Annotated in this window: 55 protein-coding genes, 1 pseudogene and 1 riboswitch (2 of these 57 running past the window's edge); of the genes and pseudogenes, 27 read left to right on the forward strand and 29 right to left on the reverse strand. The window is 75.4% G+C overall.

Annotation, left to right across the window (positions count from 1 at the left end):
- From BLP29_RS14680 to BLP29_RS14700, 5 genes are all read right to left on the reverse strand, one after another.
- Window positions 1–651, reverse strand: partial view of an ANTAR domain-containing protein gene (locus BLP29_RS14680; RefSeq protein WP_092805795.1) — the 5' portion only. The gene continues 405 nt to the left of window position 1, outside the view; 651 of the gene's 1,056 nt are visible here — the first part of the coding sequence; it begins with the start codon at window positions 649–651; the stop codon falls past the left edge of the window.
- A 191-nt stretch (window positions 652–842) separates the two neighbouring features.
- Window positions 843–2,702 (reverse strand): SpoIIE family protein phosphatase, encoded by a 1,860-nt coding sequence (locus BLP29_RS14685; RefSeq protein ID WP_092805797.1) that lies wholly within the window; start codon window positions 2,700–2,702, stop codon window positions 843–845.
- 188 nt (window positions 2,703–2,890) lie between these two features.
- A complete protein-coding gene (locus tag BLP29_RS14690; protein WP_092806412.1) occupies window positions 2,891–5,572 on the reverse strand; it encodes an ATP-binding protein in 2,682 nt (893 codons plus the stop codon).
- 241 nt (window positions 5,573–5,813) lie between these two features.
- Window positions 5,814–6,563, reverse strand: coding sequence for an IclR family transcriptional regulator (locus tag BLP29_RS14695; protein ID WP_092805799.1), 750 nt, complete (start codon window positions 6,561–6,563; stop codon window positions 5,814–5,816).
- The gene (locus BLP29_RS14700) at window positions 6,560–8,005 is read right to left on the reverse strand and encodes an APC family permease (protein ID WP_092805801.1); all 1,446 of its coding nucleotides are present in this window, start codon (window positions 8,003–8,005) and stop codon (window positions 6,560–6,562) included. The genes BLP29_RS14695 and BLP29_RS14700 overlap by 4 nt, the downstream gene beginning before the upstream one ends.
- Before the next feature lie 219 nt (window positions 8,006–8,224).
- Here BLP29_RS14700 and BLP29_RS14705 point away from each other — a divergent pair, with 219 nt between their 5' ends.
- From BLP29_RS14705 to BLP29_RS14725, 5 genes are all read left to right on the forward strand, one after another.
- Entirely contained in the window at window positions 8,225–9,685 is a 1,461-nt protein-coding gene (locus BLP29_RS14705; RefSeq protein ID WP_243469987.1) for an APC family permease, read from the forward strand.
- 11 nt (window positions 9,686–9,696) lie between these two features.
- Entirely contained in the window at window positions 9,697–11,601 is a 1,905-nt protein-coding gene (locus BLP29_RS14710; protein ID WP_092805803.1) for a primary-amine oxidase, read from the forward strand.
- An 8-nt stretch (window positions 11,602–11,609) separates the two neighbouring features.
- The gene (locus BLP29_RS14715) at window positions 11,610–11,984 is read left to right on the forward strand and encodes a hypothetical protein (RefSeq protein ID WP_133379180.1); all 375 of its coding nucleotides are present in this window, start codon (window positions 11,610–11,612) and stop codon (window positions 11,982–11,984) included.
- A gap of 382 nt (window positions 11,985–12,366) precedes the next feature.
- Window positions 12,367–12,735, forward strand: coding sequence for a YidH family protein (locus BLP29_RS21300; RefSeq protein WP_279385454.1), 369 nt, complete (start codon window positions 12,367–12,369; stop codon window positions 12,733–12,735).
- On the forward strand, window positions 12,732–13,088 hold the full coding sequence (locus BLP29_RS14725) for a DUF202 domain-containing protein (protein ID WP_092805807.1): 357 nt from the start codon (window positions 12,732–12,734) through the stop codon (window positions 13,086–13,088). Before BLP29_RS21300 ends, BLP29_RS14725 begins: the two co-directional genes overlap by 4 nt.
- Window positions 13,089–13,157: 69 nt before the next feature.
- Here BLP29_RS14725 and BLP29_RS14730 read toward each other — a convergent pair whose 3' ends face one another.
- Window positions 13,158–13,676: a MarR family winged helix-turn-helix transcriptional regulator gene (locus BLP29_RS14730; RefSeq protein ID WP_243469988.1), complete on the reverse strand. Its 519-nt coding sequence runs from the start codon at window positions 13,674–13,676 to the stop codon at window positions 13,158–13,160.
- A gap of 94 nt (window positions 13,677–13,770) precedes the next feature.
- Between BLP29_RS14730 and BLP29_RS14735 the strand changes: the two genes are divergently transcribed.
- The 6 genes from BLP29_RS14735 (at window position 13,771) to BLP29_RS14760 (ending at window position 20,434) form a co-directional block, all read left to right on the forward strand.
- Window positions 13,771–14,232 carry a DUF5313 family protein gene (locus BLP29_RS14735; protein WP_092805811.1) on the forward strand — a complete coding sequence of 154 codons (462 nt, stop codon included), beginning with the start codon at window positions 13,771–13,773 and terminating at the stop codon, window positions 14,230–14,232.
- Between the two features lie 7 nt (window positions 14,233–14,239).
- A complete protein-coding gene (locus tag BLP29_RS14740; protein ID WP_243469989.1) occupies window positions 14,240–15,397 on the forward strand; it encodes an MBL fold metallo-hydrolase in 1,158 nt (385 codons plus the stop codon).
- Window positions 15,398–15,425: 28 nt separating this feature from the next.
- A riboswitch (cobalamin riboswitch) is annotated at window positions 15,426–15,611 on the forward strand.
- Window positions 15,612–15,736: 125 nt separating this feature from the next.
- On the forward strand, window positions 15,737–17,212 hold the full coding sequence (locus tag BLP29_RS14745; RefSeq protein WP_092805814.1) for an ABC transporter substrate-binding protein: 1,476 nt from the start codon (window positions 15,737–15,739) through the stop codon (window positions 17,210–17,212).
- Window positions 17,213–17,217: 5 nt separating this feature from the next.
- Window positions 17,218–17,988 (forward strand): ATP-binding cassette domain-containing protein, encoded by a 771-nt coding sequence (locus tag BLP29_RS14750; protein ID WP_207798512.1) that lies wholly within the window; start codon window positions 17,218–17,220, stop codon window positions 17,986–17,988.
- Window positions 17,985–18,728 carry an ABC transporter ATP-binding protein gene (locus tag BLP29_RS14755; protein ID WP_207798513.1) on the forward strand — a complete coding sequence of 248 codons (744 nt, stop codon included), beginning with the start codon at window positions 17,985–17,987 and terminating at the stop codon, window positions 18,726–18,728. The genes BLP29_RS14750 and BLP29_RS14755 overlap by 4 nt, the downstream gene beginning before the upstream one ends.
- Window positions 18,725–20,434, forward strand: coding sequence for an ABC transporter permease subunit (locus BLP29_RS14760; protein WP_092805816.1), 1,710 nt, complete (start codon window positions 18,725–18,727; stop codon window positions 20,432–20,434). The genes BLP29_RS14755 and BLP29_RS14760 overlap by 4 nt, the downstream gene beginning before the upstream one ends.
- A 3-nt stretch (window positions 20,435–20,437) precedes the next feature.
- On the opposite strand, the gene BLP29_RS14765 is transcribed toward BLP29_RS14760, so the two are convergent.
- The 5 genes from BLP29_RS14765 to BLP29_RS14785 form a co-directional block, all read right to left on the reverse strand.
- On the reverse strand, window positions 20,438–21,184 hold the full coding sequence (locus BLP29_RS14765) for an alpha/beta hydrolase (protein ID WP_092805818.1): 747 nt from the start codon (window positions 21,182–21,184) through the stop codon (window positions 20,438–20,440).
- Between the two features lie 76 nt (window positions 21,185–21,260).
- The gene (locus BLP29_RS14770; protein WP_133379182.1) at window positions 21,261–22,931 is read right to left on the reverse strand and encodes a helix-turn-helix domain-containing protein; all 1,671 of its coding nucleotides are present in this window, start codon (window positions 22,929–22,931) and stop codon (window positions 21,261–21,263) included.
- A gap of 48 nt (window positions 22,932–22,979) precedes the next feature.
- Window positions 22,980–24,260, reverse strand: a complete 1,281-nt coding sequence (locus BLP29_RS14775) for an MFS transporter (RefSeq protein WP_092805822.1) — start codon at window positions 24,258–24,260, stop codon at window positions 22,980–22,982.
- 117 nt (window positions 24,261–24,377) lie between these two features.
- Window positions 24,378–25,259, reverse strand: coding sequence for an alpha/beta fold hydrolase (locus BLP29_RS14780; RefSeq protein ID WP_092805824.1), 882 nt, complete (start codon window positions 25,257–25,259; stop codon window positions 24,378–24,380).
- Complete coding sequence (locus BLP29_RS14785) at window positions 25,256–26,767, reverse strand: FAD-binding oxidoreductase (protein ID WP_243469990.1); 1,512 nt, start codon at window positions 26,765–26,767, stop codon at window positions 25,256–25,258. Before BLP29_RS14785 ends, BLP29_RS14780 begins: the two co-directional genes overlap by 4 nt.
- 130 nt (window positions 26,768–26,897) lie before the next feature.
- Here BLP29_RS14785 and BLP29_RS21915 point away from each other — a divergent pair, with 130 nt between their 5' ends.
- The 5 genes from BLP29_RS21915 (at window position 26,898) to BLP29_RS14810 (ending at window position 29,760) form a co-directional block, all read left to right on the forward strand.
- A complete protein-coding gene (locus BLP29_RS21915; RefSeq protein ID WP_092805826.1) occupies window positions 26,898–27,179 on the forward strand; it encodes an SH3-like domain-containing protein in 282 nt (93 codons plus the stop codon).
- Window positions 27,176–27,451 (forward strand): SH3-like domain-containing protein, encoded by a 276-nt coding sequence (locus tag BLP29_RS21920; RefSeq protein WP_207798514.1) that lies wholly within the window; start codon window positions 27,176–27,178, stop codon window positions 27,449–27,451. Before BLP29_RS21915 ends, BLP29_RS21920 begins: the two co-directional genes overlap by 4 nt.
- Window positions 27,448–28,038: a nitrile hydratase subunit alpha gene (locus BLP29_RS14800; RefSeq protein WP_092805830.1), complete on the forward strand. Its 591-nt coding sequence runs from the start codon at window positions 27,448–27,450 to the stop codon at window positions 28,036–28,038. Before BLP29_RS21920 ends, BLP29_RS14800 begins: the two co-directional genes overlap by 4 nt.
- Before the next feature lie 29 nt (window positions 28,039–28,067).
- On the forward strand, window positions 28,068–29,084 hold the full coding sequence (locus BLP29_RS14805) for an isopenicillin N synthase family dioxygenase (protein WP_092805832.1): 1,017 nt from the start codon (window positions 28,068–28,070) through the stop codon (window positions 29,082–29,084).
- Between the two features lie 211 nt (window positions 29,085–29,295).
- Entirely contained in the window at window positions 29,296–29,760 is a 465-nt protein-coding gene (locus BLP29_RS14810) for a cupin domain-containing protein (protein WP_165839395.1), read from the forward strand.
- Between the two features lie 75 nt (window positions 29,761–29,835).
- Here BLP29_RS14810 and BLP29_RS14815 read toward each other — a convergent pair whose 3' ends face one another.
- Window positions 29,836–30,198 carry a nuclear transport factor 2 family protein gene (locus BLP29_RS14815; RefSeq protein WP_092805836.1) on the reverse strand — a complete coding sequence of 121 codons (363 nt, stop codon included), beginning with the start codon at window positions 30,196–30,198 and terminating at the stop codon, window positions 29,836–29,838.
- Between the two features lie 78 nt (window positions 30,199–30,276).
- On the opposite strand from BLP29_RS14815, the gene BLP29_RS14820 reads away from it, so the two are divergent.
- A complete protein-coding gene (locus BLP29_RS14820) occupies window positions 30,277–31,071 on the forward strand; it encodes a MerR family transcriptional regulator (RefSeq protein WP_092805838.1) in 795 nt (264 codons plus the stop codon).
- Window positions 31,072–31,093: 22 nt separating this feature from the next.
- On the opposite strand, the gene BLP29_RS14825 is transcribed toward BLP29_RS14820, so the two are convergent.
- On the reverse strand, window positions 31,094–32,419 hold the full coding sequence (locus BLP29_RS14825; RefSeq protein ID WP_092805840.1) for an ArgE/DapE family deacylase: 1,326 nt from the start codon (window positions 32,417–32,419) through the stop codon (window positions 31,094–31,096).
- A 122-nt stretch (window positions 32,420–32,541) separates the two neighbouring features.
- On the opposite strand from BLP29_RS14825, the gene BLP29_RS14830 reads away from it, so the two are divergent.
- Window positions 32,542–33,438: a LysR family transcriptional regulator gene (locus BLP29_RS14830; RefSeq protein WP_092805842.1), complete on the forward strand. Its 897-nt coding sequence runs from the start codon at window positions 32,542–32,544 to the stop codon at window positions 33,436–33,438.
- Between the two features lie 15 nt (window positions 33,439–33,453).
- Here the strand turns inward: BLP29_RS14830 and BLP29_RS21925 are convergent.
- The 11 genes and pseudogenes from BLP29_RS21925 to BLP29_RS14890 all read right to left on the reverse strand — a co-directional run bounded on the left by BLP29_RS21925 (window position 33,454) and on the right by BLP29_RS14890 (window position 43,623).
- Window positions 33,454–33,954 (reverse strand): annotated as a pseudogene (locus tag BLP29_RS21925) (GNAT family N-acetyltransferase).
- Between the two features lie 47 nt (window positions 33,955–34,001).
- Window positions 34,002–35,105: a mandelate racemase/muconate lactonizing enzyme family protein gene (locus tag BLP29_RS14845; protein ID WP_092805848.1), complete on the reverse strand. Its 1,104-nt coding sequence runs from the start codon at window positions 35,103–35,105 to the stop codon at window positions 34,002–34,004.
- Window positions 35,102–35,389, reverse strand: a complete 288-nt coding sequence (catC, locus tag BLP29_RS14850; protein ID WP_092805850.1) for a muconolactone Delta-isomerase — start codon at window positions 35,387–35,389, stop codon at window positions 35,102–35,104. The genes BLP29_RS14845 and catC overlap by 4 nt, the downstream gene beginning before the upstream one ends.
- A 2-nt stretch (window positions 35,390–35,391) precedes the next feature.
- A complete protein-coding gene (locus tag BLP29_RS14855; protein ID WP_092805852.1) occupies window positions 35,392–36,306 on the reverse strand; it encodes a dioxygenase family protein in 915 nt (304 codons plus the stop codon).
- A 52-nt stretch (window positions 36,307–36,358) separates the two neighbouring features.
- On the reverse strand, window positions 36,359–37,483 hold the full coding sequence (locus BLP29_RS14860) for a class II histone deacetylase (RefSeq protein ID WP_092805854.1): 1,125 nt from the start codon (window positions 37,481–37,483) through the stop codon (window positions 36,359–36,361).
- Window positions 37,480–38,835, reverse strand: coding sequence for an MFS transporter (locus BLP29_RS14865; RefSeq protein WP_243469991.1), 1,356 nt, complete (start codon window positions 38,833–38,835; stop codon window positions 37,480–37,482). Before BLP29_RS14865 ends, BLP29_RS14860 begins: the two co-directional genes overlap by 4 nt.
- On the reverse strand, window positions 38,832–39,410 hold the full coding sequence (locus BLP29_RS14870; RefSeq protein WP_207798515.1) for a nuclear transport factor 2 family protein: 579 nt from the start codon (window positions 39,408–39,410) through the stop codon (window positions 38,832–38,834). Before BLP29_RS14870 ends, BLP29_RS14865 begins: the two co-directional genes overlap by 4 nt.
- Window positions 39,407–40,567 (reverse strand): acyl-CoA dehydrogenase family protein, encoded by a 1,161-nt coding sequence (locus tag BLP29_RS14875; RefSeq protein ID WP_092805856.1) that lies wholly within the window; start codon window positions 40,565–40,567, stop codon window positions 39,407–39,409. The genes BLP29_RS14870 and BLP29_RS14875 overlap by 4 nt, the downstream gene beginning before the upstream one ends.
- A gap of 29 nt (window positions 40,568–40,596) precedes the next feature.
- On the reverse strand, window positions 40,597–41,118 hold the full coding sequence (locus BLP29_RS14880) for a flavin reductase (RefSeq protein ID WP_092805858.1): 522 nt from the start codon (window positions 41,116–41,118) through the stop codon (window positions 40,597–40,599).
- Entirely contained in the window at window positions 41,115–42,569 is a 1,455-nt protein-coding gene (locus tag BLP29_RS14885) for an APC family permease (RefSeq protein ID WP_092805860.1), read from the reverse strand. Before BLP29_RS14885 ends, BLP29_RS14880 begins: the two co-directional genes overlap by 4 nt.
- A 127-nt stretch (window positions 42,570–42,696) precedes the next feature.
- Window positions 42,697–43,623 carry a LysR family transcriptional regulator gene (locus BLP29_RS14890; RefSeq protein WP_133379186.1) on the reverse strand — a complete coding sequence of 309 codons (927 nt, stop codon included), beginning with the start codon at window positions 43,621–43,623 and terminating at the stop codon, window positions 42,697–42,699.
- Window positions 43,624–43,751: 128 nt separating this feature from the next.
- Here BLP29_RS14890 and BLP29_RS14895 point away from each other — a divergent pair, with 128 nt between their 5' ends.
- The 9 genes from BLP29_RS14895 to BLP29_RS14935 are packed head-to-tail and all read left to right on the forward strand — an operon-like array spanning window position 43,752 to window position 51,682.
- Entirely contained in the window at window positions 43,752–44,123 is a 372-nt protein-coding gene (locus BLP29_RS14895; protein ID WP_092805865.1) for a hypothetical protein, read from the forward strand.
- Window positions 44,116–44,856 (forward strand): SDR family NAD(P)-dependent oxidoreductase, encoded by a 741-nt coding sequence (locus BLP29_RS14900; RefSeq protein WP_092805867.1) that lies wholly within the window; start codon window positions 44,116–44,118, stop codon window positions 44,854–44,856. The genes BLP29_RS14895 and BLP29_RS14900 overlap by 8 nt, the downstream gene beginning before the upstream one ends.
- A gap of 40 nt (window positions 44,857–44,896) precedes the next feature.
- Window positions 44,897–46,201 carry an aromatic ring-hydroxylating oxygenase subunit alpha gene (locus BLP29_RS14905; protein WP_092805869.1) on the forward strand — a complete coding sequence of 435 codons (1,305 nt, stop codon included), beginning with the start codon at window positions 44,897–44,899 and terminating at the stop codon, window positions 46,199–46,201.
- The gene (locus BLP29_RS14910) at window positions 46,194–46,715 is read left to right on the forward strand and encodes an aromatic-ring-hydroxylating dioxygenase subunit beta (RefSeq protein WP_092805871.1); all 522 of its coding nucleotides are present in this window, start codon (window positions 46,194–46,196) and stop codon (window positions 46,713–46,715) included. Before BLP29_RS14905 ends, BLP29_RS14910 begins: the two co-directional genes overlap by 8 nt.
- A complete protein-coding gene (locus BLP29_RS14915) occupies window positions 46,712–47,686 on the forward strand; it encodes a PDR/VanB family oxidoreductase (RefSeq protein WP_243469992.1) in 975 nt (324 codons plus the stop codon). Before BLP29_RS14910 ends, BLP29_RS14915 begins: the two co-directional genes overlap by 4 nt.
- A 40-nt stretch (window positions 47,687–47,726) precedes the next feature.
- Window positions 47,727–49,646, forward strand: a complete 1,920-nt coding sequence (locus tag BLP29_RS14920; RefSeq protein WP_092805873.1) for a primary-amine oxidase — start codon at window positions 47,727–47,729, stop codon at window positions 49,644–49,646.
- 1 nt (window position 49,647) lies between these two features.
- Window positions 49,648–50,163 carry a hypothetical protein gene (locus BLP29_RS14925; protein WP_133379188.1) on the forward strand — a complete coding sequence of 172 codons (516 nt, stop codon included), beginning with the start codon at window positions 49,648–49,650 and terminating at the stop codon, window positions 50,161–50,163.
- Window positions 50,160–50,447 carry a hypothetical protein gene (locus BLP29_RS14930; protein WP_207798516.1) on the forward strand — a complete coding sequence of 96 codons (288 nt, stop codon included), beginning with the start codon at window positions 50,160–50,162 and terminating at the stop codon, window positions 50,445–50,447. The genes BLP29_RS14925 and BLP29_RS14930 overlap by 4 nt, the downstream gene beginning before the upstream one ends.
- Complete coding sequence (locus BLP29_RS14935) at window positions 50,444–51,682, forward strand: amidase family protein (protein ID WP_207798517.1); 1,239 nt, start codon at window positions 50,444–50,446, stop codon at window positions 51,680–51,682. Before BLP29_RS14930 ends, BLP29_RS14935 begins: the two co-directional genes overlap by 4 nt.
- Window positions 51,683–51,739: 57 nt before the next feature.
- Here the strand turns inward: BLP29_RS14935 and BLP29_RS14940 are convergent, their stop codons facing one another.
- The 5 genes from BLP29_RS14940 to BLP29_RS14960 form a co-directional block, all read right to left on the reverse strand.
- Entirely contained in the window at window positions 51,740–53,173 is a 1,434-nt protein-coding gene (locus BLP29_RS14940) for an aldehyde dehydrogenase family protein (RefSeq protein ID WP_243469993.1), read from the reverse strand.
- A 176-nt stretch (window positions 53,174–53,349) separates the two neighbouring features.
- Complete coding sequence (locus tag BLP29_RS14945) at window positions 53,350–54,414, reverse strand: maleylacetate reductase (protein WP_243469994.1); 1,065 nt, start codon at window positions 54,412–54,414, stop codon at window positions 53,350–53,352.
- The gene (locus BLP29_RS14950) at window positions 54,411–55,313 is read right to left on the reverse strand and encodes an intradiol ring-cleavage dioxygenase (RefSeq protein ID WP_207798518.1); all 903 of its coding nucleotides are present in this window, start codon (window positions 55,311–55,313) and stop codon (window positions 54,411–54,413) included. The genes BLP29_RS14945 and BLP29_RS14950 overlap by 4 nt, the downstream gene beginning before the upstream one ends.
- 123 nt (window positions 55,314–55,436) lie before the next feature.
- The gene (locus BLP29_RS14955; RefSeq protein WP_092805881.1) at window positions 55,437–56,264 is read right to left on the reverse strand and encodes an IclR family transcriptional regulator domain-containing protein; all 828 of its coding nucleotides are present in this window, start codon (window positions 56,262–56,264) and stop codon (window positions 55,437–55,439) included.
- Between the two features lie 41 nt (window positions 56,265–56,305).
- Window positions 56,306–56,958, reverse strand: the 3' portion of a protein-coding gene (locus BLP29_RS14960; RefSeq protein WP_133379190.1) for an FRG domain-containing protein. It continues 313 nt past the right edge of the window; the window shows 653 of its 966 coding nt (coding positions 314–966); its start codon lies off the right edge, out of view; its stop codon occupies window positions 56,306–56,308.

Genomic DNA, 56,958 nt, shown 5'->3' on the forward strand with positions numbered 1-56,958 from the left:
GGCGAATGCCCGGGCGCGCAGCTGGGCCAGGGCGTCGCTGCTGGTGAGACCGTCCCGCATGCGCAGGCACCCGACGGCCTGCCACACGGTCAGGCGGTCCTGGACGGCCGGGGTGTCCAACCACGTCGCCAGGCCCGCATCCCGGTCCTCCGGCCCGGTGCTGTCGCCGAGGTCGGCGGCGGTGACCGTCTCCAGGGCTGCGGCCCACTCGGCCAGCGCTCCCGGCGACACCGACCGGGCCCCGTCCCCATCGCGCCAGTACAGGTCGACGGCGAGCGCCGCGGTGGTCGCACCGCGCAGGGGCACGGCCACGACCGACCGGAACGGGGTGTGCGCGGCGAGCTCCACCCAGTAGACCGGCCACCGCCGGGCCAGGTCGGCGGCGGTGGCGACGACCAGCGACCGGGACCGGTGGGCCTGCAGGCACGGTCCGTCGCCGAGGGTGAACTGCAGGAGCTCGGCGGCCTGGCTGTCGGCGTCGCTGCACCCGACCGGCATCCGCTGGTCGGTCCCGAACGAGACGGTCACGCCGGCCCCGTCCACGGGCAGCACGTCCAGGCAGGCGGCCGCGAGCAGGTCGGGGACGTGGTCGTCGTCCGAACGGCCTGCGAGCGCGGTGGCCAGGCGGTCGGCGAGGCTCGGGGAGGACATCTGCGGAGGACACCACCGGGTGGGTCGTGGCGGCGTGCGCGGGGACGTCCTCGGTGGGTACGCGCCCGGCCGGCGCCGGTTCGTGGGCCCGGGGTCGGACCCGTACGTGCTCCTGTTGCCGCGTCGCGCGCGGATCATGCATGCAGGATCGTGCGGCCGGGCCCGGCGGGACCGCGCGGGCACGGGCGAGGTCAGGCGCGGGGGTCCGGGGCCGGGGGCAGGCCGTCGGGGACGCGATTGGGCCCGGCCTCCGGTGGGCGGGGTCGGTCCTGGGGGTGCAGCCGGACGGCGACCAGGGCGATGTCGTCGTCGGGGTGGCCGTCGACCATGCGGCCCAGGACCGAGTCGACCAGGTCGGCGAGGTCCTCCCGGGCGTGGTCGGCGAGGACCTGGAGCAGCCGGTCGGTCCCGGCGTCGAGGTCCTGGTCGCGCCGCTCGACGAGGCCGTCGGTGTGGAGCAGCACCGTCGCGTCGCGGGCCAGCAGGGTGACGTGCTCGTGCCGGACGCTGACGGCGTCGACACCCAGCAGCAGGTCGGCGCGCGCGGCGGTCAGGGTGCGCACGGTGCCGTCGGGGTCCACGACGACGGGCGGCGGGTGCCCGGCGTTGGCCCACACCATCCGGGTCACACCGCGCTCGACCTCGTCGGCGTCCTGCTCGAACCGGGCGACCGCGGCGGTGACCAGACTGGTGATCCCCAGCAGCTGCATGGAGCTGTCCAGCCCCCGGAGCACCTCGGCCGGCCCGGCGTCGGAGTAGGTGGCGATGCCGCGCAGCAGACCCCGCAGCTGACCCATCGTGGCGGCCGCGTCGGTGTCGTGGCCGGCGACGTCGCCGATCACCAGCATCGTCGTCCCGCCGGGCTGGAAGAACGCGTCGTACCAGTCGCCACCGACCTGGGCGGCGTGCGAGGACGGCAGGTAGCGGACGACGACCTCGGCGTGGTCGGGCTCGGGCGGCTCGGTGAGCAGGCTGCGCTGCAGGATCTCGGCCACGGCCCGGCTGCTGGCCGCGCGTCGCCGCTCGGCCTGCAGGTCGTGCACCCGGGTCAAGGCCTGGGCGCACTGGGTGGCGAAGGCCTGGGCGGTCTCCACCTCGTCCGGGGTGAGCTGCCGTTCGCGGCGCCAGCTGGCCACCAGGGCGCCCAGCACCCGACCGCCGCTGCGCAGGGGGACGGCGAGCCAGGCCAGCTGACCGGTCAGGTCGTAGGTGGTGGCCATCCCCGGCGACCAGGCCAACCCGTCGGCCCGGGTGCCCAGGGCGAGCGGCTGGTCGTGCTCGACGACCCAGGCAGCCGGCGCCGTGCTGGACAGCGGGACCTGGCGGAACTCGCGCTGCGCCGGCTCGCCCAGCGACGGGCTCAGGGACAGCCGGAGCACGCCTGCGTCGTCGTCGCGCATGGCCAGGGCCCCGCCGTCGGCGCCCAGCGCGGTCAGGCCGGTACCGGTGACGATGTGGGCGACGTCGTCGACGGTGGTGGCGGCGCTGAGCTGCAGGGTGACCTCGGCCAGCGCCGCCAGCCGCGTGGTGGCCGCCTCCCGCGCTGCCAGTGCCGACCGGAGCTCGTGGGTGCGGCCGAAGAGGTCGGCCTCGAGCTGGTCGATGCGCTGCCAGGTGGTCCGCCCCCCGGTGATCGCCTGCTCGCGTTCGGCGACGAACCGGGTGACGTCCTCGACCCGTTGCAGGACCCACGCCGACCCGCCGGCCACGTCGGGCACCGGCGCACTGATCAGCGACCAGACCCGTTGGGCGTCCGTACCGGTCACCGGGTCGTACACGTCGTACCGGAAGAGCGGCAGCTGGTGGGGCAGGCCGGTGTCGCGGGCCTGCTCGAAGGACTGCTGCAGCGGATTGCTGCCGGCCTCGTCCAGCGCCGAGGACGCCGGCGGGAAGGCGTCGAAGACGTACCGGCCGACGAGGTCGTCGCGTTCGCGGCCGAGCAGGTGCAGGTAGGCGGCGTTGGCCTCCCGGATCACCAGGTCGGGCGACATCAGCAGGTAGGCGGTGGGCAGGGACTCGAAGACGGCTGCGAAGTCCAGCTCGACGGACATCGGGATCTCCTCGTCGTCGGCGACTCGTACGGCTGCCCGGGGGGCTCGGCGGCCCGGCGCGGGCGCCGGGTCCGGGCAGCGGCACCGGACAGGAGGTGGCGCCGATCTCGTCTGCACCGCTCACGACCTCAGCACATGGTGCAGGTAGGTCGCGCACGATCCGAGGCGGCGCCCTCCAGGGCCGGTCCCTACCGCTCTCGCTCGGCGCGGATGGTCACCGTCGTCCCCTCGGCGCCGGGCAGCACGCTCACCTCGCCCACGGCGGCCATGAGGGTCGAGCCCCGGCCCCGGTCCATGCTCGACACCCGTTCTCGCCACTGACCCGTGTCGGTGACCGTGGCGACGACGACGTCCTCGTCGACGACGATGCGCAGGTCGACCACCGGCTCGGTGGGGCGCTGGGCGTGCTCGACGGCGTTGGTTACCGCCTCGCCGACGGCGACCAGCAGGTCGTAGGCCTGGTCCTCGTGGATCCGAGCCGCCTCCAGGACCGGACGCAGGGCGGCGCGTGCCCGGGCGGGCGCGCGGTCGGTCGCGGCCAGCCGCCAGTGCCCGCTGTGCCCGGTACCCGTCGTCCCGGTGCCTGACGTCCCGGTGCCCGTCGTTCCCATCCCCGTCGTCCCGGTGCCCGTCGGGGGGCCGTCCGTCGTCCCGGTGCCCGTCGGGGGACCGTCCGACGTCCCGGCGGCCGGGCCGCCGAGGTCACCGGCCGCTGCCGGCGTCGCGGCCCGCGCCGGCGCCGGGGGAGGGGCAGGGGCGGTCTGGACCCCGCGGCCGAGGGCCCGCCGATGCGGCCGGGACGCGAGCGCGGTCACGCGGGCGACCAGCTCCGCGGACCGGAACGGCTTGGCCAGGTGGTCGTCGGCGCCGGCGTCCAGGGTCTCGACGGCGGCCTCCTGGCCGGCGCGGGCGGTGAGGACCAGCACCGGGACGTCGGCGGTGGCGGGGTCGGCACGCAGCCGGCGCAGCAGGTCGAAGCCGTCCACCCGCGGCATCATCACGTCGGTCACGAGGACGTCGGGGGCGGCGCCGGCGGCCAGGGCCAGCGCCTGCTCGCCGTCGGCGGCGGCCAGCACCCGGAACCGCGGGGACAGCAGCCGCGCGAGGTAGTCGCGCATGTCGGCGTTGTCGTCGACCACGAGCACCGACCCGCGGTCGTCCCCGGCGGGCGCCGGGCCGACCGGGGCGGTCAGGTCGCGTTCCCAGGCCGCGGCGGTGCCGCGGGCCGCCGCCGACGGCGCCCGGCCCTCGGCCGCGAACCCCGCGGCGGGGAGGTCGACCCGCGCGGTGAAGGTGCTGCCTCGGCCCGGGGCGCTGTCCACGGTGACCTCGCCGCCCAGCAGCTGCACCAGGTCGCGGACCAGGCTCAGCCCGATGCCGGTGCCCTCCCGCGTGCGCGCGCGGGCGTCGAGGACGCGGTGGAACCGGTCGAAGACGCGGGCCTGCTCGGCGGCGGGGATGCCGATGCCGGTGTCGCGGACGGTCAGCTCGAGGGGCAGGGGGCCGGTGCCGGGGACCTCGCCGACGGTCCGCAGGACCACGTCGATGTGCCCGACGAAGGTGTACTTGACCGCGTTGGCCACGAGGTTCAGCACGACCTTCTCCCAGATCCGGGGGTCGACGAGCACCGGTGCCGGCAGCGGTGGGCAGTCGACGTGCAGGGACAGCCCGGCGCGCTCGGCGGCGGCCCGCAGCACGCCGGCCAGCTCGGCGGTGAACGCGGCGAGGTCCACCGGCTGCGGGGCCTGCACGACGGCACCGGCCTCGAGCCGGACGACGTCCATCACGTCGTCGACGAGCCGCTCGAGCCGCTGCCCGTTGCGCAGCGCGAGGGCCAGGCCGTCGCGGGTGGTGCCGGTCAACCCGGCCCCGGGGTCGGCCAGGACGTCCTCCAGCGGACCCAGCAGCAGGGTGAGGGGGGTGCGCAGCTCGTGGCTGATGTCGGAGAAGAACGCGGTCTTGGCGCGGTCGAGCTCGGCGAGGGCCTCGGCCCGGTGCCGCTCGGCGGCGAGGGCCTCGCTGACCGCGAGGGCCGCGGCGAACTGGCTGGCCACCAGGGACAGGTGGTCCCGCAGGTCCTCGTCGAGCCGGCGGGCCGGGGTCACGGCCAGCAGCAGGGCGCCGGTCGGTCCGTCGCCGCCGGGGGTGTGCAGGGGGAGGACGACGGCGTCGCGGACCGGGTCGCCCCACAGTCCACCCGTGAGGCCCAGCGCGGACACGTCGGTGGGCAGGTCGGCCCACGCGGCCTCCTCGGGCAGCGCCCCGGCGGGGCAGCCGACCGTGGCGATCCGGCGCAGCCGCCCCCCGCGGGTCAGCCAGACACCGGCGAACGGGACGTCGAGGGCGTCGACGGCCAGGGCGGCGCACAACCGGGCCGCGGTGACCTCGTCGTCGGCCAGCTCGTGGCCGGCCTCGGTGAGCGCGCGCAGCACCGCCTGCCGGCGCTCGGCGACGACCTCGGCGGTGACCTCGGTGCACACCGCGTGCATGCCGGCGACCGCGCCGTCGTCGCCGAAGGCGGGCGCGTGGGAGACGGTGAAGTAGGTCTCCTCGCGGTACCCGTCGCGCTCCAGCAGCAGCGGGAGCCGCGGCAGCCAGGAGGCCTCCCGGGTGGTCATCGCCTGCTCCACGGGGCCCGACAGCGCGTCCCACCCCTCGGCCAGCGTGTCGCGGATGTCGTGCCCGATGGCCGGGTGCTTCGCGCCGATGAGGGGTGCGTACGCGTCGTTGTAGAACTGCAGGAACCCCGGCCCCCAGGTCAGCACCATGGGGAACCGGGAGGCCAGCACCGTGCGGACGGCGAACCGCAGGCTGGCCGGCCAGGTCTCGACGGCGCCGACCCCGGTCGCCGCCCAGTCCAGTCCGGCCATCAGCCGACCTGCCTCACCGCCACCGTCGAACAGCGGGTGGGCCGGGGCCGCAGCACCGCTCACCGGGCGGCGGGGACGGGTGGGCGCCGCGGGGCGGCGCAGCTCTCACCCCGACGGGCAGTGCGGTACCCGGGCATGCGCGTGCGGAGCTCCTCCAGCCGACCCGACGACTGGTTGCATCGGGCGTTCAGCTTGTCATGATCACCCCGTGCAGCGCCCTCCGCACGGGGGAGGTGCGCAGTCAGTCCAGCAGGGGGCCGAGCTGCTCGGCGGTGCTGCGGGCGAGGTCGAGGTGCTCCACCGGGGCGGCCCCCCGGGCCGAGCTGACGGCCAGCGCGGCGACCAGCTGACCGGCGGTGCCGCGCACCGGGACGGCGAGGCAGCCGACGCCCTCGTGCAGCTGGCCGCTCTGCCCCGCCCACCCCTGCGCCCGCACCCGGGCCAGGCAGGCGTCCACCTGCTCGCCCCGCGACGGGGTCTCCCGGGTGAGCGCCAGGAGCCGGTCGGGGTGGTGGACGACGGCCCGCCAGTCGTCGGCCTCGGCGAGCACCAGGTGGCCCACGGCCGAGGCGTGCAGGTGGGTCTCCACGAGCGAGGGGTCGGCCAGGGGCAGGTCGGGGTCGACGTCCACCACCCGCGCCACCGGGCCGGCGACCAGCGCCAGGTGCACCCCGGCCCGCATCCGGCCGCGCAGGTCGGCGAGCACGCGCCGCGCCGCGGTCGGCACGCGGGCGGGGGCGATGACCCCCGCGAGGCCGGCGACCTTCGCGCCCAGCGCGAACCCGTGCAGGTCGGGCAACCGCACCAGGTACTCCTCGCCGACGAGGAGGTTCAGCAGGCGGTAGGTGGTGGCCGGCGGCAGGCCGAGGGCGTCGGCGACCTCCTTGGCGGTGACCCCGGCGCCGGCGCGGGCGACCTCCTGGAGCACCGCCAGGGCGGAGCGCACCGCCTGCGGCTGCCGGCCGGTGACCCCCCGGTCGACCCCGGTCACCGGCGCACGCCCTGCCCGGGCAGCAGCGAGCCCGCCGTCGCCTGGTCGTAGACGCCCACCCGGGCGAGGGTCTCCGGGGAGCGCCTGCGGAGGACCAGCCACAGCACCGGGCCGGGCAGCCAGGCGACGACGAAGACGACGACCATCGCCCCGCTGCCCGACCAGGACGCCCCGGCGACGGCGACCACCAGCACGACCGCCGACAGGGCGGCGGCCAGCGTGCCGGCGACCAGGGTGGGCCGGGTGAGCTCGCCGATGCGGTGCAGGAAGACCGGCATGGCCGCGGCGGCGAGGACGTAGGCGAGCACGTACCCGAGCGCGGACACGGTCAGCGACCCGGCGAGCACGTCGCGGGCGCGGACGCCGCTGGCCAGGGCGACGGCGGGGACGACGACCAGCAGGGGCGATGCCCAGGCCAGTGCCACGGCAGGGGTGGCGAACCGGGGGTGGGTGCGGCCCAGCGGCGCGGGCAGCACGCCCTCGCGGGACATCGAGAACAGCACCCGGGCCAGGGCGTTGATCGACCCCGTGACGCAGGCGAAGAAGGACAGCGCGATCCCGGCGTCCAGCAACCGGGGGAGCACCCCGAGTCCGTCTGCGTCGGCGAGCTGGGCGATCGGCACGTCCCCCGTGAGCACCTCCACCGGCGCGGCGCGCAGCAGCACCACCTGGGCGACCCCGGCGGCGACGAACAGCAACCCGGTCACCACCGGCGTCCAGAACACCGCCCGCGGCACCGCGACCAGGGGCCGCCGGGCCTCCACGCCGAGCGTGGCCGCGCTCTCGAAGCCCATGAAGGCGGCGACGGCGAGCACCAGCCCGGTGGCCACGCCGCCGGCCGAGACCGGTCCGTCGACGACGGCGGCGCCGGTGCCCGACCCGCCGTCGTGCGCGGCGAGCAGCACCAGGAGGACGGCGACCACCACGCCGACGGAGACGACCTCGAGCGCCAGCGCCACCCGGGCCGAGAGCCGGATGCCGCGCACCGTGGTCAGCGTCGCGAGCAGGCCCACGGAGACGGCCACCAGAGCGACCGCGGGCCCCGGCGGGTCCAGGCCGGTGAACGAGACGAGGTAGGCGACCGACCCGACCAGCGCCGAGACCGCGATCCCGGCGTAGCCGACCACCAGCGCCCACCCCGCCAGCAGGGCGGCGCCGGGTCCCAGGCCCTTGGCCGTGTAGCTGTAGACCCCGCCGACGGCGGCCATGCGGCGGGCGAAGGCCGTGAGGCACCAGCCGACGAGCACCACGAGGGCGGTGCCCCCGACCAGGACCGGCAGCGTGGCGGCCCCGGCCTGCGCCATGACGAACGGCGGGACGGCGACCACCGCGGCCGACGGCGCGAGCGCGCTCACCGACTGGGCGAGCACCTCGACCATGCTCAGCCCGCGCCGGCGCAGCCCGGCCACCGGGGAGCGCAAGGGCAGCTGGTCGATGCGCACGGTCCTCCTCGACGGCACGGGTGGGTGGTCGGGCACTGTAGCCAGCGGGCCGGGTGGGCAGGTGTCCGGCAGCGTGTCCACGAATGAGAATCGCGGCCCCCGCCGTCCCGTTCGGTGTCACGGGGATGTTGCGCGAACATGACGGTTGTGTAACCGGCGTCACTCCGGGAGGGTCCACAGTCGGCGACCACCACCCGCCGCCGACCTCCAGGAGCCCCCGTGGCCACCGTCTCGGAACCCGCAGCACCCGCACCCGAGGGGCACCGGCTCTCCGGCCGCCTCGGCGTCGGCGCCATCGTCTTCATGGTGGTCGCCGCCGCGGCCCCGCTCACCGTCGTCGCCGGCACCGTGCCCATCGGCATCGCGGCCGGCAACGGCCCGGGCTACCCGGCCACCTACCTGGTGTCGGCCGTGGTGCTGGCGTTCTTCGCCGTCGGCTTCACCGCGATGACCCGGCACGTGCCGAACGCCGGTGCCTTCTACTCCTACGTCGGCGTGGGCCTGGGCCGCGGCTGGGGTCTGGGCAGCGCGCTGGTCGCCCTGGTCAGCTACGTGACCGTGCAGGGTGCCGTGCTCGGGTACATCGGCTTCGCGCTCGGCGGGCTGGTCGAGGGCTACGGCGGGCCGGCGCTGCCCTGGTGGCTGTGGACCTTCGTCGTCCTGGCGATCACCGCCGTCCTCGGGTTCCGGCACATCGAGCTGTCCAGCAAGGTGCTCGGCGTCCTGCTCGTCGCCGAGGTCGGCATCGTGCTGGTCCTCGACGCCGTCGTGATCGGCAAGGGCGGCTCGGACGAGGGCCTGTCGACGGCGTTCCTCACCCCCTCCGAGGTGCTGTCGGGCGCCCCCGGCCTCGGGTTGATGTTCGCCGTCGCCGGGTTCATCGGCTTCGAGGCCACCGCGATCTTCCGTGACGAGGCCCGCGACCCCGACCGCACCATCCCGCGCGCCACCTACGCCGCGCTGGCCATCATCGGCGTCTTCTACACGTTGTCGGCCTGGGCGGTCGTCAGCGCGTGGGGCGACAGCTCGGTCGTGGCCGAGGCCGCGGCCGACCCCGGGAACATGGTGGCCACCACCGCGCAGCGCTACCTCGGGACGGCGGCCGCCGACGTCATCCAGGTGCTGCTGGTGACCAGCCTGTTCGCCGCGGTGCTGAGCTTCCACAACGTGCTGAGCCGCTACTTCTTCTCCCTCGGCAACACCGGTGTCGTCCCGGCCGCGTGCGGCCGCAGCCACGCCCGGCACGCCTCGCCGCACGTCGCCTCCCTGGTCACCAGCGGCATCGGCGTGCTCCTCATGGCGGTCAGCGCCGTCGCCGGCCTGGACCCGGTGCTGGAGGTGTTCACCTGGCTGGCCGGCATCGCCAGCGTCGGCATCGTCGGGTTGATGCTGCTGGCCTGCATCGCCGTCCTGGTGTTCTTCCGGCGCACCGGGGTCGACCGCCGGCCCTGGCAGACCCTCGTCGCCCCCGGCCTGGGCGTGCTCGGCCTGGCCGGGGTGCTGGTGCTGCTCGTGGAGAACCTGCCGCTGCTCATGGGTGGCTCCACCGCGCTGGGCATCGGCGCCGGCGTGCTGCTCCTGCTCGCCCTCGGCGGCGGGTTCGTGCTCGCCGCCGCCCGCCCGTCCGCCGCCCGCGACCTCGTCCGTGCCACCCGTTCCGACGCCGCCCCGCAGATCTGAGGAGCCGACCGATGACCACCACCGAGAACCGCACCGCCACCCACCCGCTGTCGCGCATGACCGCCGAGGAGATCGACTCGGCCCGCGGCCTGGTCACCGACGCCGGGCTGGTCGGCGAGGGCACCGTGTTCGTCTACGTCGGGCTGGAGGAGCCGCACAAGCGCGACGTGCAGGAGTTCACCCCCGGCAGCGAGGTGGAGCGCCGGCTGCGGGTGCTGCTGCTGGACCGGGCCACCGGCGCCGGCCGTGACGTGCTGGTGTCGGTGACCCAGCAGAAGGTGCTGCGCGACGCCCGCATCGACGGCGTCGCCGACGGCCAGGTGCCGATCACCGACGCCGAGTTCGAGGCCATCGAGCCGATCCTCGCCGTCGACGAGGGCTGGGTCGCCGCCATGGCCAAGCGGGGTCTGGACGTCGGCGACGTCCGGGCGGTGCCGCTGTCGGCCGGGTCGTACTTCGACGACGAGTTCGGCCACCGGGTCGTGCGGGTGCTCGGCTTCCACCAGGCCGACCCCGAGGACCTGCCCTGGGCCCACCCGGTGGACGGGGTCGTCGCCTACGTCGACATCACCCGCGGTGTCACCACCGCGGTGCACGACCACTTCGACCTGCCCGTACCCGCCGAGCGGGTCTCGCTCGAGGGCACCCCGCGCGACCTCAAGCCCATCGAGATCACCCAGCCCGAGGGGCGCTCGTTCACGGTCGAGGACGACGTCGTCCGCTGGGCCGGCTGGGAGTTCCGCGTCGGGTTCGACGTCCGCGAGGGCCTGACCATCAACCAGCTGTCGATCGACGGCCGGTCGGTGGTGCACCGCGCCTCGATCGCCGAGATGGTCGTGCCCTACGCCGACCCCTCACCGGTGCGGTTCTGGCAGAACTACTTCGACACCGGGGAGTACCTCTTCGCCCGGTACACCAACTCCCTCGAGCTGGGCTGCGACTGCCTCGGCGACATCCAGTACTTCGACGCCACGATCGCCGACGAGACCGGCCACCCCCGGGTGATGCGCAACGCGATCTGCCTGCACGAGGAGGACTACGGGGTGGGGTGGAAGCACACCGACATGTTCACGGGCATGGCCGAGACCCGGCGCTCGCGGCGACTGGTGATCAGCTTCTTCACCACGATCGGCAACTACGACTACGGCTTCTACTGGTACCTCTACACCGACGGCACGATCCAGCTGGAGAGCAAGGCCACCGGCGTGGTGTTCACCTCGGCCTACCGCGGCGAGGAGCACCCCTACGCCACCGAGATCGCCCCGGGCCTGGGGGCACCGTTCCACCAGCACCTGTTCTCGGCGCGGCTGGACATGGCGGTCGACGCCGCGGACGGCTCGGGCAACACCGTGCACGAGGTCGACGCCGTGCGGGTGCCGATCAGCGACACCAACCCCTACGGCAACGCCTTCACCCGCTCGCTCACCCCGATCACCCGGGAGTCCGAGGGCGGCCGGCTCACCGACGCCACCAAGGGCCGCACCTGGCACGTGGTCAACCCGGGCAAGACCAACCGCCTGGGTCATCCGGTCGGGTACGCGCTGCACCCGGAGAACGCACCGGTGCTGCTCGCCGACGACGCCAGCTCGATCCACCAGCGCGCGACGTTCTCCACCAAGTCGCTGTGGGTCACCGAGTACGACCCGGCCGAGCGCTACCCGGCCGGTGACTTCGTGAACCAGCACCCCGGCGCCGGTGGGCTCCCCGCGTTCGTGCAGGGCGACGCCGAGCTGACCGACACCGACGTCGTCCTGTGGCACACCTTCGGGCTCACCCACTTCCCGCGGCCCGAGGACTGGCCGGTCATGCCCACCGACTACGCCGGCTTCGTGCTCAAGCCGGTGGGCTTCTTCGACCAGAACCCCGCCCTCGGCGTCCCCGCGTCGACGTCGTCGCACTGCCAGGGCAAGGGATGACGACGGCGGTGCCCACCCGGTCGGGCGCTGCGGCGCTCGGCCGGGTGGCCGCCGTCCTGGCGCTGGCGTCGGCCGGGCTGCACGTGGTCCTGGCCGCCTCCGGTGGGCTGGCGGCCGTGGCGATGGCGGCGATGGCACTGGTCTGCCTGCCGTGCGCGGCGCACCTGTGGCGGGGGCCGTCGGCATCGGTGTGGGCCCTCACGGCGCTCGTCGACCTGGGGATGCTCGCCGTCCACGCCCCGATGGTCGCCGGGGACGGCATGCACCGGATGCACGACGACCACACCGCCGGTGGGGCCGCGGTGGTCGCGCTGGTGCTGGTGGTCGGTCAGCTCGCGCTGGCCGCCTCCGTGGGGCTGGCCGCGGTGCTCGGACGCCGGTAGCCGGTGGCGGGGGTGCCCGGGGCGGTCAGGTCGACAGCGCAGCCAGCGTGGTCGTGGCCCCGGTCTCCAGCTCGGCCATCCTTCTCGAGGAGCCCGCTCGCCGCGGCGAGGTGCTCGGGGTCGGCGACGGGGGCGGCGAGGAACGCGGTCGCGCAGTCGGCGATCGCCGGGACCGGACGACCCTTCGCGTCGAACCGCGCTGGACGTGCCGCTCAGGGAACGACGACGGCGTCCGACGGACCGCGCTGCACCCGCTGACCCGTGGCCCTGCAGGCCGTCGGGCTCCGTGGGGGCGGGACCGGGCGGCGGCGACCCCGTGGCACGATCTCGGTGCGGGACCACCGGGTCCCCCCATCCGTCCGCCGGGGCGAGGAGGTCGACCGTGGAGACCGAGCGCGGCCGCTTCCCGCGTCGGGTCTACGGCGCGGGGGACGAGCCCGACCCCCGCTTCAGCCTGGCCAACGAACGGACGTTCCTGGCCTGGATGCGCACGTCCCTCGCCCTGCTGGCCGCCGGGGTCGCGCTCGAGGCGCTGGACCTCCCCATCGCCGAGGGCGTCCGGCTGGCCGCCGCCCTCGTCCTCGTGGCACTGGGTCTGCTGGCCCCGGTGCAGGCATGGCTGGGCTGGGTGGCCACGGAGAGGGCGATGCGCGAGGGGCGCCCGCTGCCGGCCCCGCGGCTGGCGCTCGCCCTCGCGGTGGGCGTGGTCGTCGCCGGGGTCCTCGTGCTGGTCGGACTCCTGCTGCGGTGACGGCGGCCGCCGGTCAGGTGCCCGACGCCGGTCTGCAACCGGAGCGGACGGTGCTGGCCTGGCGCCGGACGGCGTTGGCGATGACCGTGGCCGCGGCCACCGCCGGGCGCCTGGCTGCTCCCGTCCTGGGAACGGCGGCGCTCGTGCTGGCCGCCGCGGGCGTGGCGCTCGCGGTGCTCGTGGCGGTGGTGGCCGGACGCCGGTACCGCGCTGTGCGCGAGTCCCTCAGGACCCGCGGGGACCTGACCGGGGTGGCCCGGCCGGCCCTGCCGCTGGCGGCGCTGGCGGGCTCGGGGGTGGTCGTCGGCGTCCTGGCGCTCGTCGTCGTCGTGGGGCAGCACGCCGGTCGGTGAGTGCGAGGGGGTGCCCAGCGGGGCCGACCGGGCCTGGGCCCGCACCTGACCCGACCGCTGGTCCGGGCCCTACGCCGAACGGCCCGGACCGGGGTCGGCGAGGGCGCGTTGCGAGGCGGTGATGAGGTCGGTCAGCGACGCGTGCAGGGCCACCAGGGCCTCGACCGGCATGCCCAGCCGGGCGACCACCCCGCCCGGGACCTCCTCGGCGCGCTCGCGCAGGGCGCGGCCGGCGTCGGTGAGGGTGATGGCCAGGGAGCGCTGGTCGTGCGGGTCGCGGTCGCGCCGCACGAGCCCGGCCGACTCGAGCCGCTTGAGCAACGGGGTCAACGTGCCCGGGTCGAGCTGCAGCAGCCGGGCGAGGTCCTTGGCGGCGAGCTGCTGGTGCTCCCACAGCGCCAGCATCACGAGGTACTGCGGGTGGGTGAGGCCGAGCGGCTCCAGCGCGGGGCGGTACAGGGCGACCACGTTGCGGGCGGCGACGGAGAGCGCGTAGCAGACCTGCCGGTCGAGGGCGAGCGCGTCCACGGGAGCATCCGCGGGGGCGTCCGCGACCCCGGTCGGCGGGGTCCCCTCGGGCGGCGTCACGGGTCGAGCATAGGTCTGTGCCGCAGGTCATTGGTTGGTGCACCAAGCATCGGCGTAGGCTCTGCTGCAGCGACGAGCGCACAGGGGGACGGCGATGACCGAGCAGCAGGGGACCCAGCCGGCGGGGGAGCGCGTCCGGCCGCCGGTCCACCGGTGGCTCTGGTACGCCCTCGGGGGATCGCTGCCCGCCCGGCACAGCACCTGGGTGCTGCACGACACCACGACCCGCACCTGGGGTCTGCGCCACGTGGCCCGCAGCCTGGTGCAGATGGCCATCCCCACGGCCGTCGTGCTGGCGGTCGTCCCGGCCGGGTGGGCCCTGCGCCTGGCCGTCGTCGCGGGCGGGGTCTTCCTCGGCCTCATCTTCTCCCTGGCCTACATGGCCGAGACCACCGAGCAACGGGTGATCAAGGCCGGCTACCGGCCCGGCACGGCCGTGCACGCCCGGGAACGGGCCAGCATCGAGGCCCAGCGCGCCGAGAGCGCCCGCAAGCGCGCGGCGGCCGCCAAGCGCGCGGCCCGCTACCGGCAGCGCACCGGGGGCCGACCGGGATGATGGTGGGGTGAGGACCCGCCCCACCCACCACCCGGCCCGTCGACTGGCGGCGGCCCTGCTGGCCGCCGGCGCCGCCGTGCCCGTCGGGTTCCTGGCCCGGGCGACCTGGGGGCTGCCCGCCGCCGTGGGAGCCGGACGCCGTCGGCCGGTGCCGGGGGTGGCCGGCTCCGGCCAGTACCGCGACGGCGCCTTCCGCAACAGGTTGCCCGGCCCGGTCATCGCCCCGGTCAGCGCGTGGGGTGGTCTGCAGCGGCAGCTGCACCGCGAGCGCGACCGGGGTCGTCCGCTGGGCCCGGTCCCGCTGGCGCGGCCGCAGCTGCCGGCCGTCGCCGCCGAGCTCGCCGTCACCTGGCTGGGCCACTCGACCGTGCTGCTGGAGGTCGAGGGACGCCGGGTGCTGGTCGACCCGGTGTGGGGTGACCGGGTGTCGCCGTCCCCGCTGTTCGGGCCCGTCCGCCTGCACGAGCCGCCGCTGCCGCTGGCCGACCTGGCGCCGGTCGACGCGGTGCTGGTGTCCCACGACCACTACGACCACCTCGACCTGCCCACGGTGCGGGGCCTGCTGGCGAGCACGACGGCGCCGTTCGTCGTCCCGCTGGGGGTGGGGCAGCACCTGCGCGGCTGGGGGGTGCCCGAGCACCGCGTGGTGGAGCTGGACTGGGACGGCACGACCACGGTCGCCGGGCTCACGCTGGTCTGCACCGAGGCCCGGCACTTCTCCGGTCGGTGGTTCGGCCGCGACAACACGCTGTGGAGCTCGTGGGTGGTGCGCGGCCAGCGGCGGGCGGTGTTCTTCGGTGGCGACTCCGGCTACACCCCGGCCTTCGCCGACATCGGCCGCACGTGGGGGCCCTTCGACCTCACCGTGCTGCCGATCGGTGCCTACGACCCCGCCTGGCCCGCGGTGCACATGACACCGGAGGAGGCGGTGCGCGTGCACGGTGAGCTCGGCGGCGACGTCCTGCTCCCCGTGCACTGGGCGACGTTCAACCTCGCCTTCCACCCCTGGGCAGAGCCGGTGCGCCGGCTGCTGGCCGAGACCACGCGCACCGGCACCCGCGTCGTCGTCCCCCGCCCGGGTGGGCGGGTCGACGCGCTGGACCCGCCGGGCGTCGAGGACTGGTGGACCGCGGTCGGCTCGGCCGACCACCCCCTCGACGGGTGACCGGCCGGGCTCCCTAGGGTGGGCCGCGCAGCTGGTCCGGCCGCCGCGAGGTGGCCGGGGCAAGAGGGAACCCGGTGGGAGTCCGGGACTGCCCCGCAGCGGTGAGCAGGAACGACCGCCGTCATCAGCACTGGGTGCACCAGCACCTGGGAAGCGACGGCCAGTAGGTGGGCACCCGTGCCCGCGCCCGCGAGTCCGAAGACCTGCCAGCCGTGGCCACGCGGACGCCTCCGCGTGGTCGGTCGGCGACCTCGTGGGCGGGTCCGGACGACGGCGGGCCACCGCTGCCTCCCCTCCGCCCGGTGTCGCGGACCTCCCGCCGCTCGCGAGGAGAGAGCCGTGAAGCACGTCCCCCGGGTGGCGCTCGGCGCCGCCGCCCTGCTGACCCTGACCGCCTGCGCTGGTGGCTCGTCGCCGCAGGCCGACGGCGACCGCATCCGCCTGGCCTACGCCTTCGTCCCGGTCGCGGGTCTGTCGCCCTACAGCGACGACGCCGTCATCGGCTACGGCATCGGCGCCACCGAGACCCTGGTGCGGCTGGACCCCGCCGGCGCCCCCGAGCCGCTGCTGGCCACCGGGTGGACCCAGGTGGACGACCTCACCTGGGACGTCGACCTGCGCAGCGGCGTCACCTTCCACGACGGGACGGCGATGACCGCGCAGGCCGTGGCCGAGAGCCTGCAGCACGCCGTCGATGCCGACCCCAGCCCGCGTGCGCTGTCGGGGGTCCAGCTCGGCGTCGCCGCCGTCGACGAGGACACCGTGCGGCTGACCACCGACGCGCCGGACCCGGTGCTGCCCCAGCGGCTGACCTCCCCGGAGCTGGTCGTGCTCGCCCCGGCCGCCTACGCCGACCCGACGTCCCCGAGCCTGGTGGGCACCGGCACCGGGCCCTACGAGCTCACCGCCGTCGACGGCACCACCGGGGCCACCCTGGACGCCGACCCCGACTACTGGGGCGGCACCCCGGCCGCCGAGGGCGTGGACGTCACCTTCCTGTCCGACGGCACCTCGCGCACCGCCGCCCTGGCCGCCGACGAGGTCGACGTCGCCCAGGCCGTGCCGGTCTCCCAGATCGCCACCCTCGGCGCCGGCGACGAGCTGCAGTCGGTGCCCCTGCCGCGCACGGTGTCCCTGCACCTCACCCAGACCTCGCCGGTGTTCGGCGACCCGGGGCTGCGCGAGGCGGCCCGGGAGGCGGTCGCCGGGCTGGACGTCGCCGGCACCGTCTACGAGGGGCAGGCCGACGCCCCCGAGGGCCTGTTCGGACCCACCTCGACCTGGGCGGCCGACCGGCAGGCACCCGGCTACCCGACGGCCACCCCGCCGACCGGCCAGCGGATCACGCTGGCCACGTTCTCCGACCGGGCCGAGCTGCCCGAGGTCGCCACCGCGATCGCCGACGCTCTGCGCACGATCGGGTTCGACGTCGACCTGCGGGTCGGGCTCTACCGCGACATGGAGGCCGACTACCTGGCCGGCACGTACGACGCCGTGCTGATGAGCCGGTCCTACGGCCAGGACACCGCCGACCCGCTGTCCTACCTGTCCAGCGACTTCGGCTGCGCGGGCGGGTACGACCTGTCGCGGTACTGCGACCCCGCCGTGGACGCCGAGCTCGCCACCGGCTCCCGGCTCACCGACGTCGCCGCCCGCAACCAGGTGGCGCTGGCGGTGGAGCGCACCGTGCTGGGGGCCGTCGCCGCCGTGCCGGTGGTCCACGACCGCACCCGCTTCGGCGTCGCCGACCGGGTCACGGGCCTCGCCGCCGACCCGTGGGAGCGCGCCATCATCACCGTCGACACCTCGGTCTGAGGCCGGTGCTGGTCGAGGTCGCCGGGCTCACCGTCTCGGCGGGGCCCCGGCGGCTGGTGGGTCCGCTGGACCTCACGATCGCCGAGGGCGAGCACGTCGGCGTCGTCGGCCCCTCCGGGTCGGGCAAGTCGCTCACCGTCGCCGCGCTGCTGGGTGAGCTGCCGCCCGGGACCACCGCCACCGGGCGGGTGCGGGTGGCCGGCACCGACCCGGCCGGCCCGCAGCGTGCGCGCCTGCGTGGCCGGGTCGTCGGCGCGCTGCTGCAGGACAGCGCCACCGCCCTGGACCCGCTGACCCGTGTGGGGGCCCAGCTGGCCGGGCCGGTCCGGCGGCTGCACGGGGCGTCCCGGGCCGACGCCCGCGAGCAGGTGCACGCGCTGCTGCACCGCCTCGGCTTCGCCGACCCCGCGGCCACCGCGCGGGCGTGGCCGGCGACGCTGTCGGGCGGCCAGCGCCAGCGGGCGGCCCTGGCCCTGGCCCTCGCGGGGCGCCCGCGGCTGCTGGTGGCCGACGAACCGACCACCGCCCTGGACACCATCAGCCAGGCCGCGGTGCTCGAGCTGCTCGAGACCGCCACCGCCGGCACCGCGCTGGTGCTGGTCAGCCACGACCTCGCGGTGGTCGCCCGGTGCTGCACCCGGCTCGTGGTGCTCGCCGGGGGCGACGTCGTCGAGCAGGGCCCGACCGGCGCGGTGCTGGCCGACCCGCAGCACGCCGTCACCCGGGCCCTGGTGGCGGCGGCCCGGCTCGGCGCCGACCGGGTGCCGCCGCGGTGATCGAGCTGCGCGCGGTCACCCGCACCTACCGGTCCCGGGGCGCGACCGTGCGGGCACTGGACGGCGTCGACCTCACCGTCGAGGCGGGACGGAACCTGGCACTGGTCGGCCGCTCGGGGGCCGGCAAGAGCACCCTGCTGCGGGTGCTGCTCGGGCTCGAGGCGCCCGACGGGGGCACCGTCCACGTGCTGGGCCGGCCGGTGGCCCCCGGCCGGGCCGACCGGTTGCGCTGGCTGCGCGCAGCTGTCGGCGTGGTGCCCCAGGACGCCGGCAGCTCCCTGGACCCGCGCTGGCCGGTCGGGCGCTCGGTCGGCGAACCGCTGCGCCTGCTCGGCGTGGCGGGGGACCACCCGGCCCGCGTCGGCGAGGTGCTCACCGCGGTGGGCGTCGACCCGTCGGCGGCCGGCCGCCGGCCCGCGGCCTTCTCCGGCGGCCAGCGGCAGCGGATCGCCCTCGCCCGAGCCCTGGTGCACCGACCCCGGCTGCTGGTCGCCGACGAACTGCTCTCCGGGGCCGACGCGGTGCTCCGCGCCCACCTCCTCGACGTGCTCACCGGGTCGGGCACCCAGCTGCTGGTGGTCACCCACGACCTGGCGGTGGCCGCGGCGCTGGGCGGGGACGCCGCGGTCATGGCGGCCGGCCGGGTGGTCGAGCACGGCCCCGTGGCCCAGGTGCTCGCCGCCCCGGCCGCCGCGGCGACCCGCCAGCTGCGCGACGCCGTCCTGCGGTTGCCCGCATGAGGAGGCTGCGCAGCGCGCTGGCGGTGGTCGGCACCGCGCTCGGCGTCGTCCTGCTGCTGGCCGCCCTGCCCTGGCTGCGCGGTGAGGACCCGGCGGTGACCGTGTTCCGCGCCCTGTACGCCGAGCGCACCCGCGACCCCGCCGTCGTCGAGGACCTCCGCCGCCAGCTGGACCTGCCCGACGGCCCGGTCGCCGGGGCGTGGCAGTGGCTCACCCGCGCCGTCCGCGGGGACCTCGGCACGAGCTGGGTCGACCGCACACCCGTGGCCCCCGAGGTGCTGCGCGCGGTCGGCGTCTCGGCCGGTCTCGCCGGCGCGGCCGTCGTCGTCGCACTGGCGGTGGCGGTCGTGCTGCTGGTGCCGGCCACCACCGCCGCGGTCCGCCGGGGACGGCCACCCGGCGGCTGGGCCCGGGGGGTGCCGACCGTGCTCGCCGCGGTGCCCGAGGTGGTGCTCGGCGTCGTCCTGCTCGCCGTGGTGGCGGTGCAGTGGCGCTGGACGCCGACGTCGGGGTGGGGGTCCCCGGGCCAGGTCGTGCTGCCCGCGCTGGCCCTCGGCGTGCCTAGCGGCGGGCTGCTGGCCCGGGTGCTCGGCACGACCGTCACCGGCGCGCTGGCCGAGCCCTGGGTGCGCACCGCGCGGATCAACGGCGCCGGCACGGCCGCGGTGACGCGCTCGGTGCTGCGCCGGGCCGTCGCGGTGGCCGCACCGCAGGTGGCCCTGCTCGGCGTGGGGGTGCTCGGGTCCGCCGTCGCGGTCGAGCAGCTGTTCGCCGTCCCCGGTGCCGGCCGGACCGCGCTGCGGGCGGTCCTCGCCCTGGACCTCCCCCTGCTGCAGGGGTGCGTCCTCGCCCTGGTCCTGCTCGGGCTGCTGGTCGGCCTGGCCGGCGGGCTGACCCACCGCTGGCTGCTGCGCGGCACCGCGGGTGCGGGCGAGCTCCCGATGCCGGTCCCGGTGGAGGCCCGGCGCACCGCGGTCCCGCTGCTGACCGCCGGGCTGCTGCTGGCCGTCGTGCTCGTGGGGTCGCTGCGGGGCGGGGGAGAGGTGGTGCTGGCCGACCGGCTGGCCGCACCCGGGTGGACCCACCCGCTCGGGGCCGACGCGGTGGGCCGCGACGTGCTGGCCCGGTTCGCCGCCGGTGCCCTGCTCACCGTCGGCACCGGTGCGGCCGTGACGGCCCTGGCCACGGCGCTCGCGCTCCTGGTCGCGGCCACCGCCCGGGACACCCGGCCCGGGGTCCCCGACGTGCTCAACGCGCTGCCCGGCGTGCTGGTCGGCGTCGTGCTCGTCGCGGTCACCGGCCCCGGTCTCGTGCCCGCGGCCCTGGGGGTGCTGGCCGTGGCCTGGGTGCCGCTGGCCGTGCACGGGCGCACCCTCGTCGTCCAGGGTCTGGAGGGGGCGCCGGTGCGGGCGGCCGTGCTGGCCGGGGCGGGCCGCTGGGTGGCGTTGCGCGACCACGTGCTGCCCGGCGTCGTGGGTCCGCTGGCCCGGCACGCGCTCGCCCGGGTGCCCTCGGTGTCCCTCGCCCTCGCTGCGCTGAGCTTCCTCGGCCTCGGCGCGGCCACCGACTCACCCGAGTGGGGCGCCATGCTCGCCGAGGGCCTGCCCTACCTCCAGCGCGCGCCGTGGGTCGCCGCCGCCCCGGTCGTCGGCCTGCTCCTGCTCGGCCTCGTCGCCGGGACGGCGACCGCACCGCGTCGACGCTGACCGTCAGCGGGCCGCGTCGCCGAGCAGCAGGTCGGCCACCGAGGCGTAGGTGCGCTCGGCGTCCTGGAGCCAGAAGTCGTGCCCGATGCCGGTCACCCGCCGGACGTCCCAGCCCAGCGACGCGAGCTGCGCGGCCGTCGCGTCCGGCAGCACGGCGGGCGAGTCGTCGGACAGCACGACCGTCGACGGGACGGCGGGCGCGGCGACCGGTGCGGGCGCGTGGGCGACGTCGCGGAAGACGCCCACGGCCATCGTGCGGTCGAACCGGGCGGCCGCGGCGTCGCGGAGCACGGCGTCGTCGGGGGACGGGGCGGGACGGCCGCGGCTGCGCCACTTCTGCACGAGCGCCGCCACGGTGAGGCCGACCGGCGCGGTGGCCCAGAACAGCCGGCCGGTGAGGCCGGTGGTCGGGAGCCCGAGCCGGAAGCCGGGGTCCAGGTAGACGGCGCACGCCGGGTCCAACCGCTGCACCGCGCGCTCGAGCACGCAGCCGCCCAGCGAGTGGCCGACGACGACGTCGAGCCCGGTGGGCAGGGTCTCGACGAGGTCGTCGGCGAAGGCGGCGACGGTGTAGGCCTCGGCCCGGTCGCTCGCCCCGTGCCCGCGCAGGTCGACCGTGGTGACCGTGACGCCGCCCGCGGCCAGCAGCCGCTCCACGAGTCCGCGCCACAGCGCGCCGTCGGCACCCAGCCCGTGGACCAGGGCCACCCGGCGCGGACCCGACCCGTGGACGTGCGTCGCCAGCTTCACGAGGGCGACGCTAACCGCGCCCGGGCGTGCGCGAGATGGACAGGATCTCCCTGCCCGGGCGGCCCCGGTGGAGATGTCAGCTGGTCCGGTCGGCCATGAGGCGGTGCAGGCGCAGGGCCACCTGCAGCTCGAGGGCCTGCCCCGGTTCCTTCCACCGCGGCCCGAGGACCTCGGTGATGCGGTCGAGCCGCTGGTACAGCGTGTTGGCGTGGATGTGCAGCGCCTCGCAGGTGCGCGCGTGGTGGCGGGCCTGCTCGAGGTAGGTCTCCAGCGTGGCCGCCAGGTCGCGCTGCTTCTCGCGGTCGTGGTCGAGCAGGGGACCGATCGTGGCGCGGACGAAGGCCGAGAGGTCGGCGCGGCCGGCGCGGCTGAACAACGACCGGTAGAGGCCCAGGTCGTCGGCCGCGGCGCAGGAGCCGGCGCGGTCGAGGGCGACGAGCAGGGCCGCGGTCTGCCGGGCCTCCTCGTGGGCGGCCCGCACCCCCGCGGGTCCGCCCGCGCTGGTGGCCAGGCCGACGGTCGGGGTCCCGGGGTCGCCGGTGGGCACCCGCGCCGCGGCGGCGCGGGCCAGCTCGACGGGGGCGGGCAGGAGCAGGACGACCTGCCCGGCATGCGCGGCCGACCACCCGCGCAGCTCGGTGGCCAGCCGGGCGGCGAAGCTCCCGGCCGCGGCGGCCCCGACGGGTTCGGCGTCCACCACGGCCACGGTGCGCACCGCGTGCAGGTCGAGGCCGGTGGCCCGCGCTCGGCGCAGCAGACTGGCCTCGTCGGCGGCGGAGGACAGCAGGGCGTGCACGAACTCGCCGCGCGTGCGCAGCTCGGCCTCGGCGACGGAGCGCTCGGAGGCCAGCAGCACCGCCACCGTGGTGGCCCCGATCCGCAGCAGCCGCACGGCCTCCTCGTCGGGCACGGTGGTCGGCGCCGCCACCAGGTCACCGCCGTGGCCCCCGGGCAGCTCGACCGGGACGACGGGCCCGCCGCCGGTGGGCTCCGTGCCTGCCAGCGTGCGACCGGCCTCGTCCCGGACCGCCACGACGAGGCCGGCCGAGGAGTGCAGCGCCGCCACGACGGCGGGGAGCCCGCCGCCGTGCAGCACCACCTCGTGCAGCACGTCGCGCAGGTCGCCGGCGCGCTCGCGGCTGGCGTTCAGCTCCTGCAGCGCCGCGTTCGCCGTCCGGAGGTCGGCCGCCGCGGCCCGTTCGCGGTCGAAGAGGTCGGCCGTGCGCAGGGCCAGCGCCGCGTGCGCGGCGAGCCCGGCGAGCAGCTCCACGTCGTGCGCGGTGAAGGCACGGGCCCGGCGCTCGGCGGCGAGCAGGACGCCGATGGTCTCGTCCCCGACGAGGAGGGGGACCCCGAGGATGCCGCCGAGCTGCTCGCTGCCGGCCGCCGAGTCGGTGCCCTCGTCGTGCGGGAAGGCGTCGTCGTCGAGGTAGCTCCTGCTCCACAGCGGGCGGCCGGTCGCGAGCACCTGGCCCCCGAGCCCGTGCCCGCGCTCGAGCTCGATGCCGCGCATCGCCGAACCCATGGCGCCGTCGACGACCTCGATCCGCAGCAGGTCACCGCGCAGCAGCATGATGTAGGCGACGTCGACGCCGAGCAGTCGCCGGGCCTGCCGCGCCACCTCGTCGAGGACGTCGCGGGTGTCGTGCAGCGCGGCGAGGCGACGGGCGAGGTCGTTGAGGACGACCAGCTCGTCGGCCCGTCGGCGCAGCTCGGTGATCGACGGCGCGGCGTCGTGGGCGGGCACGACCTCATCCTCACCCACGACGCCGCACCGGGTCAGCTGGTCAGCTGGTCAGCGCACGGCCTTGACCGGCCGGATGGCGACCGCCCCGAGCATCACGAAGACGATGCCCGAGACGAACAGCACCGGGTACCCGCCGGTGAGCGTCACCAGGCCGGCGGCGATCGAGGGGCTCAGGGCCTGCGGCAGGGTGGTGGCGAGCCCGAGGACGGCCAGGTCGCGGCCGGCGCTGCCGCCGCCGAGGCGGGCGGGCAGCACCTCGGTCATGAGGGCGAGGTCGATCGAGATGTAGGTGCCGAAGCCCAGACCCAGCAGGAAGGCGTACACCAGGATGCCGGTGGTCGTCGGCAGCACCAGGGGGACCGCCAGGGCCAGCGACATGACGACCGAGGACCAGACGATGAAGGGCTTGCGCCGGCCGACGCGGTCGGACAGCCAGCCGCTCACCGACGCCGAGACGAGCACGCCCACGAGCAGGACCACGCCCATGGTGGCGGCGAAGGAGTTGGACTCCTCGTCGCCCAGGCCGATGTAGTCGCGCAGGATGTAGAGGCCGTAGGTCTGCGCGCCGTAGAACCCGATGACCATCAGGAAGCGGGAGCCGAAGGCCCAGGCGAAGTCCGGGTGCTGGCGGGGGCTGACCCAGAAGGCGCGCAGGAACTCGCGCACGCTGGTGCGCTCCCGCGACAGGTCGGTGCTGGGCTCGTCGCGGACCACGAGGACGAAGACGCCGACGACCACGACGACCAGGGCGGCCAGGACGACGTAGGGGAGCGACCCCTGGCCGGCGGTGCTGCCGGCGACGGCCACGCCGACCGCGTTGCCGATGGTGATGCCCACGCCGATCATCGCCGAGACGCCGCCCCGGCGGGCCGCGGGGTAGCGGTCGGGGACGATCGCGGTGGCGGCCGCCTGCAGGGCGTTGACGCCGACCTGGACGACGAGCCACACCAGCGCGACGGTGAGCACCGACTGCGCCATCGGCAGACCCAGCACGAACCCGCCGGTCAGCAGCGCGCCGCCGACCATCCACGGCGTGCGACGGCCGAAGCGCGACCGGGTGGCGTCGGACAGCGCGCCGGCGATGGGCTGGGCGAAGACGTTGGCGACGAAGGCCACCGTGGTGACGATCGCCAGGTTGCCGATCTTCCCGGCCTCGTCGATGCCGGCCACGATGTTGGGCAGCAGGATCCCGTTGCCGCCCGAGTTCACCGCCAGGATCGCGACGTAGACCATCAGCAGCCCGAAGGACATCCGGCGCATGCGCGGGGCGGGGGCTGCCCCGGTGGGGCCGCCCGGCAGGGCGGTGGTGGGGATCTCGCTCGTGGTCATGGTCTCTCCTGGTCCGGGCCGGCTCGCCGCCGCCGCTGCATGTGACGCTAGGCACGTCGGGCGCCCGCCACGACGGAGATGGCCTCCACGGGAGACCGCGGTGTACGGGGAGTTCCTCTACCCGGTTGCGAGGTTCGCGCGGAGAGCCGCCGCGCAGGCAGCGGCGCCGTGGTCGGTCATCACGATCGCCGCGTGGTCGACGTCGTCCACCAGCTCGGCGGAGACGATCGACGGGGTCGCGCCGACCAGCTGGGCCACGTGCGCCGCCGGGTACATGGGCGGCGAGCCGGCGCCGGTGCTCCACGGCGCGTGCACCAGCCTGATCGGGGCCCGGACGGCGGCCAGCGCCTCGGCCGGGGCGGGCGAGCAGAAGACCGAGACCGCGTCCGCGACGACGGTGTCGAGGTCGCGGCGCACGGCCACCCCGCCGTCGACGGGGACCAGGTCGTGGGCCACCAGGGTCCGCATGCGCGGGTCGTCGGCCCGGGTCAGCGACGCGACGGTCCCCCGGTAGTGCTCCAGGTAGGTGGCCGCGTCGGGCCACACCCGGTCGGTGGCGTACTGCGCACGGAGCCTCGGCGCCAGGGCTTCGGCGGACGGCGGCCCCTGCTCGCCGACCGGCAGCGGCAGGCCGCCGTCCACGAGGGTGACGGTGCGGACGCGGTCGGGGTGCCGGGCGGCGAGCTCGGTGACGACGAAGCCGCCCAGCGACATGCCCAGCAGGTGCACCCGGTCCAGACCCAGCGCGTCCAGCAGGGCCACGAGCTGCTGGGCGTGCGCGGCCACCGAGGACGAGCCGGGTCGCGCCGGCGTGCCGCCCCGGCCGGCGAGGTCGGGGGCCACCAGGTGCACCTCGGGCGCCGCGTCGAGCACCCACGACCACAGCCGGTCGTTGCTCGAGACGCCGTGCACGGCGAGCACGGGCTCGGTGCTGCCGGGCCGGGTCAGCACCTCGAACGGCCCGACCGCGGTGTCGACGACCGCGGTGGTGGTGCTCACTCGACGACCTTGCCGGGGTTGAGGATGTGGGCGGGGTCCAGGGCGGCCTTGACGGCGCGGTGCATCTCGAGGACCTCGGGGGAGAGCTCGGCGGCGAGGCCGCCCCGCTTCAGCAGGCCGACGCCGTGCTCGCCGGTGACGGTGCCCCCGAGCGCCAGGGCGTCGGCGATGATGTCGTCGAACGCCGCCTCGGCCCGGGCCCGGGCGGCCTCGTCTCCCGGGGGCGTGACGAGCAGCGGGTGCAGGTTGCCGTCGCCGGCGTGGGCGATGTTGGCGATCACGACGTCCCTGCGCACCGCGGTGCGCTCGATGCGCGCGAGCATCTCGGGCACCTGCTCCCTGGGCACGCAGACGTCCTCGGTGAGCACCGGCCCCAGGCGCTCGAGCGCGGGGTAGGCCAGGCGCCGCGCGGCGAACAGCGCCTCGGCCTCCGCCTCGTCGGTGGAGCGCTCGGCCCAGGTGGCGCCGGCGCCGCGGAAGCAGGCGACCATCTGCTCGGCCAGGCCCTCGCCCAGCGCACCAGGCTCGTCGAACCGGCCCAGCAGCACGACCTCGGCCTCGGTGGACAGGCCCATGTTCTTCCACTCGTCGACCGCCCGCAGGCAGTGCCGGTCCACCAGCTCCAGGGCCGAGGGCACCAGGCCGGCCTCGCCCACCGCCCGCACGGCCGCCCCGGCGGCCACGACGGAGGAGAAGAAACCGGCGACCGTCACGGCCGGGGCGGGCAGGGGGCGCAGCCGCACGGTGACCTCGGTGACGATGCCCAGAGTGCCCTCGGACCCCACGAGCAGGCCCACGAGGTCGTAGCCGGCCACCCCCTTGGCGGTGCGCCGCCCGAGCCGGACGACGTCCCCGCGCCCGGTGACGACCTCCAGCTGCAGGACGTAGTCGCGGGTGACGCCGTACTTGACGCAGCACAGGCCCCCGGCGTTGGTGGCGACGTTGCCGCCGATCGTCGACCAGGGCGCGCTCGCCGGGTCCGGGGGGTACCAGAGACCGCGCTCGGCCACGGCCGCGCGCAGGTGGTCGTTGACGACGCCGGGCTGGACGACGGCGAGCCGCTCGAGGGCGTTGACCTCGAGCACACGGTCCATCCGCTCGAGCGACACGACCACGCAGCCGTCGAGGGCGTTCGCCCCGCCGGACAGGCCCGTCCCGGCCCCCCGCGCGACGACGGGCACGCGGTGGCGCAGGCAGGTGCGCACCACGTGGACGACGTCCTCGGTGCAGGTAGCCCGGACCACCGCGGCCGGCCGGCCGTGCGGCGCCCAGGCCGCCTGGTCGTGGCTCAGGCCCGCGACGACGTCGGGGTCGGTGACCACGGCCCCGGCCGGCAGCCCGGCGGCCAGTTCGGCGGCCAGCTCGACGGCCTGGTCGACGGCCATGTCGACGGCCTGGTCGACTGCCTGGTCCGCGGCATGGCCGGCGGTCTGGTCGGCTCGGGCGGGGACGTCGGTGGACGCAGGCGCGTCGGGCGCGGTCGGCGCCGACGGAGCAGTCACGGTCATGTGTGCACCAGATCACGGTCCGCGCCACGGCGACGTGGAGATCGTCCCCGTCGTCGCACCGTCCCGGTGGAGATGTCGACCCGTCGGACGTCCTACCGCACGGCCCGCTCCCGGACTAGCGTCGGAGGCCATGAGCAGGATCAACGACGTGGGCGGGATGACCGGATTCCCGGCGATCGTCGAGGAGCCCGACGAGCCCCGCTTCCACGAGGACTGGGAGGCGCACGTCTTCGCGCTGAACGGTGCGCTCATCAAGCGGGGGATCTACAACCTCGACGAGTTCCGCGACGCCCAGGAACGGCTGCCGGTCGCTGAGTTCCTCGGGTCCTCGTACTACGAACGGTGGTTCGCGGCGATCACCACCCTGCTGGCCGAGAAGGGCGTGCTGGCCCGCGAGGAGACGGCGCCGTGACGCGGGCGGCGTTCGCCCCGGGCACGCGGGTGCGCACCCGGGCCGCCGACCGCGACGGCCACAGCAGGCTGCCCCGATACGCCCGCGGGGCGACCGGCACGGTGGTCGAGGTCGCGGGGCACCACCCGCTGGCCGACGACCGGGCCCGCGGCCTGGACGTGGCACCCCAGCCCGTCTACCACGTGCGGTTCCGGGCGGCGGACCTCTTCGGCGCGGGCGAGCACACCGTGACCGTCGAGCTGTGGCACGACCACCTGGAGGGTCCGGCATGAGCGGCGAGCACCACAGCTCGGACATCTCGGCGCGGGTGCGCCGGGTGGAGGCCCTGCTCGAGGAGCGGGGGTTGCTGGGCCCCGGGGAGATCGACCAGCGCATCGACGAGTTCGCCGCCGGGGGCACGCCGGCGAACGGCGCGCGGGTCGTCGCCCGCGCCTGGGTCGACCCCGGCTTCCGCGCCCGCCTGCTCGACGACGCGAACGCGGTCCTGCCCGAGGTCGGGCTGTCGATGGCCGGCGGCCTGCAGGAGCAGCGGCTGAAGGTCGTGGCCAACACCGACGACGTCCACAACGTGCTGGTCTGCACGCTGTGCAGCTGCTACCCGATCGCGCTGCTCGGGCCCTCGCCGAGCTGGTACAAGTCCGAGGCCTACCGGTCGCGGGTCGTGCGGGACCCGCGGTCGGTGCTGGCGGAGTTCGGGGTGACCGTGCCGCCGGACACCGGCATCGCGGTCTGGGACGCCTCGGCCGAGTCCCGCTACATGGTCCTGCCGCGCCGCCCGGCCGGCACCGACGACCTCGACGAGGCGGAGCTGACCGCGCTCGTCACCCGGCGCGGCCTGATCGGCACGGCGCTGGTCTGAGGGCACCGCCCCACCCCTGGAGGACGATCGTGAGCACCACGACCCTGCCCGTCCTGGACCTGTCCCTGCTCGACCAGGGGGAGGAGGCCGCCGCCGGGTTCGGCGACCAGCTCCGCGCCGCCACCCACGAGGTGGGCTTCTTCTACCTCGTGGGGCACGGGATCCCGCCGGAGGTCACCGCCCGCGCCTTCGCCGAGGCCCAGCGGTTCTTCGACCTGCCCCTGGCGGACAAGCAGGCGGTCGAGATGACCCGCAGCCCGCACTTCCGGGGGTACACCCGCACCGGCGGCGAGCTCACCCAGGGCCAGGTCGACTGGCGGGAGCAGATCGACATCGCCGCCGAGCGCGACGCCGTCGACGACCCGGGCGCGCCGGCGTACATGCGGCTGGAGGGGCCGAACCAGTGGCCCGCGGCGCTGCCGACGCTGCGCGAGGTGTTCACCGACTGGGAGGCCCGCTGCACCGCGGTCGCGCGGCGCCTGGTGCGGTCGTGGGCGGCGGCCCTGGGCAGTGCGCCCGACGTGTTCGACAGCGCCTTCGGCGACCGGCCCTCCACGCTCGTCAAGCTGGTCCGCTACCCCGGTCGCGAGCAGCGCGGGCAGGGCGTCGGGGCGCACAAGGACCCCGGCGTCCTGACCCTGCTGATGGTCGAGCCGGGCAAGGCCGGCCTGCAGGTGCAGACCGACGACGGGTGGGTCGACGCCCCGGCGGTGGACGACGCGTTCGTGGTGAACATCGGCGAGCTGCTCGAGCACGCCACCGACGGCTACCTGCGGGCCACCGTGCACCGCGTCGTGTCCCCGGCCCCCGGGGACACCCGGCTGTCGATCCCGTTCTTCTTCAACCCTGCGCTGGACTCGACGATGCCGACGATCGACCTGCCGGCCGAGCTCCGGCGCCAGGCCACCGGCGTCAGCCAGGACCCGGCCAACGTCATCTCCGGCACGTTCGGGGACAACCTGCTCAAGGCCCGGCTGCGCGCCCACCCCGACGTCGCGGCCGTCCACCACGCCGACCTGCTGGCCGGGCACCGCACGCATGACTGACCCCGAGCCCCGACTGACCCCCGGCCCCGGCTGACCCCCAGCCCCGATGGTCACCCTCGGTTCCGGGCTGCCGCCAGGTCGCCCGTGCCTGCGACGCCGACAGCACCCCACGACCCGGTCACCGACCCACCGCCCTTCTGACCCGACCTCGCACCGCCCGACCACGTCACCGGCTCGTGTCCGGTGCGCCGACCCGGGCTACGGTCGCTCCGTGGCGCACTCCGTGGACGGGACCCCACCGCTGGTCGTGCGGGTCGGCGAGGGCGAGGTCATCGACGCCGGGGGGATCCAGCACCTGTTCGCGCTGACCGCCGCGCAGACCGGCGGCCGGCTGGGCCTCGAGGAGTTCACCCTGCCGCCGCGCACGGTCGGCGCCCGCCCGCACGTGCACCACTCCCACGACGAGTACTTCGTCGTCCTCCAGGGCGAGCTCACGCTGAGCACCGCCGCCGACGACGTCGTGCTGCGACCGGGCGACGTCGCCGCCGCGCTCCGGGGCACCGTCCACGGCTACCGCAACGACACCGGGGAGCCGGCCCGCGCGCTGTGCATGTACACGCCGGCCGGGTACGAGCAGTACTTCCGCGACGTCCACGACGCCGTGGCCGCCGGGCGGTCAGCGACGCCGGAACTGCTCGCCCATCTGCGCTCCCGGTACGACACGACGTCCAGCTGACCTGGCGCCGACCCGTCCCGGCCCGCGTGGCGCGCGCTCGGCCGGGTCACACCCTCTGGTTCGATGCGGGGTCGCTCACGACTCGTGGTTCCCGATGACGACCTCGGCGATGCGGTCACCGCGGAGGGTGAAGCGGTAGTCGAGGTCGGCGGTGCCGCCGGGGAAAGAGCCCTCGAGCCGCACGGTCAGGACGCAGTGGGTGTCGTCGACGCGGTGGGCGGCCAACTGCTCGGTCGTGTACTCGAACTCGGCGCCAGCGTCGCGCACGAACGCGTGCACCGCCTCGCGACCGCGGAAGGTCTCGTCCTGGTCGACGACGACGACGTCGTCGGTCAGGTAGCGGTCGGCGGCGTCTGCGTCGTGGACGACGTGCGCGGCGAAGAAGTCGCGGACGACGGTCGGGAGCTGCAGGGACGGGGTGTCGGTGGTGTCGGTCATGGCAGCACCCTCCGGCGTACCCCCGCGGGAGGGTCAAGCGTTGGACCCTCCCCCTGGGGGAGGGTCCAGGCTGGAGGGGTGCTGACCATCGGCGAGCTCTCCCGGCTGACCCACCTGAGCGTGCGGAGCCTGCGCCGCTACCACGAGGCATCCCTGCTCGAACCCGCCGTGGTCGACCAGGTCACCGGCTACCGGTACTACCGCGTCGACCAGATCCCGACGGCGCAGGTGATCCACCGGCTGCGCGAGCTCGACGTCCCGCTCGACGACGTCCGGCGGATCCTGCGCACCGCCGACCCCCGGGTGCGGGCCGGCCTGGTCGGCGAGCACCTGCGCCGGCTGGAGGACCAGCTCGAGCGCACCCGGACGGCGGTCGTGTCGCTGCAGCGGTTGCTCGAACCCGACCCGGCCCCGATCGAGGTCCAGCTGCGGGCCGAGCCCGCCCGGACGGTCGCGGCCATCCAGGCCGACGTCGAGGCCCGGGACGTCGGGTCGTGGTTCGCCGGTGCGCTGGCCGAGCTGGAGGCGGCCGTCGGCGACGCCGTCACCGGGCCCGCGGGTGGCACCTACGACGACGCCCTGTTCGAGGAGGAACGCGGGCACGCGGTGCTGTACCTGCCCACGCTCGAGCCACCGCGCACCGGCCGGGTCCACCCGGTGACGCTGCCGGCCGCCGAGCTCGCCGTCGCCACCCACCACGGCGAGCACGACGGCGTCGAGGTCACATACGGGGAGCTCGGCACCTGGGTGCTGCAGAACGCGATGGCGGTGTCCGGCCCGGTGCGGGAGGTCTACCGCGTGGGACCGCGGGACACCCCCGACCCCGCCGCCTGGCGCACCGAGATCGGCTGGCCCGTCTTCCGGGTGGGCTGACCGCCCGGATCGGTACCCGGGTCTAGAGGTGGGCGCCGCAGCGGCGGGCGGCGAGGACGGCGAGGGTGCGGGTGGTGCGCAGCAGCTCCTCGATGCCCACCTGCTCCCGCGGCGCGTGCGCGAACCGGACGTCGCCGGGCCCGTACTGCAGCGTCGGGATGCCGCCGAGCCCGGTGTACAGCCGCAGGTCGCTGCCGTAGGGCGCGGCCGCCGTCGTCGCCTCGCGGCCCTCGACGTCCTGGACGGCGCGGCCGACCTCACCGATGAGCGGGTGCCCCGCGACGAGCTGGCCGCTGGCGAACTGGCCACCGGTCCACGCCAGCCGCACCGGGTGGTCGCGCAGCCACGGGTCGGCCACGGCGGCCTCGTCGAGCGCGCGGCGCAGTGCGTCCCGGGCGTCCTCCGGCGCCTCGCCGAGCTGCACCCCCATGCGGCCCTCGGCGACGAGCACGTCGGGCACGCTGCTGGCCCAGTCGCCGGCCCGCAGCGTGCCCACCGAGATCGGGTACGGCAGCTCGTGGTCGACGAACAGCGCGTGCGGGTCGGCGTTGCGCTCGCGCTCCAGCTCGGTGAGCGCGGCGAGGACGGGCAGGAACGCCTCGATCGCGCTGTGGCCGGCCATCCGGGTGCTGCCGTGCGCGGCCCGGCCGTCGACGGTGAGCTGGAAGGTCAGCGCGCCGGCGTTGGCCACCAGCACCCGGCCGCTCGTGGGCTCGGTGATGACCGCGGCGTCGCCCCGGTGCCCGCGCAGCATCGTCGCGAACGCCCCCAGGCCGCCGTCCTCCTCGCCGACGACGGAGTGCACCGCGAACGGCCGTTCCAGCCGGACCCCGGAGGCGGCCAGCGCCCGGGCCACCCCCAGGTTGGCCGCGCAGCCGGCCTTCATGTCGCAGGCGCCGCGGCCGTGCACCGCCCCGCCGCGCACCGCGCCGCTGAAGGGGGCGCGGTCCACCCACTTGTCCAGGTCGCCGGTGGGGACGACGTCGACGTGCCCCTGCAGCACCAGCGCCGGCACCCCGGCCGGGCCGAGCACACCCACGACGCCCCAGCCCTCGGTGCGAGGAGCCTCGGTGCCGGGGAACGCCGGGTGGGCGGCCAGGGCGGGCAGGTCCAGCGACCAGGTGTCGACGTCGAACCCGAGCTGGGCGAGCTGCGCGGCCTGCTGGTGCTGGGCCTCGGACTCGGCGTCCGAGCCGGTGGTGCTCGGCACCCGGATCGAGCGCACGAGCTCGTCGACGACGCCCTGCTCGTCGATCGCGTCCAGCACGGCCAGCTCGGCCCGCGACAGCTGCGCCCGGGACGGCCCCGCCTGCCCGTCGACGCCGGCCAGCTCGGTCACTGCGGTCATGTCGCCCTCTCCTCGAGCCCTGCGCCGGGGTCTGCCGCCCGGCCGCGACATCGTCACCAACCCGGGTCCCCAGGCACCAGAGCGTCTTCCGTGCATCGCTCCATACCTGGTATGCATCCCGGGTGCTCGACCTCCGCCAGCTGGCCGCCCTGCGGGCGGTGGCCGACACCGGCTCGGTCTCCCGGGCCGCCGTCGGGCTCGGGTGGAGCCAGCCGACCGTCACCCACCACCTGCGGGGACTCGCCCGCGAGCTGGGCGCACCGGCGGTCGCCGCCACGCCGACCGGCACCCGGCTGACCCCGGCGGGGGAGCAGTTGCTGCCGCACGCCCGGTCGGTCCTGGGGCGCAGCGAGCGGGCCCTGGAGGAGGTGCGGGCGTTCGTGCGCGACCGGCGCCGCCGGGTGGTGCTGGGCATCTACCCGTCGGCCGGCCTGCTCCTGCTCCCGCACCTGCTGGCGTGGTCCCGCGAGCAGGGGGTGCGCATCACCGTGCGCGAGGCCGAGGTCGCGGTGCTGCGCCGGGACCTCGCCGAGCTGCGGGTGGACGCCGCGGTGGTCTACACCTCCGAGGCCGACCGCCGCCCGCTCCCGCCCGGGTGCGAGCGCAGCCTGCTGGTCGAGGAGCCGCTGAGCCTGCTGGTCCCGGCCGGGCACCGGCTGGCCGGGACGCTGGCCGGGGTGGAGCTGGAGGACCTGGCCGACGAGGACTGGATCCTGTCCGCCCAGCCCGACGAGCCGATCGAGCTGCTGCTGCGCGCGGCGGCCGCCGCCTGCGGGTTCCGCCCCCGCGCCCGGGCCCGCAGCGACGACTACCTGCTGGTCGCCGCCTACGTCGGGGCCGGGCTCGGCATCTCCCTGGTCCCGACCTCGATCGCCGACCGCACGGCCGAGGGCGTGGTCGGCGTCCCCGTCGCCGACGACGCCCTGCACCGCAGCGTCGAGCTCATCGCGCACGCCGGCGTGGACCAGGAGCTGGTCGCCGAGCTGACCGCCGCTGCCCGGCGGATCCTCCGCCGCTGATCGACGACCGGGTCGTCAGCGGCCGGTGGTCAGTTCGAAGGTGCGCGTCGCCGTCGTGCGAGCGGGCACCTCGGTCATGCCGACCGCCCGCAGCACCGCCTGCGAGCCCCGGTTCGCGTCGTCGCAGCTGGCCGTCAGGCAGGCGAGGCCGGCCCGACCCAGCAGGTGGCGGCACAGCGCGCCGACGGCCTCGGTGGCGTAGCCCGGCGGTGGTGGGTCGGGGCGAACTGGAAGCCGACGTCGCCGCGGGGCGGGTCGTCGGCGGGCAGGTGCACACCGACGTCACCGATCACCCGTCGCTCCGCCCCGGTGCTCGACCGCCCACCCGTGCCAGGCGTCCCGCTCGGTCCCGGTCATCGCGGCCCGGGCGGCGACGTACCGCTCGGCGGCCTCGTCGTCCATCGCCGGGCCGGGCAGGTGGCGACGGACGTCGGGGTGGCCCCGGTAGGCGAGGAAGTCGGCCAGGTCGGTCATGCGGAACGGGCGCACGAGCAACCGCTCGGTGCTGAGCGGCATCCCTGCCCCGACGTCGACCACGGGCCCGACGCCACCCACGCCTCCGGTCAGCCGTCGGTGCGGAAGCGGGCCAGCTTCTCCTCGTCGACCTCGATGCCGGTACCGGGCCCACCGCGCACGGCCATGCGACCCTCGGCGATGGTCAGCGGCTCGGTGAGCAGGTCGTCGGCGAGGTCCAGCCAGTTCGACAGCTCCGCCGGCAGGAGCGAGGTGCTGCGCCGTGACGCCCCGAACGCCAGGGCGCACGCCGAGCCGATCGAGCCGTCGACCTGGTTGCCCAGGGCGACCGGCACGCCCAGGCCCTCGCACAGCCCGGCCACCTGCGTCGAGTCGGTGAACCCGGTGCGGGCGGTCTTGATGCTCACCATCGTCGCCGAGCCGCCGAGCACCTCGCGGGTCACGTCGGCGGCGGTCGGTGCGCTCTCGTCGGCGACGTAGGGCACCGGGCAGCGCTGCACCAGCCACCGTCGGGCCAGTACGTCGTCGGCGGGGTCCAGCTCCTCGACCCGCGAGAGGCCGACGTCGTCGAGCATGCGCAGCGCCTGCGCCGCCTCGGCCGCCGTCCAGCCGCGGTTGCCGTCGAGGTAGAGCTCGACGTCCTCGCCGAGCCCGGCCCGCAGGGCCCGGACGACGGCGACGTCGGCGTGCACCGGACGCCGGCCGACCTTCACCTTGAACGAGGTGATGCCGTAGGTGTCCCGCACCCGCTCGGCCTCGGCGACCATCGCGGCGGGCTCGTCGAACCCGACCATGTGGCTGACGGCGAGGGAGTCGGTGAACCCGCCGAGCAGCTCGTGCACCGGCCGGCCGCAGGTCTTCCCCCAGGCGTCCCACAGCGCCATGTCCAGGGCGGCCTTCGCGGTGGGGTTGCCGACGGTGCGCCCGACCCGGGCACGCACCTGCTCCCGGGCCAGCAGCGGCAGCCCGACCACGGCCGGGGCGAACAGCTGCTCGACCACCGCCACGATCGAGGTCTGCGTCTCGCCGTAGGTGTAGGGCCGGGGCGGCGCCTCGGCCACCCCGGTCACCCCGTCACTGGTGCGCACCCGCACCAGCACGTGGTCGGCCACCTCCACCTGCCCGCTGGCGAACCGCACGGGCTTGGTGAACGGGATCGAGAACGGGATCGCCTCGACCGACTCGACCTTCACCGCTGCGCCGACAGGGCGGAGGGGTGCTCGGTCAGGGCCGTCACCTGCACCTGCATGTAGGGGAACAACGGCAGCGACCACAGCAGGTCGTGCATCTCGGTCGCGTCGGCGACGTCGAAGACCGAGATGTTCGAGTACTGGCCGACGACGCGCCACAGGTGCACCCAGGTGCCCGCGCGCTGGAGCTCCAGCGCGCGGGCCTTCTCGGTGGCCACCAGCTCGGCCCGGACGTCGGCGTCCAGGTCGTGCGGGACGGCGACGTCCATGCGGACGTGGAACAGCATCGTCAGGCGTTCTCGAGCACGAAGTCGTAGGTGACCTCGCGGGTGCCGTCGCCGACGTCCGTGGGGTCGAGGACCAGCTCGGGCTTGACCGCCTCGGCGACGTCGGAGTCCAGGTACTCGCCGCCGGCGAAGTAGAGCTGGGTGGTGACGGTGCGCCGACCCGGGGCGCTGACCAGCAGGTGCAGGTGGGCCGGGCGCCACGGGTGCCAGCCGGCGGCCGAGATCAGCGCGCCGGTGGGGCCGTCGGTGGGCACCTGGTAGGGCGCGGGCTGGATGGTGCGGATCTCGAAGCAGCCCTGCTCGTCGGCGGTGACCACGCCGCGCAGGTTCCCGGCCGGGATGTCGGGGGCGAAACCGGAGTAGTAGCCCTGCTCGTCGGCCTGCCAGATGTCGAGCACGGCACCGGGCACGGGAGCGCCGGTGGTGTCGGTGACCTGGCCGCGGAAGGCCAGCGGCGTGCCGGCCTCGTCGGGACGGGCGGGCAGGGTGGCGGGGGAGGAGAGCTGCACCTGGTCGGGCAGGTAGTAGGGGCCGAGGATGGTGCCGACGGTGCCCTCCTGGTGCTTCGCGGCGACGGCCTCGACGGCGTGCTCGACGAAGACGTCGAGGAACAGCGGCCACTCGCCGCCCTCACCGACGTCCATCAGCCACTTCTTGGCGGCCTGGAACTCGGGGTAGGTGACCTCGTGCTCGGTGATCACCGAGTGCACGGCGCCCAGCAGCGCGCGGGCAAGGGTGTCGACCCGGGCGGCGTCGGCGGTGAGGCCGGCGCTGGAGTACTGGTCGGTCGAGCGGAAGGACGCGCTGGCCGAGGCTCCGGAGTCCACTGCGGTGGGGCTGGCGGGGGAGTCGGGCGCGGTGGGGCCGGTCAGGGTGTCGACGGCGGCCTGGGCGACTGCCTCGTCGGCGGTGGGCATGGGGTCTCCTCTGGGTGGGTGGTGGACGTACGGGTTCGGGTGGCGGTGGTGCTCAGACCGTCGGAGCGGCCGCGCGGAGGTCGGCCACGAGCGCGGCCGCCGCGTCGACGGCCTCCCGCTGGTGCGGGAGCAGGTCGGCGCCGCCCTGGGCGGCCACGATCGGCAGCACCGGGTCGTCGAGCACGTGCACGCCCGCCAGCGCCGAGATCGTGGCCAGCCCGCAGAAGGGCACGTAGAGGGGGCTGTAGCCGCCCTCCTGCACCATGACCAGCCGGCCCTGCGGGCTGCTGGCTGCGGCGTCGCGGACGGTGTCGACGAGGTGGGCGAAACCGGTGCTGGTCACCATCTGCCGGGCCAGCGGGTCCATGGCCCCGGCGTCGAACCCGCTGGCCACGATGACCAGGTCGGGCTCGAACGCCGCCAGTGCCGGGGCGAGGACGGTCTCGGCCAGGTAGCCGTACGCGCCGTCGCCGCACCCCGGTGGCAGCGGGACGTTCAGGTTGTAGCCGTGCCCGGCGCCCTCGCCGCGCTGGTGCAGGTGCCCGGAGTCCGGCGGGAAGCAGTTGGCCTGGTGCACCGACAGGGTGAGCACCGACGGGTCCGCGGCGAAGATCGCCTGCGCGCCGTTGCCGTGGTGGACGTCCCAGTCCACGATCGCGACCCGCTCCACGCCGAGCTCGGCCTGGGCGTGCCGGGCGGCCACCGCCACGTTGTTGAAGATGCAGAAGCCCATGCCGGTCCCGGCGACGGCGTGGTGCCCGGCCGGGTTCACCAGCGCGTACCCGTCGTCGACCCGCCCGGAGACCACCGCCTCGGTCATCGCGATCGCCGATCCGGCCCCCAGGGCGGCCACCTCGTAGGCGCCGCGGCCGAAGGCGGAGAACCCGTCGCCGGCGTCCCCGCCCCGCGCGGACGCGCTCTCCGCCACGATCCGGTCGACGTGCTCGGGCGTGTGCACCCGCAGCAGCTCCTCGCGGGTCGCGGGGCGCCCCTCGATGCGGGTCAGGTGGTCGAGCAGCCCGGACACCGCCACCAGCTCGTGCATCCGGCGCTTGGTGTCGCTGTTGGCCAGGTGCGGCATCGGCGCGATGCCGATGGCGGGGTCGGCCGGGAACAGCGGCCCGCTGCCCGTGTCGTGCCAACCGAAGACCTCGTGCCACAGGTAGCCGGTGCTCATACCGGTGCTCCGTCCTTCGAGGGGACCGTCGGCCGGGTCCGGCGGACGGGAGCGGTCTCCGGCAGCGCGAGCAGGCACAGCAGGGAGACCACGAGCAGGCCGGCCAGGTAGTAGCCGACGTTCCAGGCGTCGCCCGTGCCGCTGATGATGCGGTTGGCGACGAGGGGGGAGATGCCGCCACCGAGCACGCCGCCGAGGTGGTAGGCCAGACCCGCCCCGGACTGGCGCTGCTCGCGGGGGAACAGCTCGGCGAAGAAGCAGTAGAGCGGTCCGAACAGCACGCCGGTGGCGCTGAAGCCCAGCACCACGGCCAGAGCGACCGAACCCACGGTGCCCTGCCCGCTGAGCGGGAAGACGGCCAGGGCGGCCGGCACCGACAGCGCGGCGCCGAACATCATCACCGGGCGTCGTCCCAGCCGGTCCGACAGGGCGGCCGACGCCACGTTCATCAGGGCGTGGCAGGCCAGCCCCAGCAGGGAGACGAGCACGACCGGACCGCGGGGGAGCCCGAGCCCCTCGGGGGCCGCGGCCGTCGCGTAGGACAGCATGAACGTGGTCAACGCGAAGGTGCTCGCGGTGAGGCCGATGTTGACCCCGGCGGCCAGCAGCACCGTGCGGCCGTTCGTGCGCAGCACCTGCGCCAGCGGCAGGGGCGCCGGTGCCCGGTCGGCGACGGCGGCGGCCTGGGCGGCCATCTCCTGGAACTCCGGGGTCTCGGCCACGTTGCGCCGCACCCAGAGCCCGACCACCAGCACGACCCCGCCGACCAGGAACGGCAACCGCCAGCCCCAGGTCACGACGGTGTCCTCGGGCATCAGGAGCACCAGGGCGAACGCCCCGTTCGCCATCATGGCGCCGATCGGTGAGCCCATCGCGACGAAGGATCCGTAGAGGCCGCGCCGGTGCTCGGGTGCGTGCTCGGTGGCGAACACCGCGGCACCGACGTTCTCCCCGCCGCGGGCCAGGCCGTGCACCATGCGCAGGGCGATCAGCGTGATCGGTGCCAGCGCGCCGACCACGGCGTAGGAGGGCAGCAACCCCATGGCGACGGTGGACAGCCCCATCGCGGAGAAGGACAGGACGAGGGAGTAGCGGCGCCCTCTGCGGTCGCCGAGCCAGCCGAAGAGCACGGCGCCCAGCGGGGCCATGAGGAAACCGATGGCGAAGGTGGCCAGGCTGATGAAGGTGCCGAACCAGGCGTCCCCGGTGACGAAGAAGACCTGGTTGAAGACCAGCGCAGCCGCGGTGCCGTAGATGGCGAAGTCGTAGAACTCCAACGCCGTGCCGAACCCGGCGGCGAAGGCGATCCGGGCCATGCCCGGCGGGCGTTCGTCGGCCCGTGCGGCCCTCACGCCGGCCCCATGAGGACCGACTCCTGGATCGCCGAGCTCCACCACCGGTCGGGGAGCGCGGCGACGAAGAGGTTCTCGGTGCGGTAGCCGCAGATCCGCCAGCCCGCGTCGGTGGGCCGGAAGCGGACGTGCAACCGGCTGGAGCGCAGCTGGGCGGTGCCGTCGTCGTACATCCACGGCTGGAACTGCACCCAGTTGCCCTCGGCCCCCTCGGGTGTGGCGCGCAGCTGCTCGGCGGTCAGGTAGTGGGTGTTGAACACCTGCTCGGGGTTCGCCGCCGTGTAGAAGCGCAGCATGTGCGCGGCGACGGCGTCCCCACCGACGTGCCGGCCGAAGGCCTGGTTCTGGGTGGCACCCACGCCCTCCCACACGGCGTCGTCGGTGAACAGTTCGCCGATCGCGCGGGCGCGCTGGTGGTCGTCCATGCCCGGCTCGGGCAGCGGGCTGTCGCACAGGAACATGTAGCGGGCGAGCAGCCGGCGGGCCTCGGCCTCCGCGCGCAGGGCCTCGGTCGCCGCCCGCAGGGACGCCACCTCGCGGACGAGCTCGGCGACGACGGGGTCGGCGTGGCTCACCGGAAGGCCGGCACGGTCGCAGGGAGGCCCATGAGCACGGCGCCCGCGGCGTCGTACATGGCCGGGCCGAGGAACGCGTGCTGGGTCGGCACCATCGAGTCGCGCACCAGCGGCTGCAACGGGTGGTCGCTGTAGATGGCGTTGGTGCCCGAGATGTCGAAGACCGCCCGCACCGCCTCCGACCCGGCCCGTGCAGCGTGCGTGGCCGACAGCCGCAGCAGCGCGTTCTGCTCGTCGGTCACCGGGTCGCCGTCCAGCACGGTGGCGTAGGCCTCCTCGGCGGCCTCGTAGAAGAAGGCGCGGGCGCCGCGCAGCCGGGCCTCGGCCTCGGCGACGGCGGTGCGGAAGTACGCCCGGTCGGCGAGCTTGGGGGCACCGGTGGCGCCGGTGCCGCCGCCGCCGACCTCGCGCGCCCAGTCCAGTGCGGCCCGCCCGATGCCCAGGCCGACGACGGCCAGCACCTGCGCGGCGTAGGCCAGCGCCGGGTAGCGGTAGAGCGGCTCGTCGACGGTGGGCTGCCCGCCGCGGATGAAGGTGCGCTCCCGGGGCACCTCGACCCCGCGCACGACGACGTCGTAGCTCCCGGTGCCGGCCATCCCGACGACGTCCCAGTCCTGGACGATCTCCACCTGGTCCGGTCGCAGCAGCGCGGTGCGCGGCTTGCCCTCGGTGGAGGGGTCACCGGGGATGCCGACCCCGAGCACGTCGGCGCCCATGCAGCCGCTGGCCCACTTCCACCGGCCCTCGACCAGGAAGCCGCGCTCAGTCGGCGTGGCCGGCTGGATCGGGAACAGCCCGCCGGCGAAGCAGAGGTCGGGGCCGTCGGCGAACAGCTCGGCCTGGGTCTCCAGCGGCAGCGCGGCCAGGTAGACCTGGGCCGACCCGAAGCTGGCCACCCAGCCGGCAGAACCGTCGGCGGTGGCGATGCGCTCGACGACGCCCAGGAACTCCGCCGGCGGCAGCGCGTCGCCGCCGAACCGGCGGGGGGTGGCGGCGCGGTAGACCCCGGCGGCCTTGAACAGGTCGACGACGTCGCGCGGCACGTGGCCCAGGGCGCGGAACTCCTCGCGCCGCTCGACGACGGCGGCCAGGGCCACCTCGAGCGGGGTGGGCGGGAGGGTCAGGTCCGGCGAACCGGCGGACAGGGTGGCGGTCATGGCGGTGCCTCGTTCCTTCTCTGCAGGGATCAGGCGGTGGTGGCGGTGGGGCCGCCGAGCCGGTGGAACTGGCGCTGGAAGTAGACGAGCCCGGCCGTGTCGTCGCGGACGACCGTTCGCTCGACGGCGACGAAGAGCACCGAGTGCGAGCCGCGGACGGTGTGCCCGGTGATCCGGCCGACCAGGGCCACCAGGGCGTCGCGCAGGATCGGGACCTCGGCGGTGTCGTGGTCCCAGATCTGCCAGCCGAAGCGCTCCTCCATCGGGATCTTCGTGGCGCCCGCGAAGTGCATCGCCAGCTCCTCGTGCTCGGCGCCGAGCACGTTCACGCAGATGCGCCCGTTGCGCCGGAAGATGTCGTGCGTGTAGCTGGACTGGTTGACGCAGACCAGCACGGTGGGCGGGCTGTCGGTCACCGAGCAGACCGCGCTGACGGTGATCCCGGCGCGGCCTCCCGGCCCGTCGGTGGTGACCACGTTGACCGCGGCGGACAGGTGGGCCATCGCACCGCGGAACGCCTGCTGCTCGGGGGTCACGGTCGCGGTGCTCATCGCCGGTGCCCCCCCGCGATCGGGGTGCGGCCCTGCACACCGGCCACCACGACCCCGCCGACGAACACCGCCGCCACCAGCGCCAGCAGCACGGTGGCCAGGCCGGCCGACCCGCTGATCAGCGTCGTGAAGTTGGTGAGCACGAGCGCGAGGACGGCGACCAGGGCGACGGTGCCCAGCGCCGGGGCCACCCGGGTGTGCCAGGTGCGGGTGTCCAGCCGCTCGCGGTGGAAGAAGGCCAGGACGGCGACGCTGGTGAGCACGAGCAGCACCAGCACGCTGACGGTCGCCACGCCCGAGGCCCAGGTGAACACCTGCAGGATCGGGTCGGCTCCGGCAGCCACGAACAGGGACATCAGCACCAGCGCGCAGACCGTCTGCACCAGCGAGCCGCGGGCGGGGGAGCCGTGCCGGGGGTGCGAGGTGGCCAGCGAGGCGGGCACCCGGCCCTGGCGGCCGAGGGAGAACAGGTAGCGGGCGATGGCGTTGTGGAAGGCCAGCAGCGCGGCGAACAGGCTGGTGAGCAGCAGCGCGCCCATCGCGTCGGTCAGCGGGGTGCCCACGTACTGGGTCGCGATCCCGAAGATCAGCCCGGCCGAGGGGTCGGCCTGCGCGGCCGCGGCGGCCTGGTCGGTGCCCAGGGCCATGACGACCGCCCAGCTGGCGAAGGCGTAGAAGGCCCCGATGAGCACGACGGCGGCGTAGGTGGCCCTGGGCACCGTGCGCTGCGGGTCGCGGGCCTCCTCGCCGTAGATGGCCGTGGCCTCGAAGCCGACGAACGATGCGATCGCGAACATGATGCTGATGCCGGGGGCGCCGTCGAAGAACGCGCCGAGGGTGAAGGGCTGCAGGTCCAGCCCGTCGGCCCCGCCCTGCACGAGCACCGCCACGGCCATCACGGTCACGACGGCGACCTCGAGGGTGAGCACGACCCCGAGCACCTTGGTGCCGACGTCGATGTTGCGGTACCCGAGCAGTCCGACCAGGACCAGCAGCAGCAGCGACCACACCCACCAGGGCAGGTCCAGGCCGAGGTGCTGCACGGCGAGGCCCTGCGCGGTGGCGCCGGCCAACCCGTAGACGGCGGCCTGGATGGCGGTGTAGCCCAGCAGGGCCAGCCCGGCGGCGCCGGTGCCCAGGCGGTCACCGAGCCCCCGGGTGATGTAGGCGTAGAAGGCGCCGGCGTCGACCACGTGTCGGCTCATCGCGGCGTAGCCGACGCTGAACAGCAGCAGCACGACGGTGGCCACGACGAAGGACATCGGGTTCCCGGGGCCGTTGCCGGCGGCCAGCATGACCGGCAGGGCGCCGCCGATGGCGGTGAGCGGGGCGGCCGCGGCCACCACGAGGAACACGATGCCGACCACGCCGATCGAGCCGCGCAGACCGTGTCCGGTCTGCGTGCCGTCGGTGGTGGTGGAGGCAGCTGGGGGGACCGCGACGTCGTCCATGCGGGACCTCTCCGGGGCAGGAGGGACGCGGGTGCGTCCGGGATGCCGAGGAGTGTTGGACGTCACGGCCCCGGTGCGACAACGGCTTGTGCCGATGCCCTGCATCGCGGAGCACGATGCAACCGGTTCAGCTGCGGCTCGGGTCCGAGACCTGGACGGCGACCGCGGCGCACGCGTCGGCGAAGACCTGCATGCGGTGGTTGCGGCGCACCGAGGCGGCCTGCAGCAGACCGACGGGGACGGCCGGGGCGTCCGCGACCTCCACGGTGCGCAGGCCGGTGCCGTCGGCGGCGTCGGCCGGGCGCGGGCGGCGGTTGACGATGGCGAAGCCGTCCCCGGCCGCCACCAGCGCCCGCAGCGTCTCGAACGAGGTGGTGCGCGAGGTCTCGGGCAGCGGCACCCCGGCCGCGGCGAACATGCCGAGCATCAGGTGGCTGAGCTCGGGCAGGTCGAGCAGCGCCATGGGGCGCTGCGCCAGCTCGGCCAGGCCGGCCTGCGCCTGCCCGGCCACCGGATGCCGCGGCGAGACCAGCGCGTAGGGCCGGGACCGGGCGACCTCGGTGAACTGCATGTCCTCGGCGACGTCGAGGCCGTAGGTCAGGGCGATGTCGCAGGTGCCCGCCCGCAGCGCCGCCTGCAGCGCCGTCTGGTCGGCCTCGAGCACCGCCACGGTGAGCCCGGGGTGCCGGGTGCGCAGGGTGGGCAGCACCCGCGGGACGAAGAACGGGGCGAGCGTGGCGAACACCCCGGCGCTCAGCGCCCCGTCGGCCGAGGCGTGCAGCTGGCGGCCGAGGTCCTGCAGCTCGCCGGCGTCGCGCAGCAGCGCGCGGGCCCGGTCCAGCAGCAGCCGGCCGTCGGCGGTCAGCGAGATGCCGCGGGCGTGGTGGCGCACGAACAGCGCGCAGCCCAGGTCGCGCTCCAGCCGCTGGATCGCCGTCGACATCCCCGACTGCGAGGTGTGCAGACCGGCCGCGGCCAGCGAGATGTTGCCGGTCTCGGCGGCAGCAACGAAGTACTGCAGCTGGGCCAGCGTGAACCGCGGACGGGTGCTCACGGCGCCTCCTCTGCATCGCACGATGCGATGCGGCCGACAGATTATTGATGTTCGACGCGGACGGGTGTGGCTCCCGACACTCCTCGCACCGCCGGCGACGACGCCGGCGGTGCGAGGAGAGGACCCCCGTGAGCGACTACCGCGACAGCGACCGGAGCAGCATCCGGGTGCTGTTCTGCATCGGCGTGCGTGACGCCTTCTTCGACGCCGCCGCCCCCGAGCGCGCCGCGCTGGTGACCGCCACCCGCGAGGCCTTCGCCGACCTGACCGGCCGGTTCGGCCTGCGGGTGCTGGGCACCATGGACGACGACGAGGTGATGGTCGGCCCGTCCACCGGCTTCCCGTGGACGGCCTACATCCTGGCCGACGTCCCCGACTACGCCACGGTCGCGGCGGTCTGCTCGATCATCCGCGACCAGGGCGTCGGCGACGTCCAGCTGTGGAAGTACTACACCATCGAGGCCCGCCTGGGCCGTGGCCTGTTCTTCGGCAATGAGTGACCGCGTCGCGGTCGTGACCGGCGCCGGCCGCGGGCTGGGTGCGGCCATCGCGACCACGCTGCACACGGCCGGCCACCGGGTCGCGCTGCTGGACCTGGACGGCGACTCGGCCTCCGCCGCGGCCGCCGCGCTGGACCCCACCGGGGCCACCGCGGTCGGCGTGCGCGCCGACGTCGCCGACCCGGTCGAGCTGCGCACGGCGCTGCGCGACGCGGCCGACCAGCTCGGCAGCCCCGACGTGCTGGTCAACAACGCCGGGCGCACCGTGCCCCGCTCGGTGTGGGACATCGAGCTCGACGAGTGGGACGACGTCCTGGCCACCAACCTGCGCAGCGTCCTGGTGGCCACCCGCGAGCTGGCCCCGGCGATGCGCGAGCGCGGCTTCGGCCGGGTGGTCAACATGGCCTCCCTCGCCGGGCAGCAGGGCGGGCTGATCGCCGGGGCGCACTACGCCGCCTCGAAGGCCGGCATCATCGTGCTCACCAAGGTCTTCGCCAAGGACCTCGCCGCCTCCGGCGTCACCGTGAACGCCGTCGCGCCGGCCGCCGTCCGCACGCCGGTCATGGACGACATGGACCCCGCCGAGCTCGCCCGGTCCACCGCCGGCATCCCGGTCGGCCGACTCGGCCGGCCCGAGGAGGTCGCCGAGCTCGTCGGCTTCCTGTGCCGCGAGGACGCCGGCTACATCACCGGCGCGACCGTCGACATCAACGGCGGCATCTCGATGCGCTGAGACGCGCACCCCCGACCACCCACCACCTCCAGGAGTGCCGATGACCATCGAGCTGACCCCGGACGCCCTCGACGTCCACGGCGAGACGCCCGCCGACCTGGTGCTGCCCGACCGGGTCGCCGGCCGGCTGTACACCGACCCCGACCTGTTCGAGCTGGAGATGACCCGCATCTTCGAGCGCTCGTGGGTGTGGGTGGCGCACGAGAGCGAGGTGCCGAAGCCCGGGTCGTTCAAGACCACGCACGTGGGCCGGCAGCCGGTGATCGTGGCGCGCAACCGCAAGGGCGAGATCAACACGCTGCTCAACCGGTGCCGGCACCGCGGCGCCAGCGTCTGCGAGCAGCCCAGCGGTCAGGCCAACGGGTTCACCTGCCCGTACCACGCGTGGTCCTACAGCCTGGACGGTCAGCTGCGCGGCATCCCGTACCCCGAGGGCTACGAGGGCGTGCTGGCCAAGGGCGACATCACCCTGGGCAAGCTGCGCACCGAGAGCTACGGCGCCATGGTCTTCGCCACCGCCGACCCCGACGCCGAGCCGCTCACCGACTTCCTCGGCGACGTCAAGCTCTGGATCGACCGCTTCTTCGGCCTCGGTGGCGGCTACCCGGTGAAGGTGCTCGGCCGGCACCGGTTCCGCTTCCGCGGCAACTGGAAGATCCAGCTGGAGAACACCACCGACGGCTACCACTTCCCGATCGTGCACCGGTCGTGGATGGCCTCGGTCGACGCCGAGACCGCCGAAATGATGTCGTTCATGACCGACCCGACGTGCACCACGCACGACCTGGGCCACGGCCACAGCGTCATGCAGATGGTGCCCACCCACTCCGACCTCTCGGCCGACGACGGCACCGAGCCGCTGCAGGCCCGCTTCGACGACCTGGTCGCCGAGCTCAAGGGCACCGGTCTGGACGACGCCGCGGTGCGCAAGCTCGTGCACGCCATGCACGGCACCGGCTTCAACCTCAACCTGTTCCCGAACGTGTCGATGTCGGCGGCGTTCCTGCGGGTGCTGCGGCCGATCTCGGTCGACGAGACCGAGATCGAGCACATCGCGCTGGGCCCCGACGGCCCGCCCGAGGTGGTCGACCCGGTGAACCGGGCCAAGCTGCGCATCCACGAGCACTTCCAGGGCCCGTTCGGGTTCGGCACCCCCGACGACGCCGAGGGCTGGGACCGGGTGCAGCGCGGGGCCCAGGCCGCCCCGACGATGCCGATCCTGGTCAACCGCGGCCTGGCCCGCGAGACCCCGAGCCCCGAGGGCTGGCCCACCTCGCACGTGACCGACGAGACCGGCATGCGCACGGCGTACGCGCAGTGGAAGGCGATGATGGGCGATGACTGAGACCACCTCGCTGCGCACGGCGGTCGCCGGCGTGCCGCTCACCGACCCCCGGGTCGTGCGGGCGATCGAGCTGGTGTGGCGCGAGGCCGAGCTGCTCGACCGGGCCGACTACACCGCCTGGGACGCCCTGTACGCCGAGGACGGCACGTACGTCGTCCCGATCGACGGCAGCGTCGAGGAGTTCGACGACGTCCTCAACATGGTCTACGACGACACGCGCATGCGGCGGATGCGCATCGTGCGGATGACCGAGGGCCACGCGCTGGCCGCCGTCGACGCCGCCCGCACCGTGCGCACCGTCTCGCGCTTCGTCCCCGCGGTCGTCTCCGACGACGAGGTCGTGCTGCGCTCGGCGCAGGTGCTGGTCGCCTACAAGCGCGGCCGGCACGACCTGTGGGTGGGCGACGTCGAGCACCGCATCCGGTTGTCCGAGACCGGCGACCGGATCGTGCGCAAGGTGGTGCGGCTGGTGGACAGCGAGGGCGCCCCGCCCGCCGCGGGGTTCCTGCTGTGAGCGCGGCTGCGGGTGCGACGGAGGGCGTCACGGTGCGGGTGGCCGAGGTGGTCGAGGAGACCCCTGACATCCGCACCCTGCGGCTGGTCCGCGCCGACGACCGGCCCTTCACCATCAACTACCCGGCCGGGGCGCACGTCGACGTCACCGGGCCCACCGGCGTGCTGCGCCAGTACTCGCTGTGCAGCCCGCCCGAGGACCCGTCCTCGGTGCTCATCGCGGTCAAGCGGGAGCCGGGCTCCCGCGGCGGTTCCTCGGCGCTGCACGAGGTGCAGGCCGGCGACCGCTTGCACATCGGCAAGCCGCGCAACCTGCTCGGCGTCGCCGAGGACGCCGACCGGCACCTGCTGGTCGCCGGCGGCATCGGCATCACGCCGCTGCTCTCGCTGGCCTACGAGCTGCACAGCCGTGACGAGGAGTTCGTGCTCCTGTACTTCGCCCGCTCCGAGGCCGAGGCCGCGTTCGTCGACCTGCTGCGCCACCGCGCCGAGTTCCGCCACCGCGTCGGGCTGCACCTGGGTGTCCACCGCGGCGACCAGCCCGCCGTCCTGGCCGCCGCGGCCGTGGGCCTGACCGCCCGCAGCCACGTCTACACCTGCGGCCCGACCGGGTTCATGGACCAGGTCACCGCCGCCCTGGCCCCCGTCGTCGGGGCAGCGCACGTGCACACCGAGAACTTCGTCGCCGCCGAGGTGGACACCAGCGCGGACACCGCCTTCACCGTCGAGCTCGACACCGGCGAGGTCTTCGAGGTGCCCGCCGACCGCAGCATCCTCTCGGTGCTGGAGGAGGGCGGCGTCGACGTCTTCAAGTCCTGCGAGGAGGGCGTCTGCGGCTCGTGCGTGTCCGCCGTCCTCGAGGGCGTGCCCGACCACCGCGACAACTGCCTCACCGAGGCCGACCGAGCGGGCGAGATGGCCCTGTGCGTGTCGCGCGCCAAGACCGACCGCCTGGTCATCGAGCTCTCCTGACCCCGTTCCCGGGCCCGCCCCCGGTGAGAAGAGGACCGCCGTGCACCACCCCCTGTTCGACGCCCTGACCGCCGACGAGATCGCCCGCACCACCAAGGCCGTGCGGGACGACGGCGCCGTCGGCGTCCGGCCCGCGTTCGCCGCCGTCTTCACCGAGGAGCCGGACAAGGCGCTGCTGCGCGCCGGCGAGGACGTCCCCCGCCGCGCCCGCGCGATGGTGCTGGACAAGGACACCGGCGCCTCGTGGGACGTCGTGGTCGACCTGACCACCGACGCCGTGGTCGAGACCCACCTGCGCACGGCGGGCACCGTGGCCATGCTCGGTTCGGAGGTCGAGCTGATGACCGAGCTGGTCAAGGCCGACGCCCGCTACGTCGCCGCCCTGGCCGAGCGCGGCATCACCGACCTGTCCACGGTGCAGATCGACCCGTGGGGGCTGGGCAACCGCGAGGAGTACGGCGTCGAGGGACGACGGCTGATCGGCGGCACCTCGTTCCTGCGGCACTTCCCCGAGGACAACGGCTACGCGCACCCGATCGAGGGCGTCGTGGCGATCGTCGACGTGACCCAGGGCGAGGTGCTCGACGTCCTCGACCACGGTGTGCGGCCGCTCAACGAGCAGGACATGCTCTGGACCGCCGAGGCCAACGGGCCCATGCGCACCGACGTCGCCCCGCTGGAGATCCACCAGCCCCAGGGCGTCGGGTTCACCGTCGACGGCACGGTGCTGCACTGGCAGAAGTGGCGGTTCCGCATCGGCATGCACCCGCTCGAGGGGCTCGTGCTGCACGGCGTCGAGTACCGCGACGGCGACCGGTGGCGCTCGGTCGCCCACCGGCTCTCGCTGTCGGAGATGGTCGTGCCCTACGGCGACCCCAGCCCCGAGCACTGGTGGCGCAGCGCTTTCGACGCCGGCGAGTACGGCATGGGGAACATGGCCAACTCGCTGCGGCTGGGCTGCGACTGCAAGGGCGAGATCGTCTACCTCGACGCCGTGCTGAGCGACGAGGACGGCGAGCCGCGCACCATCGACCAGGCGATCTGCATCCACGAGGAGGACGCCGGGATCCTCTGGAAGCACACCGACTGGGTGACCGGTGCGGTCGACGTCCGCCGATCTCGGCGCCTGGTGGTCAGCGCGATCTCCACGGTCGGCAACTACCACTACGGCTTCTACTGGAACTTCTACCAGGACGCCTCGATCGAGGTGGAGATCAAGCTGCTGGGCATCGTGCAGCCCCGCGCGGTCGCCGACGGCGAGGTCACCCCGCACGCCAGCCCGGTGGGGCCCAACCTCGTCGCTACCTACCACCAGCACCTGTTCGGCTTCCGGCTGGACATGGAGGTCGACGGCTGGCAGAACACCGTGGTGCAGAACGACGCGCACCCGGTGCCGGTGGGCGAGGCCAACCCGCACGGCAACGCCATCGGCGTCACCCGCACCGTCATCGAGCGCGAGCACGACGGGGACGGGCTGACCGACCCGCACCGCAGCCGCAGCTGGACGGTCACCAACCAGCACGTGCGCAACGCCTGGGGCTCGGCGGTGGGCTACAAGCTGCTGCCCGGCTGGGCGTCGGCGACGATCCTGGCCGACCCGTCGGCGACCGTCGCCCGGCGGGCCGGGTTCGCCGCCAAGAACATCTGGGTCACCCCCTACCGGCCCGACGAGCTGCGCGCCGCCGGCGAGGCCCCGCACCAGGACCGCGCCGGCTCCGGCCTCCCGGCCTGGACGGCGGGCAACCGCGCCGTCGCCGACACCGACGTCGTCCTCTGGCACACCGTCGGCGTCACCCACGTGCCGCGCGCCGAGGACTGGCCGGTCATGCCGATGGAGAAGGCCGGTTTCCACCTGCTGCCGGTGAACTTCTTCGACCGCAACCCGGCGATGGACGTCCCGGCCGACCCGGTCCGCGGGCACGGCACGCCCGGCACCGACGGCTGCTGCTCGGGGCACTGACGTGGCGACGGCCATGGCGGTGGCGTCGCTGACGCCGGCCGCGGTCTGCACCGGCTGCTACCTCACCCACCGCCGGCGCACCGAGGCCCTGACCGGGGCGGCGATGGCGTTGATGCTGCTGGCCATGGTCGACACCATGCTGCTGGGCGGTCGACTGCTCGCGCCGCCGGCCTGGGGCGCCCTGCTGGTCGCCGGCGCCGTCGTGGTCCAGGTCGACCGGTGGCGGCGGGGGAGCGGCGCCGACCCGGTGCTCCACCTGGCCGCGATGGGAGCGCTGCTGCTGCTGCCCGCTCTGGGCGGATCGGCAGGGCACCACCACGTGGCCGGCGACGGCATGACCGGTGCGATGGCTTCCGGCCCGGCCGGGTGGGTGCTCCTCGCCGTCCTGGCCGTCGTCGTCGCGCACACCGGGCATGCCTGGTTGCGGGTGCTGCGCACCCGGGACACCACGACCCGCGTGGAGGTCGGCACCGCCGCCGCCTCCGTGGTCGCCATGGCCGCGATGGCCCTGGCGTGAGCGACAGCCGGGAGGACCCGATGACCGACACCCGCATGACGCTGACCTGCTACACCGACACCCACGGCTGGGGCTGGAAGCACGTCGACCTCTTCACCCACGACGCCGAGGGCAACGAGCTCAACTGGGTGCATTGGCTGGTGCCGCGCGACGGCCCGGACGCCGCCGACGAGGTGACCGCCCGGGTCGAGCCGCTGCTGCGCCGCACCTCGGGATGGCGGCACTCGGTGGGGGCCAGCGGCATCGAGTTCTGGGAGGCCGACGTGGTCTGGGACGCCCCGTGAGCCGGTACGCGCCGTGGTCGCTGGTCGACCTCGTGGCCGACCTGCGGACCGGCCGCACCACCCCCGCCGACGCCGTCGCCCGGTCGGTGGACCGCATCGCCGCCACCGAGGCGCAGGTGCGGGCGTGGGTGGGGGAGGTGCGCGCGCCCGACCCGGTGGCCACCGGTCCGCTCGGCGGCGTGCCGATGGGGATCAAGGACATCGTCGACCTGGCCGGGTGGCCCACCCGGTGCGGCTCGGTGCTGCGCGCCGACGACGGCCCGGTGGACGTCGACGCCGAGGTCGTCACCGCCTGGCGCGCGGCCGGCGGGCTGCCGCTGGGCAAGACGGTCACCACCGAGTTCGCCTACTTCGCCCCCGGTCCGACCGACAACCCCGCCGCGCCCGGCCACACGCCCGGTGGGTCCTCCAGCGGCTCGGCCGCAGCCGTCGCCGCCGGGCAGGTCCCGCTCGCGACCGGCTCGCAGACCGCCGGGTCGGTGACCCGCCCGGCCGCCTACTGCGGCGTCGCCTCGCTGGTGCTCTCCCGCGGCGGGATCGGCGACGGCGGCGTGGTCGGGCTGGCCCCCAGCCTGGACAGCCACGGGATCCTCGCCGCCGGCGTCGCCGACGTCGCGCTGGCCTGGGCGGCGCTGCTCGGGGTCGCGGTCCCGGCGCCCGTGCGGCCCCGGGTGCTGGTGTGGGGCGGGCAGTCCCTCGGCCCGGTCGACCCGGCCATGGCCGCGGCGCTCGACCGGGCCGAGGCTGCGCTGCGCGGTGCCGGGGCCACGACGACCCGGCTGACCGACGACCGCTGGGTGCTCGACGCCGCGGCGGCTCACCCGGTGGTCATGGCCTACGAGGCCGCCGGCACCCGCGCCGCCGAGCTGGCCCGCGCCGACCGCCTCAGCGAGCCCCTGGCCGCCCTGCTCCGCATCGGCGCCGCCACCACCGGGGACGCCTACGCGGCGGCCCGAGCCGCCGTCGCCGCGTCCGCCGACCGCCTCGGTGAGCTGCTGGCCGGCCACGACGTCCTGCTGTGCCCGGCGGCCCCGGGTCCGGCGCCCGCCGGCCACGCCGCGACGGGGGACCCGCTGCACAGCCGGCCGTGGCAGGCGATCGGCGCCCCGCAGGTCGGGGTGCCGGCGCTGCGGGCACCCGACGGGAGGCCGCTCGGCCTGCAGGTCGTGGGCCGTCCGGGTGCCGACGACGCCGCGCTGGCCGCCGCGGCCTGGGTCGGGCGCCACCTGTCCTGAACGCGCGTGCCCCCGGCCCACCTCGCGGTGGGCCGGGGGCACGTCGGCGTGGTGGGGTCAGCCGTTGATGATCTGCGGCACGGCGACGGCCTTCAGGCCCTCGACGCCGAACTCCAGCCCGTAGCCCGACCGCTTGTGGCCGCCGAACGGGATGAACGGGTGCACCATGCCGTGCGAGTTGATCCACACGGTGCCCGCCTCGAGCCGGCCGGCGACCTCGCGGGCGGCGTCCCTGTCGCTGCTCCACACCGAGGCACCCAGGCCCACGTCGAGCCGGTTGGCCGCCGCGATGGCCTCCTCGACGTCGGTGTACCGGATGATCGGCAGCGCCGGACCGAACTGCTCCTGCGCGACCAGCGGGTTGGCGTCGTCGACGTCGGCGACCAGCGTGGTCGGGTAGAAGTTGCCCGGCGCCTGGGGGTCGGGGTCCCCGCCGAGCAGGATCCGCGCGCCGGACTCCCGGGCCGACTCGACCAGGCCGGCGACGATCTCGTACTGCGCCCGGTTCTGCAGCGGACCCAGCACGTTCTCCTCGTCGAGCCCGCGGCCCATCGGCATGGCCCTGGCCACCTCGGTGAGGGCGGAGCAGACGGCGTCGTAGACGTCGGTGTGCACGTACAGGCGCTTGAGCGCCGCGCACGTCTGGCCGGTGTTGATGAAGGCGCCCCAGAACAGGCCCTCGGCGATCGCCTGCGGGTCGACGTCGGGCAGCACGATGCCGGCGTCGTTGCCGCCCAGCTCGAGGGTCAGCCGCTTCACGGTGTCCGCGGAGCTGCGGATGATGGCCTGCCCGGTGGCCGTCGAGCCGGTGAACATCACCTTGTCGACGTCGGGGTGCCCGGCCATGCCGGCGCCGACCTCGCGGCCCCCGGCGACCGCCCGCACGACGTCGGCGGGCAGCACGCCGTCGAGCACGTGCAGCAGGGCCAGCACGCTGAGCGGCGTGTGCTCGGAGGGCTTGACCACCACGGTGTTGCCCATGCGCAGCGCCGGGGCGATCTGCCAGATCGTGATCATCATCGGCCAGTTCCACGGACCGATCGCGCCGACGACGCCGACCGGGCGGTAGTTCAGCACGGCCGGGGTGTCCGGGTCGCCCACGGTCTCGCCCCCGGGCAGCGGCGTGGCCGCGGTGGCCCGCAGCCACGCCGCGCAGCCGCCGACCTCGAACCGGGCGCCCGTGCCGTTGAGCGGCTTGCCCTGCTCGCGGGAGAGCAGCTCGGCCAGCGGCTCCGCCGCGGCCTCGATCGCGTCGGCCGCGACGTGCAGCAGTGCGACCCGGTCGGCGTCGGACCGGGCGGCCCAGGCCGGCTGCGCCGCGCGGACGGCGGCCACGGCGTCGTCGAGGTCGGCAGCGGTGCGCTCGCGCACCCGGCCGACCAGCTCACCGGTCGCGGGGTCGAGCACCTCGCGGCCCGACGGGTCGGTGACCGCGGCGAGCAGGTCGTCGTAGGTCAGGGCGGTGTCCTCGGGGGACACGGGTGCGGACACGGCAGGAGCGGTCATCGTCGGCCTCTCGGGTGCGGGGCTCCGGGCAGCCGGGACAGGGGGTCCCGGCACCGGCCCGGATGGGGTCCGGGCCAGTGTCGAGCGCCACCGGCACCTGGTCGAACGACGGAATTGGATGCTGCGCATCGCCTGGAGCGATGCAGCCGACCAGCGTGGGGTCAGGCGGTCGGCGGCCGGCCCTCCCGGGCCCGCCGCAGCAGCGTCACGAGCCCCTCGCGGGTGACCTCGCGGGGGTTCCCGTACGGGGCGGCGAGCACCTGGTCGGCGATCCGGCCGACGTCGTCGGCGGCCATGCCGAGCTCGGCCAGGGATCGGGGGCCGCCGAGCTCGCCCACGAGGTCCCACAGCGCCCGCGCCGGGTCCTCGGCGCCGCCCAGCGCCGCCGACACCGCCGCGGCGGCCTCGGGTGCGGCCGGCGCGTTGAACGCCAGCACGTGGGGGAGGACGACGGTGTGGGTGGGGGCGTGGGGGAGGTCGAGCGTGCCGCCCAGGGCGTGGCAGAGCTTGTGGTGCAGCGACATGGTCGTGGCCCCCAGCACGGCACCGCACAGCCAGGCGCCGTACTGCGCGTCGCCGCGGGCGGCGAGGTCGGTCGGGTCGGCGACCAGCCGGGGCAGGGCACCGACCAGTGCACGCGCGCCGTCGGCGGCCATCAGGGACACGACGGGGGTGGCGTCGGGGGCGTAGAGCCCCTCGACCGCGTGGGCCAGGGCGTTGATCCCGCTGGTCACCGACATGGCCACCGGCAGCGTGGTGGTGAGCTCGGGGTCGTAGACCACCGACACCGGCAGCACCCGCCGGTCGCGACCGGTCCGCTTCGTCCCGCCCTCGGTCAGGCCCCACACCGGGGTCATCTCGGACCCGGCGTACGTGGTCGGCACGGCGATGACGGGCAGCCCGTGCTCGAGGGCGACGGCCTTGCCCAGGCCCACCGCCGAGCCGCCGCCGACCGCCACGCAGCCGTCGGCGCCCAGCTGCGCGGCGCGGTCGCGGGCGGCATGGGCCACCTCCACCGGCACGTGCATCCGGGCCTCGGCCAGCACGCCGGCGGCGCGGTCACCCAGGGCCGCCGCGACCTGCTGCCCGGTGGCCTCCTGCTCCGGGGAGCACAGCACGAGGACCCGGGTCAGGCCGAGCGCGGCGACCTCCTCGGGCAGCCGGGCGAGCGACCCCGGACCGAAGACGACGCGCATCGGCAGCGCGTCGTAGGTGAAGGCCCTCACCGGTCCGACGCAGACGGCAGCAGGGACAGGTCGAAGGTCAGGGTGCGGAAGGGGTTGGGCAGCCCGAGCTCGGCGGCCCGGGCCGGGTCGTCGACCTCGGGGGTCTCGCGCACGAGGGAGTCCTTGACGCCGAAGACGGCGTCGGAGTCCAGGTAGGGGGAGTCGGCGACGAACACGTGCGTGGTCACCGACCGGTGGCCGGCGGCCTCGGCGATGAAGTGCAGGTGCGCGGGGCGGTTGGGGTGCCGGCCGGTGGCGGCCAGCAGTCGACCGACCGGGCCGTCGTCGGGGATGGGGTAGAAGCGGGGGACGACCGAGCGGAACCAGAACCGGCCGTCCTCGTCGGTGGTGAAGATGCCCCGCAGGTTGCCCTCGGGCTGGATCCCGGGCTGCTGGACGTCGTAGAAGCCGTCCTCGTTGGTCTGCCACACGTCCACGGTGGCGCCGGCCAGCGGTTCGCCGTCGGGGCCGGCGACCCGCCCGGACACCAGGCAGGGCGTGCCCTTGCCGTCCAGGGCGATGTCGTCACCGAGATGCCGGGCCGGGGAGGCCACCATGTGGAAGGGGCCCAGCACGGTCGACTCGGTCGCCGTCCCGCCGGTGCGGTGGTTGATCGTCTCCACCAGCATCGACACCCCGAGCACGTCGGAGAGCAGGATGAACTCCTGGCGGGTCGGGGTGCAGGTCTGGCCGGTGCGCGTGAGGAAGTCGACGGCGGCCTCCCACTCCGCCTCCGTGAGCTCGACGTCCTTGACGAAGTCGTGCAGGTGGCGCACCAGCGAGGTCATCACCTGCCGCAGCCGGGGGTCCGGGGTGCCGGCGAAGCTCTCGGCCACCACCTCGGCCGAGCGTTCCTCGCTGAACAGCTCGTCGGCGGGTGCGGCGGGTTCGGGGGTCATGGGCATCTCCTCCACGGCGGTTCTGTTCGCTAGACGAACACCACTTCACACAGCGGAGGCGGCCGGGGCAGTCAAGCCCCGCACCCCACGACGCGTCAATGCCGTGCGGTCGGTGGCGGGCCCTCAGCGCCGGGCGAGGTCCCGGTCGATGTCGGCCGCGGCGCGCAGCAGGGCCGGCAGCAGGTGCCCGGTCAGCTGCCCGGCGTCGGTCCGGGAGGTGTGCGAGGAGAGGGTGACCGCGGCGAGCACCCGGCCGTCGGCGCCGTGCACCGGGGCGGCCACGCACTGCACCCCGGCCTCGAGCTCCTGGTCCACCGACGCCCAGCCCTGCTCGCGCACCTGGACGACCAGGTCGCGCAGCTCGTCCCGGGAGCGCACCGTGCCGGTGGTCACCGGGTCGAGCGGGGTGCGGTCGAGCCAGGCCTCGAGCTCGGCGTCGTCGAGGTCGGCCAGCAGCACGCGCCCCATCGAGCTGGCGTGCGCCGGGATCCGGCTGCCCACCTCGACGTTCATCGTCATGATCCGCCGGTAGGGCACCCGCACGGTGTAGAGCACGTGGGACCCCTCGAGCACCCCGGCCGACGCGGTCTCGGCGACCTCGGCGGCCAGGTGCCCGAGTCGCTCACGGACGACGTCCCAGACCGTGGTGGTCGACAGGTAGGCCGCGCCGAGCTCCAGCAGCCGGGGCCGCAGCGACCAGGTGTGGCCGTCGGTGCCGACGTAGTCCAGCGACTGCAGGGTGTGCAGCAGCCTGCGGGCCGTGGCCGGGGCCAGTCCGACCGCGCGGGCCACCTCGGCCAGCGTGCGGCGGGGGTGTGCCTCGTCGAAGGCCCGGATGACCGCCAGCCCCCGGTCGAGTGCACGCACGTACTCCTGGCCGGGGTCGCCCGGGCCGGCGCCGGGCAGCTGCACCGCGGGGTCCGTGGAGGCCGCGGTCTGCGTGCTGACCATGAGACGTCCTTCCCGGCGACCGTGGGGCACTGGCCGGCAGTCTAGGGGGCCGGCTCGTCGGCGAGGGCGTCGTCGAAGGGGCTGAGCACAGGCGGGGTCGGGTGCAGGTCGACGTCGTCGTCGCGGACGGCGTCGCGGAAGCCGTCGACGTCGGGGAACAGGACGGCGCGCTGCCGGCCGACCGCGGTGAGGTGGGTGCGGATCGTGCGCTTGAGGTCCGCCGGCACCACCAGGGCGCAGAACGGCAACCGGCCCGGGCGCCCCGCCCGGCGGCGGCCCTCGGCGAACAGGTCGGCCAGCTTCTGCTTCCCCGGCGGGGTGCCGGGCCGGAGCGGGAGCCCGTCGAGGCCGCGCACCGGTTCGGTGCGCGGCACGACCCCGGTCAGGTACAGCCCCTCCTGGGCGGCGGTGCGCCGGTCAGGATCGGTGGGCTGCACCAGGAACGGCTGCCCCAGCACCGCCGACCGGCGCAGCGCCCGGCGGAGCGCCCAGCCGCGGCCCTCGTGGCCCGCGTGCGGCTGCGGGTCGACGGTGGGGTGCACCGGCAGGTCGGTGACGTCGAGCGCGACGAGGACGCCGGACTCGTCGTCGCCGCGGGCGCAGGCGAACCACAGCGCGGTCAGCGGGTTGCGGGTGACCTCCACCAACCGGGTGGGCACCCCGTGGCGCTGCAGGTGGGCCAGCAGTTCGAGGT

The sequence above is a fragment of the Klenkia marina genome (genome assembly GCF_900101025.1).
GTDB lineage: Bacteria > Actinomycetota > Actinomycetes > Mycobacteriales > Geodermatophilaceae > Klenkia > Klenkia marina.

What these genes read in the sequence shown, in the direction of transcription:
- BLP29_RS14855 (WP_092805852.1), bottom strand. Translation starts at nt 36,306, where the DNA reads ATGCCCACCGCCGACGAGGCAGTCGCCCAGGCCGCCGTCGACACCCTG.
- BLP29_RS14905 (WP_092805869.1), top strand. Translation starts at nt 44,897, where the DNA reads ATGACCATCGAGCTGACCCCGGACGCCCTCGACGTCCACGGCGAGACG.
- BLP29_RS14685 (WP_092805797.1), bottom strand. Translation starts at nt 2,702, where the DNA reads ATGTCCGTCGAGCTGGACTTCGCAGCCGTCTTCGAGTCCCTGCCCACC.
- BLP29_RS14735 (WP_092805811.1), top strand. Translation starts at nt 13,771, where the DNA reads ATGACCGAGCAGCAGGGGACCCAGCCGGCGGGGGAGCGCGTCCGGCCG.
- BLP29_RS21915 (WP_092805826.1), top strand. Translation starts at nt 26,898, where the DNA reads ATGAGCAGGATCAACGACGTGGGCGGGATGACCGGATTCCCGGCGATC.
- BLP29_RS14690 (WP_092806412.1), bottom strand. Translation starts at nt 5,572, where the DNA reads ATGGCCGGACTGGACTGGGCGGCGACCGGGGTCGGCGCCGTCGAGACC.
- BLP29_RS14825 (WP_092805840.1), bottom strand. Translation starts at nt 32,419, where the DNA reads ATGACCGCAGTGACCGAGCTGGCCGGCGTCGACGGGCAGGCGGGGCCG.
- BLP29_RS14950 (WP_207798518.1), bottom strand. Translation starts at nt 55,313, where the DNA reads ATGACCCCCGAACCCGCCGCACCCGCCGACGAGCTGTTCAGCGAGGAA.
- BLP29_RS14910 (WP_092805871.1), top strand. Translation starts at nt 46,194, where the DNA reads ATGACTGAGACCACCTCGCTGCGCACGGCGGTCGCCGGCGTGCCGCTC.
- BLP29_RS14815 (WP_092805836.1), bottom strand. Translation starts at nt 30,198, where the DNA reads ATGACCGACACCACCGACACCCCGTCCCTGCAGCTCCCGACCGTCGTC.
- BLP29_RS14710 (WP_092805803.1), top strand. Translation starts at nt 9,697, where the DNA reads ATGACCACCACCGAGAACCGCACCGCCACCCACCCGCTGTCGCGCATG.
- BLP29_RS14885 (WP_092805860.1), bottom strand. Translation starts at nt 42,569, where the DNA reads ATGGACGACGTCGCGGTCCCCCCAGCTGCCTCCACCACCACCGACGGC.
- BLP29_RS14900 (WP_092805867.1), top strand. Translation starts at nt 44,116, where the DNA reads ATGAGTGACCGCGTCGCGGTCGTGACCGGCGCCGGCCGCGGGCTGGGT.
- catC (WP_092805850.1), bottom strand. Translation starts at nt 35,389, where the DNA reads ATGCTGTTCCACGTCCGCATGGACGTCGCCGTCCCGCACGACCTGGAC.
- BLP29_RS14880 (WP_092805858.1), bottom strand. Translation starts at nt 41,118, where the DNA reads ATGAGCACCGCGACCGTGACCCCCGAGCAGCAGGCGTTCCGCGGTGCG.
- BLP29_RS14760 (WP_092805816.1), top strand. Translation starts at nt 18,725, where the DNA reads ATGAGGAGGCTGCGCAGCGCGCTGGCGGTGGTCGGCACCGCGCTCGGC.
- BLP29_RS14875 (WP_092805856.1), bottom strand. Translation starts at nt 40,567, where the DNA reads ATGACCGCCACCCTGTCCGCCGGTTCGCCGGACCTGACCCTCCCGCCC.
- BLP29_RS14955 (WP_092805881.1), bottom strand. Translation starts at nt 56,264, where the DNA reads ATGGTCAGCACGCAGACCGCGGCCTCCACGGACCCCGCGGTGCAGCTG.
- BLP29_RS14785 (WP_243469990.1), bottom strand. Translation starts at nt 26,767, where the DNA reads ATGACCGTGACTGCTCCGTCGGCGCCGACCGCGCCCGACGCGCCTGCG.
- BLP29_RS14800 (WP_092805830.1), top strand. Translation starts at nt 27,448, where the DNA reads ATGAGCGGCGAGCACCACAGCTCGGACATCTCGGCGCGGGTGCGCCGG.
- BLP29_RS14860 (WP_092805854.1), bottom strand. Translation starts at nt 37,483, where the DNA reads ATGAGCACCGGCTACCTGTGGCACGAGGTCTTCGGTTGGCACGACACG.
- BLP29_RS14775 (WP_092805822.1), bottom strand. Translation starts at nt 24,260, where the DNA reads ATGACCACGAGCGAGATCCCCACCACCGCCCTGCCGGGCGGCCCCACC.